Consider the following 57,190-nt stretch of genomic DNA (forward strand, 5'->3'; position numbering starts at 1 on the left):
GGTAGGTGATGGTGAGGTCGCCGACGAGGGGGTGGTGGTAGTCCTTGCTGCCGGTGGTGCGCTGGTGGACCTTGTTGTCGGCCCAGTAGCGGCGGAACTCCTCGCTCTGGATCGACAGGTCTCCGATGAGGGCGCCGAGGGCGGGGTCGTCGGGGTGGCGGCCGGCGTCACGGCGGAGCATGGCGGCCGTGTCGGCGGCGACGGCGGGCCAGTTCCCGTAGAGATCGCGGGCGTGGGGGTCGAGGAAGACGAAGCGCGCCTGGTTGCGCTCGGCGGCGGGCAGAGCGCGGAAGTCGGTGATGAGACGTCCGGCGAGCCGGTTGTGGGCCAGGACGTCGAGGCGGCGGCCGAGGACGAAGGCGGGCCGGGACGCCGCTTCCAGGGTGTCGAGCAGCCGCCAGGTGGCGGGGTGGACCCGCTGCGGGCGCGGGCGCCGTCTGCGCTGGGCGGGCATCGGGCGCGCGAGGGTGTGCAGGTGCTCGCGTTCGGCGTCGTCGAGGTGGAGGGCGGTGGCGAGCGCGTCGAGCACCTCGGGTGAGGCGCTGCGGCTGCGGCCCTGTTCCAGGCGGGTGTAGTAGTCGACGCTCACTCCGGCCAGCCTGGCCAGTTCCTCGCGCCGCAGTCCGGACACGCGGCGCCGTCCCAGCACCGGCTCTCCCAGGCCGGCCTCGTGCGGGCTGAGCCGGGAGCGGGCCGAGCGCAGGAACGCCGCCAGCGGGCTGCCGGTGTGGTCACGATCCATACCACCCAGTCTCGCTTCTTCTCGGGGGGCGACGGTTCGCGAGGGTGGCCCATTTTGTCCCCCGATCGCTTAGGCCATTTTGAGGCCCTTTTTCGCTGCTCAGTGCTGGTTCAGTGGAGATCGGGCCGGGATGCGCGACATGCCCCGCGACCGAGATCCGGCCCTTTCTTCCATACGAAGGAGCATTCACATGTCCACGTGGTTCATCACCGGCGCTTCCCGGGGCCTCGGCCTGCAGATCGCTCGCGCCGCCTTGGCGGGCGGCGACGCCGTGGTGGCGGCGGTCCGCGACCCGGACGCTCTGCCTGCGGACCTCCGGCAGTCCGGCCGGGTGCTCGGTGTCGCCCTCGACGTCACCCGCGGCGAGGACATCGACCGAGCCGTCGAGGCGGCCGTCCGGCGCTTCGGCACCATCGACGTCCTGGTCAACAACGCGGGCCGGGGTCTGCTCGGCGCGCTGGAGGAGATCACCGACGCCGAGGCGCGTGCCCTGTTCGACCTCAACGTCTTCGGGCTGATCAACCTCACCCGCGCCGTCCTCCCGGTGATGCGCGCCGCGCGCAGCGGCAAGATCGTCAACATCGGGTCCCGATCCGGGTTCGAGGGCGAACCCGGGGTGAGCATGTACGCGGCCACGAAGTCCGCCGTCGCCGGCATCAGCGAAGCGTTGTCGGCGGAGCTGGCGCCGTTCGGGATCCAGTGCATGGTCGTCGAGCCCGGAGTCTTCCGTACGGACTTCCTCGACACCAGTTCGTTGTCGACCGCCTCCCGGCTCATCGACGCCTACGACGGCACTCCCGCCCACGACACCTTGGACTGGGCCGGCGAGGCCAACCACGCCCAGCTCGGCGACCCGGTGAAGGGCGCCGCGCTGATCTACGAGGTCACCTGCCAGGACAAGCTTCCTGGGCACCTGGCGCTGGGGCGCGACGCCGTCGAACGGCGGCAGGTCACGATCGCCCAGCTCCTGAACGACCTGGCCGCCTGGCAGGGCAAGTCCGTCGCCACCGCGTGCGACGACGCCCGCTGAGCCCTCGACCACCGACGGGAGGAAATCGCATCTCATGACGTCCCTCCTCACCGGCCGGCCATTCGACGGCCGCATCGCCGTGATCACCGGCGCCTCCAGCGGAATGGGCGCGGCCACCGCGCGACGGCTCGCCGAGCTGGGAGCCGCCGTCGCTCTCCTGGCGCGCCGCGAGGACCGGCTCACCGCGCTGGTCGCCGACATCACCGCGGCCGGCGGGACCGCGCTCGCCCTGCCCGTCGACGTCACCGACCCCACCTGACCGCCGCGGCCGGCCGCGGCGGCCCGGCCGACCTGGTCAACACCTCCTCCATCGCGGCCACCCGCATCCTGGAGAAGTTCTCCGTCTACTCCGGCACCAAGGCCTACATCAGCCACCTGACCCGGCGGATCCGCGTCGAGCTGGGGCGCGGGAACGTACGCGTCAGCGCGATCGAGCCCGGCATGGTCGACACCGAGCTGCCCGGTCACGTCACCGACCCCGACGCGAGCGCCCTCGGATGAGTCGGTTGTGCGCGTCCCTGATCGACTTCAGGGGCGGCTCCAGCCTCGTCCCGTGCCGGAGACACGAACAAGCCGCCATATTCCTGGGAGGCGGGCACCCACGATCCGGCACCGCGCGCCAGAACCCCGGAGGCGGTCAAGGGGGCGCCGTCGCGGCGGGGCGGCGGTGAGGCCGGTGAGCGTCTCCCTGGAAGGGCGGTCACCCGCGTCGGCGGGTGGTGCCCACCGTGCTCCGCCGTAAAGGAAGGACACCGGTGAGGGGGAGAGCTCCGTGCGGGCCCGCAGGGGAGCGGGAGAGTGCGTAAGGAAAGCCGCAGAAAACGGGAGAGTGCGTAGGGGAAGTCGCGGGTGGGGAGTCAGGGTTCGGTCAGGGATCGGTCGGGGGCGGGGCCCGATGTGAGATCGGGGCGATCGGGGACAGAGTGGGCGCATGACCGCAGTCAAGAGGCTCTTCCCCCTGATCGCCTGCGCCTCGATCCTGTTCTCGGTGGCCGGGGTGCTGGTCGGGCAGTTCGATCCCGACCCCTACCTCGACCCCATGAACGTCACCATCAGCGAGTACGCCGTGGCCGACCGCGGGGGCGTCACGGAGGTGGCGATGGCGGTGCTCGGGATCGGGTCGCTGGTGTTGCTGGCGGGCCTGCGGGCCGCGGGGGCGCCCGTACGGGGGATGCCGGAGCGGTTGCTGATGGTGTGGTCGGGCGCCCTGGTGGTGGCCGCGGCGATCCCGACCACGCCCATCGGCCAGGACCTCGACCTGGCCGCGCAGATCCACCGGTACGTCTCCGTCGCCGCCTTCGTGAGCCTCCCGGCCGCCGGCGCGCTGCTGGTGCCGAGGCTGGGCGCGGACGCCGTGTGGAAGCCGGTGGCGCGGGTCGTGGAGTGGGTGGCGCTGGCGGGCGGGTTCGGCCTGCTGGCGATCACGTACGTGGCTCTGCCGGGCGACCGGGTCCTGATCGGGCTCGTCGAGCGGCTGCTCCTGGGCGCCGAGGTGGCCCTGCTCGCGGTGCTGGCCGCGTGGCTGGTCAGGGTAACGTGGCGACAGAGCACCACAAGCACCACAACAAACGCAAATTTCCCGACATATCACAGATTTATCGCTAGTCGATCTTAATACGAGCAGTTTGGGTGCTATTCTCTCCCGCGATCTTCTATCCGGGAGCAGGTGTCATGGCATCGGGCAGATCCATCAGATTCAAGATCTCGACGCTGCTCGTCATCCCCTTGATCTCCCTGGTCGGACTCTGGGGCTTCGCCGCGAGCACCACGTTGGGGGACGCGCTCAACCTGTTCAAGGTGGACGCGATCTGGACCGGTGTGATCGACCCTTCGGAAAGCCTCGTCACCAACCTCCAGACCGAGCGCCTGGCCTCGGCCGAACGGCTCGCCGGCGTGCAGGACGACCCGGAGGCGCTGGCCCGGGCCAGGGCCGCGGTGGACGCCAGCGGCAAGACGCTGCGGCAGCACGCCGGGTCGGAGGACACCCGTTCGGCCCTCACCCCCGACATGCAGAACCAGCTCGAGACCGTGCTTGAGGCGGTCGACCGGCTGCCCGACATCAGGGCAAAGGTGGACGACCGGGTGTTCACCCCCGGTGACCTCGTCACCGAGTACGCCAGGATCGCCGACGAGATCCACCTGCTGTACTCCCGGCTGACCGTGAGCACCGACCTGGAGCTGTCGCTGCAGGCGCAGGGCCTCATCGCCGCCGACGAGGTGCGCGAGCTGCTCGCCCGCGAGCACGCCCTGGTCATCGCCTCCAACGGCCGGGCCGGCATGCGCGACGTCCACCTGCTGGCCGGCATCGACGGCACCCGGACGTACCTCTTCCCGAAGGCTCTGGCCAACCTCGACACCGAGCTGCGCACCCCCTTCGAGAAGCTGTACTACTCCCCCCGTTACGTCACCATGGAGAATCTCCTCGAGGGCTACATCGCCGGCCGGCCGATGGACGTCGACCTCTGGCGGGGCATCGCCGACCAGGTGCAGACGGAGCTGCGCGAGGCCGTCCACGGCACCGGCGACAAACTCCTGGCCAGGATGGAGCCGGCCGGCACGGCCATCGTGGTGCGGGCCGTCCTGGCAGGGTTGATCGGCCTGATCGCGGTGACGTTCTCCGTCGTCGTCTCGATCCGCGTCGGCCGGCGGCTCGCCGAGGAGCTGGCGGCGCTGCGGCGCAGCGCGCTGGAGCTGGCGGAGGTCCGGCTGCCCGACGTCGTGACGAAGCTGCGCCAGGGCGAGACCGTGGACATCGCCGCCGAGGCCCCGCCCATCCAGGTCGGCGAGAAGCCGACCAGCGAGGTCGCGGACCTGGCGGCGGCGTTCGACAGCGTGCAGAGCACGGCCGTGGACGCCGCCGTCGAGCAGGCCAGGCTCCGCGAGGGCGTCGCCGAGGCGCTGCGCAACCTGGCCCGGCGCAGCCAGTCGCTGCTGCAGCGTCAGCTCAAGCTGCTGGACGAGATGCAGCACCAGACGGAGGAGCCGGAGGCGCTGGAGCGGCTGTTCAAGCTCGACCACCTGACCACGCGCATGCGCCGCCACGCCGAAGGGCTGGTGCTGCTGTCGGGCGGCTCCGCGGGCCGCAGGTGGCGCGGCGTCATCCCCGTCGAGGACGTGCTCAGCGGCGCCGCCGCCCAGGTGGAGGAGTACACCCGGGTCAGGGTCTACCCGATGCCCGAGGTCGGCGTCCCCGGCAACGCGGTCGCCGACCTCATGCACCTGTTCGCCGAGCTGATCGAGAACGCCGCGTCGTTCTCGTCGCCGGAGAACGAGGTCTCCGTGCGCGGCGAGATGGTCGGCAGGGGCTTCGCCGTCGAGATCGAGGACCGCGGCCTCGGCATGGACGAGGCCACGTTCAAGGCCGTCAACGCCCGCCTGGCCAGCCCGCCGGAGTTCGACCCGGCGCAGACCGAGCGGCTGGGCTTCGCGGTGGTCGGCATGCTCGCCGCCCGGCACGACGTCAAGGTGACGCTGAAGACCTCCCCGTACGGGGGCACCACGGCGATCGTGCTCGTCCCGGCCGAGCTGGTGGAGCCGATGGCGCCGCCGACGCAGCCGATGGACCTGACGCCGATCTCCGTGTCGGTCGTCCACACCGAGACCACCGGGCCGGGCGAGCTGCCCCGCCGCATCCGCACCAGCAGGCGGGCCGCGCAGGCCCAGAACGCTCAGGGGCAGGCCGTGCCGCAGCAGTCCGGGCTGCCCCGCCGCGAACGGCAGACGGGGCTGCCGCAGCGGCTCAAGCAGGCGCCGACGCCCGCGGGCCCGGCCGAGGAACGTACGCCCGAGGAGGCCAGGGCACTGCTCTCCTCGCTGCAGTCAGGCTGGCAGCGCGGGCGGCAGGACAGTGACCAGGATGGGGGATCGGAACAGTGAGCCGCGAGCACGAGTGGGTTGACGAGGAGGCGGGGCCCGTCGTGCGGCCGTACGCGGTCGCACGCGGGCGTACCAGGTCCGTCTCCGCCGAGGTCGACCTGCTGGCGACCGTCGTCTCGACGGGCTCGCCCGTCTCCGCCAAGGCCGAGCTGGGCGCCCAGCACCGCCGGCTGCTGAACCTGGTGGCGGGCAAGGCCAGGCCCGTGGTCGAGGTCGCCTCGGATCTGGGCCTGCCCGTCGGCGTCGTACGGGTGCTGCTGGGGGACGTGCTGGAGCACGGCCTGGTGACGGTGCGCCCGCCGCGGGACAGGGCCGCCGCCCCGTCGGAGAGCCTGCTCCGTGAGGTCATCAACGGCCTGCGCGCGCTCTAGTTGGCGGAGGTCAGCGTCCGCAGGGAGTGCTCCACCAGCGTGATCATGACCTCCTTGGCCGAGGTCCGCCGACGCACGTCGCAGAGCATGACCGGCACGTCGTCGTCGAGGTCGAGCGCGATGCGGACGTCCTCGACGCTGTGCTGGTCGGCGCCGTCGAAGCAGTTGACGGCCACCACGAACGGCGTGCCGCGCTGCTCGAAGTAGTCGACCGACGGGAAGCAGTCGGTGAGCCGCCGGGTGTCGGCGATCACGACCGCGCCGAGCGCGCCGTAGGACAGCTCGTCCCACATGAACCAGAACCGCTCCTGGCCGGGCGTGCCGAACAGGTAGACGACCAGCCCTTCGCGGATGGTGATGCGGCCGAAGTCCATCGCCACGGTGGTCGTGGTCTTGGACTCCACGCCGTCGAGGTCGTCGATCCCGATCCCGCGGTCGGAGAGCACCTCCTCCGTGCGCAGCGGCCTGATCTCGCTGATCGATCCGACCAGGGTGGTCTTGCCGACGCCGAAGCCGCCCGCGATCAGGATCTTGAGCGCGACGGGGTCCTCAGAGAGCACGGAGTCCATTGATCACTTCCTTGAGAATGCGCTCATTCGAGCGCGCCCCTCCTGCCGTGGGCGACGTCACCGAGATGAGGCCGTGGTCACGCATGTCGCCGAGCAGCACCCGGACGACGCCGACGGGCAGGTCGAGCTCGACGGCCAGGTCGGCCAGCGAGATCGGGCTCTGGGCTGCCCGCAGGATGTGTCGTTGTTCGGGACCGAGGTCGTCCGGCGGGTCGCCGATCGCGCGCACGGTCGCCACGAGGTCGAACGCGTCTCCGGAGGAGCGCGTGCGTCCGCGGATGAGAGCATAGGGCCGGACGACCGGTCCCGCCTCCTCATCGAACCACTGCGGGCGCTCGCTCATGACGCCCCGGCGCGTGGATTGGTGGTGATGTGCTGGCCCACGCGCTTGACCAGCATCGCCATCTCGTACGCGATATGGCCGACGTCCACGGTGGCGTCGGCGACCACGGCCAGGCAGGTGCCCTGGCCGGCCGCGGTGACGAACAGGAACGCCGACTCCATCTCCACGATGGTCTGGCGCACGTCGCCGCCGCCGAAATGGCGGCCGGTGCCGCGGGCCAGGCTCTGGAAACCGGCCGCCACCGCCGACAGGTGCTCGGCGTCCTCGCGGTTCAGTCCTTTCGAATATCCGACGGCCAGGCCGTCGGTCGACAGGATGACCGCCTGGCGCACGGCGGCGACCCGGGTGACCAGGTCGTCCAGCAGCCAGTTCAGTTCGCCGCTGTTCGTGGTCGGCACACTCATGCGTCCCCCTTACTCATGGGCCCCTCCTCGGAGGCTTCTTCTCTGGCGCGTTGGGTTCCCCGCTGGAACGCGGAGAACAGGTCGCGTACCTCGTCGGGAGAGCGTTCGGCCTGCTGCTCCTGCTCGGGCTGCTCCCTGAGCTGGGGCGCCAGGTTGGCCTGGCGCACCCGCCTGGGCAGCCCGGCGTGGGTGCCCGAGGTCACGACCGCGAGCGCCTTCTTCCGCGTACGGCTCGGCAGCGCCGCCTTGCCGTCGCCGGTCTGGGTGGTCCGGCCCGGTTCGCGGGTCCGCGCGGGCTCGCCGGGCTCGGCGGATCCTTCGGTCTCGGCCATGAGGGCGCGCGGCACCAGCACGATGGCCAGCGTCCCGCCGAAGGGCGAGCGGCGCAGCAGCACCTTGATCCCGTGCCGCCGGGCCAGCGCGGCCACCACGAACAGGCCCAGCCGGTCGCTGTCGGCCAGGTCGAACTCGGGCGGCGCGGCCAGCAGCGCGTTGATCCGGCCGTACTCGGCGGCCGACAGGCCGAGGCCCTTGTCCTCGACCTCGATGGCGTAGCCGTTGCTCACCCGGTCGCCGCGCACCTGCACCATGGTGTCGGGTGGCGAGTAGATGGTGGCGTTCTCGACCAGTTCGGCCACCAGGTGGGTGACGTCGGCCGCGGCGGCGCCGTCGATCGCGCCGTCCGGCATGGACGTGACGGCGACCCTGGTGTAGTCCTCGACCTCGGCGACCGCGGCCCGGACGACGTCGATCACGGGCACCGGCCTGCGCCAGGCCCGCCCCGGCGCGGCTCCCGACAACACGATCAGGCTCTCGGCGTGCCGCCGCATACGGGTGGTCAGGTGGTCCAGGCGGAAGAGCTCCTCCAGCCGGTCGGGGTCGTGGGTGCGCCGCTGCATGCGGTCGAGCAGCCCGAGCTGGCGGTGCAGCAGGCCCTGCTTGCGCCGGGCGAGGTTGAGGAAGACCTGGCCGACCCCGCGGCGCAGCGCGGCCTGGCCGACCGCCGCCCGCACGGCGGTGCGCTGCACGGAGCCGAAGGCCCTGGCCACGTCGGTGATCTCAGCGGAACCGCGCACCTTGATCGCCTTGGCCTCCTTCCGCACGTCGACGTCCTCGCCCTTGCGCAGCCGCGCCACGATGTCGGGCAGTCTCCGCTGCGCCAGCTCCACCGCGGCGGAACGCAGCCCGCCGAGCTCTCCGGCCAGGCGTCGACCGAAGCGTACCGAGATGATGATCGACGCGAGCACCGCGATCAAACCGAGGCCGCCCGCGACGCCGATCTTGACCATCGTGCCGGCGGTGGCCTCCGACGTACGGCCGGCCAGGGTGTCGGCCGCGTCGGCGCCGAGGTCGTCGAGGTGGGAGGACAGGTCGTCGAGGGTCTGCCGCCAGGCGTCGGCGGCGGGCGGCGTGCCCGTCCTGACGATGCGCGTCTCCATGGCGGAGAACACGACGAACGGCTCGCTCGCGAAGAGCTCCTCGTACGGCCTGCGCAGCGGCACGTCGAGCCCGGCCAGGCCGCGGGCGTGCAGGAACTTCCTGGAGGCGGCGTACTCGGCGAAGGCGGCGGTCTCCGCCCCGCTCAGCCGCCGGTCGGCCAGCGCGCCGACGACGAGGGCGTGTTCCCTGGCGATGTACTCCCTGGCCAGGCTCATGGTGTGCAGCGAGGACGCCTGCTGGAAGATCGCCAGGTCGGAGGCGGGGACCAGGTCGTCGGACAGGAGGAAGAGCGCGTCGAGGAGGCGGTTGTAGGCGTTCAGGCCGGACAGGCGCGGGTTGCCGCCCCTGTCGATGGCGGCCCTGATCGACTCGAGGCGGTCGAGGGCGGTGCGGAGGGTCTCCAGCGGGACGCGCAGGTCGTCGCCGACGGCGTCGCCGGCCTCGGAGACGGCCCGCTGGAACTCGGCGACGGACTGGTCGGTGCGCGAACGCTGGCTGCCGAGCACCTCGGTGAGCTCACGCGTGGCCAGCGCCTCGGCGGAGCGGACCCTTTCCGCCTGCAGCTGTGAACCCAGGTCGGCGGAGGCGACGCCGAGTGTCTCGTGGAGGGTGTTCGCGCGGAGCAGCGACCGGGCGTCGGCCATGGTGAGGTTGAGGACGAAACCCCACAGCGCGCTCAGAGACAGGAGGGGTAGCAGCAGCAATAAGAAGATCTTGAACCGAATTGACCGGTTTCGCGAGCCCATGTCCCAACCTCGAGTCGGGGGCATTTCCACACCTTGTGTAAATACACCTCCGGAAGATCGCACAGGAGACTAGCACCGATTAAGTGTCCGGCGCAGTGGGAGCAAGGCGTTCATTACCGTGATTATTGGGACGACATCTGTCGCCGGTGGCGATCCCGGACAAGGGTCGCCCAGAGCCACGCCAGCGCGACCAGCGAGATCACCACGAACCCCGACCAGGTCACCACGGTGTAGACGTGCACCTGCCAGGCGGTCACGTCCGGCACCCGGCCGATCCGCAGCTCCGCGAACTGCCACGGCCGCCCGGTCAGCACCAGCGTGATCGCGATCGCGATGGCGCTCATCGAGTCCCACAGCGCGTGCAGCACCGAGACGCCGAGGTAGGTCAGCAGCACCGGCCCGGTGAGCCGTCCGCCCGCGGCGAACAGCGCGCCGCCCGCGATCGCCGTCCACAGTCCGTGGCCCACCGGCGTCAGGATGCCGCGCAGCACCTCGGTCTCGACGAGCTGGCTCAACGACAGGCCGTGCGCGGTGAACAGGGCGTTGAAGGCGTACCCGGCGCTCTCGAAGGCGGCGAAACCGAAGCCGACGGTCGCGCCGAGCACCACGCCGTCGCGGATCGAGCGCTTGGCCGCGTGCCGGGTGACGACCATCAGCGCGGCCAGCTTGGCGGCCTCCTCGATGAGGCCGACCAGCAGGTACATCACGATCGACGGCCGCACCAGCCAGCTCTCCAGCAGGGAGGCGCCGAGCACGCCCAGAACGCCGCCCACCACGAACGCGACGAACATCCGCTCCACCGTCACGGCGTGGGAGCGGCCCTGCCCGTACGCCCAGGCCACGAACGTCACGGGCACCAGGAAGCTGCCGAGCAGCACCACGGTCGGCACCAGGTTGGGGTTGAGCGTCCAGGCCGTGACGATCACGCTGGCCACCCACAGCACGAGCCCGGTCAGGAAGATCCGCAACCACGGCCTTCTCCTGCTCACCGGGTCAGCTCCGCCACCGCCCTGTGCGCGGCCACCACGGCGGCGTCGGCGCGGGCCGCCGGCACCGAGTCCGAGCCGCCGATGGCGATCCTGCCGAACGGCCCGCGCGCCGCGTCCGCCGGGAACGGCCCGTCGGGGTGGTAGGCGTGCCAGGGCCGGCAGTGCTCGGGCGGGTAGGCGTGCCCCCACCGGTTCACGGTGATCTCCAGGATGTCCCCGGCCGGGTCGAAGCCGAACGGCCCGAGCAGCCGCGTCAGCTGGTCGCGGATCGTCCGCTCCAGCTCGTCGTACGGCGTCCTGAGCAGGTCCCGCCGACCGGCCGCGGAGCCCGCGTCGGGCCCCAGCTCCGACCGGCACGGCGTGGCCACCAGTCGCACGGAGTCGGGGGGCGCGAACTCGGTGGCGCACCAGTAGGCGCCGGTCCAGCGCACCCGCTCGACGCCGAGCCGCCGCCAGGCCCCCGGGTCGCGCAGCCGTACGGTGGCGTGCAGCGCCGGCACCCTGACGACCTGCCGCAGCGCCCGCCGCCGCTCCTCCGGCAACTCCGGCACGAGGTACGGCACGACCGCGCTCCAGCAGGCCAGGATCACCGCCCCGGCCTGGACGGTGCTGACCCCGTCGCCGTCGAAGTAGCCGACGGTGGCCGAGCCGACGCCGTCGCGCACCGAGACCACCGGGCTCGACAGGCGCAGCAGCGCCCGGCCGTCCAGGGCGGGGTCGGCGGCGGGCGCCTCGCCGTGCCAGTTCCGCCGCACGGTGGGCGAGTTGTACGGGGACGGCTTGTCGCGGTCGAGCCCCAGCCCGGCGAACCCGGGATAGCCGATCCCCCAGGCGTCGATGGCTCCGAACGCGCGGGCGTCGTAGGCCCAGTCGCGGCTCGGCAGGGTCCGGCAGAACCGCTCCACGTCGGGGTGCGCCCCGCACACCTCCCGCAGGAACCGCGAGTACGTCAGCTCCGCCAGCCGCTCCTGCTTGGCCTCCGCGCTCAGCCCGGGGAACCAGTCGGGCGGGTCGTCGTGCAGCCGGAGCAGGTCCCGCCGGGCGGCCTCGGCGATCGGCAGCCTGTCGATCCAGCCGGGCGAGGCCGTCGTGACCAGGGTGTCGGCGCCGAAGCTCTCCGCGTCGCACATCACGGCGTCGGGCCCCGCGGCCCGCACCGGCGGACGCGGGGCGGCGAGTTCGTCGTGGTTGTCGAGCACGAGCACGCGCGCCGACGGGTGACGCAGCAGCCACCCGTTGGCGGCGCTCACCCCGGCGCGCCCGCCGCCCACCACCACGAGGTCATAGCGTTCCCCGGTGGGCTCGGGCGTGCCCGCGTGCGCCCAGAACCGGCCGTCCCGCAGGGCGTGCGGCACGCTGAGCGCCGCGGCGGTGTCCCCTCGTACGGTGAACGGCGTGGACGCGGCCCTCGCCGCCGGCACGGGCCCCAGGGCGCTCCCGAGGGAGGCCAGGGCGATCCCGTCGAAGAGATCCCGGCGAGAAATGGGGCGATCCAGCCCGAGATCGCGCGGAGTCAAGCTCATGGCGCGATCATCAGCAGCCCGGGCGAAAAGCCGCGCATGGACGCGCAGCGTGTCGACGACATTTTGCGTGCCCTGTTACGTGGAATGCCCTGTCGTTTCTGACATCCGCCTTTACAGCACGCCGCGGAGAACGCCCCTGACAAGCCGCTCCGCCACACGAGCTGGCGCAAGGGCGCACGCAGGACGGTCACCGCGTGGAGTGGGGCAATAAGCGCGTCAAAACGGAAATCGTTCGTGAAGCAGTTGAATTCCGCGAATAGCGGCGTTGCCCAGCCCGTTACTCTCCGTGTCCTCTAGCGTTTTCCACAATGCCGCCAGAGTCGAATTGGAGAAAGCCATGCGCAAGGCTGTTTCCGGCGTGTTCCTGACCACCCTCGTCCTTGCCGGATGCTCCTCGGGAGAAGCCCCCGAGCCCGCCGCCTCGGCCGGCCCGGCCCAGCCGTCGGCCGCCGAGACCGCGAAGCTGCGCGCCGCCCTGCTGCCGGCGCCCAAGGGCATGAGCATCGCCTACGGCCCCGAGGTGGGCGCGTTCGGCTCGCTCAAGTCGACGCAGCAGGGGCTGGAGGCGCTGCGCCACGCCAAGGCCGAGCGCCCGGAGTGCGCCGGGGCCGCCCAGCTCGACGCCGCCAGGCCCGAGGTCGCGAAGTCGCCCGCCGCGGTGGTCGCGTTCTCCGCCGACCGGGGCTCGATCACGCAGGCCGTGGTGTCGCTGCCCGCGCCGGCCTTCCCCGCGCCGCTGCCGAAGCAGTGCGCCAGCTACACCGCCGACGTCGGCGGCACGAAGGTCACCTACCGGACGCGCACCCTGAAGATGCCGGTCAAGGGCGACGAGTCGCAGGCGTACCTCACGACGGCGGCGGGTGAGAAGAACAACGCCCAGATCGGCTCGGTCATGATCAGGCGCGGCGCGGTCGTCATGAGCATGCTCGTGGTCGGTCAGCAGGTCAAGCCGCAGGGCCTGTACGAGCTGGCCCGCCTCGCCGACCAGAACCTCGCGAAGGCGACCGCCTGACGCCCCTCAGATGAGCACGTGGTCGTCGGGGCGGCCGACGAAGGAGAACTGGGCGTTCCTGGTCAGCTTGATGTGGTCGGCCTGCCAGGTGTGCATCGCGGTGTCGGCGCTGCGCCAGTAGACGAAGTTGAAGCGGTCCGCCGAGTAGATCTTGACGCGGTCCTCCTTCAACCGCCGTACGAGGTGGGTGTCCTCGCCGCGGGTGATGTCGGCGAAGCCGTACGAACGGAACAGGTCGGCCTTGCCGAGGAACGTGCCGCCCTGCACGAGCCAGGAATAGCGGTGCTCCAGGCCGGGCAGGCGCAGCATCGTGGTGTTGCTGCCCTCGAAGTACGCGTAGTGCGCGCCCTTGCCGGCCATCTCGGCGTCGGAGTAGTCGAACGCCCTGACCAGGTCCGACAGGTAGTGCTCGCCGTAGAGGTTGTCGTCGTCCATCTTGGCGATCAGCTCGCCCTCGGCGGCGGCGATGCCCAGGTTCATGCAGGCGCCGAGCGACAACGAGGCGTCGGCGGGCAGCACGACGACGTCGGTGATGCCCGCCATGCGGGCCTTGTCGGCGACCACGACCGGGTCGATGTCGAGGCCGTGCAGCACCATGATCAGCTGGAGCGGGCGGTGGAGCTGCTTGGCCACCGAGGAGATCGCGTGCTCGATCTGTGAGGCCCGGTTGGTGGGCAGCACGACCGAGATCGAGCGCGAGCGCGGCTCCACCCGGTGGCCGAGGTCCTGGAGGATCTGGTCCACCCGGTGCGAGAACAGGTGCTTGTCGAACACCTCGCGCATCGCCAGGTGGCCCATCCTGGCCCGCAGCTCGGGGCTGTTGAGCAGGTGCAGCACCTGGTTGTACGACTCGATCGGCTCGCGCGCGATCGGGATCAGATCGCCGAAGGTCTCCTCGATGGCCCGCGACCATCCCGACACGACGGGGGTCGCGCAGGCCGACAGCTCGAAGACACGCCGCGCGCACATGGTCGGAGAGTCGAGCACGGAGTTGACGTTCAGGAAGACCTTGTACATCCGGTACGCGGCCAGCATCTGGTCGTAGGGCAGCTCGCCCACGATGTGCGGCCGGTACTTCTCCGGCCAGGCGTACTTCTCGTCCACCTCGCCGTTGCGGGCGAAGATGTGCAGGCCCAGCTCCCTGACGGGGTCGAGGACGGTCTCCATCTGCTCGCGGCGCTCGGCGTGCTTGTCGCGGAAGTACATCCCGGCGAAGACCACGTCGTGCAGGCGGCCCTTGTTCTGCTGGATCGGGTTGTGCACGCGCGGCTGGGCGGCGAACTGCAGCACGTCCACCCGGTCGTGTCCCAAAATTTCCCGATATTTCGGCAGCATGTCACCGTCGCAGGTGAACACGTAGTCGAACAGCTTGGCCGTGTCGATGAAGAAGTCGAAGTTCGGCGGGTCCTCCTTGTTCCAGAAGACCGTCGGGATGCCCTCCGCCCTGCACCAGGCCACCAGGTCGCGCAGCGGCTCCTTCGGGGCGTTGGTGCCGGTCATCTGGTAGCGCCAGCGGCCCTGGTTGCCGTGCCAGGCCGACTCGCAGAACAGCAGGTCGGGACGCTTCTCCGCGAAGATCTCCGGCCAGTCCTTCAGCCCGAACTCGATCTGGTCCCACTCGTAGCGGAAGGCCATCCGGGAGAAGTCGTCCAGGATCACCGCGACCTTCAGGTCGGGCCGGTTGACCGGCCCCGCCGGCCACTTGATCGTCGGCACCTCGACCAGCGGCGGCCGGTTGTTCGCTAGCTCCGTCGCCTCGCTGACCGGCATGGGCGGCTTGGGCGCCTTCTGCTTCGACCGGACGGCCTCGACGATCTTCCCCGGGCTCTTCGAGCCGAGGGCCTCGCCCAGCTTGTACGTCCGCTTGGCCTGCGTCGCCTCCAGCTTCCAGCTCGCGTACGCGGCCTTGGCCTCGGCGATCTCCAGCCGCCGCCGCAGCTCCCGCAGCTCCGCCTCGTACCGCTCGACGAGCTTGCGATCCTCGGGCAGCCAGTTGACGGGGCCGAGCCGCTGGAAAGTGGGCTCTTCGGGGGTTTCGGCCATGGTGATACGCCTATCGCTCAGCGGAGGTATGTCATAGTACGGCGGTTTCGGCCGCTATTCCTGGCGTTCGGCCTGAGAGGCAGGGGCGAGGTTGTCGCCCTCCAGCCAGGCGGAGATCACCTTGGCGATGCGCGGCCCGGCCTTGCCGTCCCAGAGCACCGGAAGCTCCCCGGCCGGCGTGACGGCGCCGTCGGCCAGCGCCTTGTCCGCCGCCGCGGGCAGCAGGGCGGGCGTGACCAGGCGGTTGGTGCCGTGGGTGATCGTGATCGGCCGCTCGGTGTTGGGCCGGACGGTCAGGCACGGGACGCCCAGCATGGTCGTCTCCTCCTGCACGCCGCCGGAGTCGGTGACCACCAGGGCGGCGCCGCGCACGAGTGAGAGGAAGTCCACATAGCCGAGCGGGTCGACGACCTTGACCGTCTCGCCGTCGACGAGCCCGGCCTCGGCCAGGCGCGCCTTGCCGCGCGGGTGGATCGGCACGACGACCGGGACCTTCCGCGAGACCTCCAGCACCGCCTCCACCAGCTCCTTGGCGGCCTCGGCGGTGTCGACGTTGGCGGGCCGGTGCAGCGTCGCGACGGCGTAACGGGCCGGCAGGCCGAGCCGCTCGACCACGGGCGCCGGGTCGAGCGAGGGCAGCGCCGCGAAGAGGCTGTCGATCATGGGGTTGCCCACGAGGTGCACCTTGGCGGCGGGCACGCCCTCGGAGGCGAGATACGCGAGGGCCTCCGGCGAGGTCGCGAACAGCAGGTCGGCCAGGGCGTCGGTGACGACCCGGTTGACCTCCTCCGGCATCCCCCGGTCATACGAGCGCAGGCCGGCCTCGACGTGCGCGGTCGGGACGCCGAGCTTGGCGCAGACGAGGATGGCGGCCAGCGTGGAGTTGACGTCGCCGTAGACCACGACGAGGTCGGGCTCGTGCTCCTGGACGACCTCCTCCAGGCCGACGAGGAGGGCCGCGGTCTGCTTGGCGTGGCTGCCGGAGCCGACGCCGAGGTTCGCGATCGGCTCGGGCAGACCGAGGTCGGCGAAGAACACGTCCGACATCAGCGCGTCGTAGTGCTGACCGGTGTGGATGATGCCCTGCCGCACGCCGAGTTCACCGAGTGCTCGCACCACCGGGGCCGCTTTCACGAAGTTGGGACGAGCTCCCAGAACGTGCAGGACCAGGGGGTTCTCCCTCATTGACCTCGCCTTTCATAGCGGAAGGGGAAAAACGTTGCCTATGGTACGGTCACGGCGTGGCATCCGACGCCAGTCGTCAAGACTCCCCCCGAGCCGCCGGCAGGGTTTCCGCGAAGTCCGCCCGCGCCGGTGTCGCCGGGCTCATCAAGGGCTTCGCCCGGCACCCGATCATCGTCTCCCGCGTGGTCGCGACGAAGGTGAAGTCCGACCCGGTCCGCGTGGCCCAGGCGGCGGCCGAGGCGCTCCCGCCCCGGCTGCGTCCCGTCGTGGGCGGCGTCGCCTGGCCGGCCGCCCGCCGGGCGCGGCGCATGGTCCGCAAGTTCGGCATGCGCGTGGTCAAGGGCCCGTGGAACGACGCCAAGCTCGCCTGGGACGCCGGTCGCGTCAGCGAGGCCGCCGAGCTGCTCGAGGCCCACACCAAATACCCGTTCGTCAAGCGCAGGGCGGCCTACTACCGCGGTGAGCTGGCCGCGATCAGCCCCGACCCGATCCCGCCCGCGCCCAAGGTCGCCATCCTCAGCCGGGTCAAGGACCGCGTCCTGCACGTCGTCACGAACGCGCTGCCGTACACGCAGGCCGGCTACACCGTGCGCACCCACCGCATCGTCACCTCGCAGAAGGCCGCGGGCATCGACCCGCACGTGGTCACCAGCTGGGGCTGGCCGATGTTGCAGGGGCACGCCGACGCGGCGCCGTACGAGGAGATCGACGGCATCCCCTACCACCGGCTGCTGCCTGACGGGCACGGCGAGATGCCGTTCGAGACGCAGGGGCGCATCATCAGGGGCGCCGACGCGGTCACCAGGCTCGTGACCGAGCTACGCCCGCAGGTCGTGCACGCCGCCACCGACCACCGCAACGGCTCCATCGCCCACGCCGTGCGCGACCGCACCGGCACCCCCTTCGTCTACGAGGTGCGCGGCTTCCTGGAGGAGACCTGGGCCTCGCGCGACCCGATCAGGGTCGGCAGCCAGCGTCACGTGCTCCAGCGCGAGCGCGAGGCGTTCCTGATGCGCGAGGCCGACGCGGTCGTCACGCTGGCCGAGACCATGGCGACCGAGATCGTCGAGCGCGGTGTGCCCAGGGAGAAGATCCACCTGGCGCCCAACGCCGTCGACGACACCCTGCTCACGGCCCACTACGACGGCGTCTCGTTCCGGCGCGCGTACGGGATCGGCGACGACGAGGTCGTGGTCGGGTCGGTGTCGAGCATCGTGGCCTACGAGGGGTTCGCCACCCTGCTGCGGGCCGCCGCGCTGCTGCGCGAGGACCACACGCCGGTGCGGGTGCTCATCGTGGGCGACGGCACCGAGCGGGAGAACCTGCTGGAGCTGGTCGACGAGCTGGGGCTGCGCGACGCGATCCTGCCCGGCCGGGTCGGCCCCGACGAGGCCCTGCAGGCCCAGGACGCGATCGACATCTTCGCCTGCCCGCGCGAGGATCTGCGCGTATGCCGACTCGTTACGCCATTGAAACCCGTCGAGGCGATGGCGCTCGGCAAGCCCGTCGTCCTCAGCGATCTACCCGCGCTCTCCGAGCTCGTCGGCTCTGACGGCGCCGGTCTGCTGGTGCCGCCGGGTGATCCGGCGGCGCTCGCCAAGGCGCTCGCGGGGCTGCGGGAGGACCCGGCCAGACGCGCGGAGATGGGCGAGGCCGGGCGTGCGGAGGTCGCGGCGAAGCGCACGTGGAGCCGTGTTGCCGAGACCTACCGAGCTCTGTACCAATCGCTGACGGATCGTTGACCTCCATGTTGTCTGTCTCTCATGGCGGGTTCGGTCGCATTAGGCGTGAGCTAGGTGGACTTGAGATAACCTTTGCGACCATGAAGTGTTGTTTCCGGCTCCCAAAGGCACAGCTGTGACAGAAATCGACTTGGCTGTCATCGGCTTGGGCTACGTCGGCATGCCGCTCGCCAAGGAGGCGGTGGCTGCCGGTCTGCGGGTCGTCGGCGTGGAGGTCGACCCCGCCAAGGTCGAGGCGCTCAACGCCGGGCAGTCCTACATCGATGACCTGACTGACGCCGACCTCGATCACATGCTGGCCAACGGGTTCAGCGCCACGCTCGACGAGTCCGTGCTGAGCAGGAGCAACACGATCGTCATCTGCGTGCCGACCCCGCTGGACGAGGACCACCGTCCCGACCTGTCGGCGGTTGAGGGCGCCACCCGCACCGTGGCGCGCAACCTCACCAAGGGCACGCTCGTCGTCCTGGAGTCCACCACCTGGCCCGGCACCACCGACGAGGTGGTCAGGCCGGCGCTGGAGAGCGCCTCCGGCCTCGTCGCCGGCGAGGACTTCCACCTGGCCTTCTCGCCCGAGCGCATCGACCCGGGCAACCCCAAGTTCGGCCTGCGCAACACGCCCAAGGTCGTCGGTGGCTACACCCCGACCTGCCGCGACCGCGCGAAGGCGTTCTACGGGCAGTTCATCGAGCAGGTGGTGCCGGTCAGCGGCACCCGCGAGGCCGAGATGGCCAAGCTGCTGGAGAACACCTACCGGCACGTCAACATCGCCCTCGTCAACGAGATGGCGATCTTCTGCGACGAGCTCGGCATAGACCTGTGGGAGTCGATCGAGGCCGCGGCGACCAAGCCGTTCGGCTTCCAGAAGTTCCTGCCGGGGCCGGGCGTCGGCGGGCACTGCATCCCCGTCGACCCGTCGTACCTGTCGTACACCGTGCGCAAGCTGGGCTACCCGTTCCGGTTCGTGGAGCTGGCCCAGGAGATCAACGAGCGGATGCCGTCGTACGTGGTCAACCGGGTGCAGCGGCTGCTGAACCGGCATAAGAAGGCCGTGAACGGCGCAAAGGTCGTTATGCTCGGCGTCACCTACAAGCCGGACATCGCTGACGAGCGTGAGACCCCAGCGCTCCCCGTGGCGCGCGCGCTGCTGGAGCTGGGCGCCGAGCTCTCGTTCGCGGATCCGTACGTAAAGGAGTGGTCGGTGGACGGCACCCCGGTGCCGCGTGAGGAGGATCTGGCCGAGGCCGTGATCAACGCGGACGTGACGCTGCTCCTGCAGCAACACGCCGCGTTCGACCTCGACATGGTCGAGGCGAAGGCCAGGCTCGTGCTGGACACCCGCGGCGTCCTCGCCGAGGGTGAACGCGTCGAGCGGCTGTAGCGACGGAGGGCTGCGCGCAGTGCACGTGCTCGTCATGACGGTGGTGCATAACCCCGAGGACGCAAGGATTCTGCACAGGCAGATCCGTGCCCTCGTGGACGCCGGTCATGAGGTCACGTACGCCGCGTCCTACACCGCCCACGGCGTCGTCCCCCGGCCGTGGGTGACCGGGGTCGATCTTCCGAGGGCCGCCCAGCGCAAGCGGGTCGCCGCGGTCTGGGCCGCGCGCCGGCTGTTCAAGCGCATGCGCGACAAGGTGGACCTCGTCCTCATCCACGATCCCGAGCTGCTGTTCGCGGTGTGGGGCGTGCGCAACAGGCCGCCCGTGGTGTGGGACGTCCACGAGGACACCCCGGCCACGCTGTCGCTGAAGCCGTGGCTGCCCGCGCCGCTGCGCCCGCCCGTGCGCTTCCTCGCCCGGCTGCTGGAGGGCACCGCCGAACGTCACATGCACCTGCTGCTGGCCGAGACCGCGTACGCGGGCCGGTTCAAGCACGCCCACCTCATCGTGCCGAACGAGACCTGGGTGCCCGACTCGGTGACGCCGCCCGGTGACGACCGCGTGGTCTACCTGGGCTGGTTGTCGAGGGCCAGGGGCGTGGTCGAGGCGGTCGAGGTGGCCCGGCTGCTGCAGCCGTACCGGGTGGCGGTGGAGCTGATCGGCTACGCCGACCAGCAGAGCCGCCCGATGCTCAACCAGGCCGTGCACGAGGGCCTGCTGGAGTGGCGTGACTTCATGCCCAACGACGAGGCGCTCAAGCGGCTCGACGGGGCGCTGGCGGGGCTGTCGCTGCTGCACGACGAGCCGAACTACCGGCACTCGATGCCCACGAAGATCGTGGAGTACATGGCGCACGGCATCCCCGTCATCACCACGCCGTCGCCCCGCGCGGTCGAGCTGATCGAGCGTTACGAGAGTGGCGTCGTGGTGCCCTGGCAGGACCCGAAGGCGGTGGCGCAGGCCGTGCTGACGCTCCGCGACGACGTACGCGAGCGGCAGGCCCAGGGTGCGCGCGGCTACGCGGCCGCCCGCGCCAACCATCACTGGCCCAACTCCGCGAAGCGGTTCGTCTCCCAGCTGGAGGCCTGGGCCGGGGTCAAGCACTAAATCACACGAGGGCGGTTGGGTTCCTGAACGTGCGCTGGCTCTTCCTGGTCGTGGGCGCAGTCGTGGTGGCCGTGGTGGCCGCCGTGGTGATCGTGTTGCCGGAGTCGTCCGACGGGCCGGCGAAGGAGGCCGGCTCGAAGGCGGCGCCGACGCCGTCGAGCACGTACCCGACGCCTCAGGTGAGCGAGTTCACCGACCCCTGTGGAACGTTCGACACCGGCGAGACCGCCCCCTACGCCGTCACCGGCTACTGGATCACCCCCACGTCCAACCCGTGCACCTGGCGCAAGCAGCTCCAGGAGATCCACCGCGTCGGCGGCGACACGATCATCCGGATCGGCTGGGGCCTGCAGTTCCGCACGATCTCCGACGACGGGGAGGTGCTGGCCAAGGACGGCACCGTCGACTCCCTCTACGAGTCGTGCGAGGAGGACGGCCTCACCTGCTACGACGCCGCCGTGCGGGATCTGAAGGAGGCCAACCCGAAGAACCGGATCGGCCGGATGTACGTCTACCGGACTGACGAGTCGTTCGGCCCCGACCTGTTCCGCTGCCCCGAGATGGAGCACGCCATCCCGATCGGCAAGCGGATCTACTACCGCCTGCTCACCCAGCCCGACGGCTCCGACGACGCCACCTGCGACTTCAGCGGCAAGCCCGAGTCGTACGACATGATCCTCGTGGCCGGCTCGCCCAACGACAGCCTGGGCAAGCTGCTCGACCTGGGCGACCAGTTCGGCATGCGGGTCTTCCCCGCGCTGCCGCTGGCCCCGCGCGACTCCAGGACGCCGACCAAGGCCGAGCCGCGCCACCTCGGCACGCTCACCACGCTGACCCGGCGCATCCTTCAGGACTACGGCGTGCGCTTCGCCGACCGGCCCTCGCTCGGCGGGGTCTACCAGCCGTTCGAGGTGCAGATGTCGGAGACGCTGGCCGACAACCCGACGCTGGACGTCTACTCCGACCAGCACACGATCGTCGAGCAGGAGCTGCCCGGCAAGCCCATCCTGATCAGCCCCTACCTCGACGCGCGCAAACGGGTGGCCTTCGGCCGCACGCCCCAGCAGGTGGCCGAGGGGTTCAAGGCCCTGGCGAAGACCGGGGTCGGGATCATCGCGCCGCAGGACAGCCGCGGGACCGGCAAGGTCGGCCTGTTCTGGCCCGACGAGCGCGACCAGGAGGTGGACGCGCGACTGCGGCCGGTGGTGGGCGAGGCGACGTACGACACGGCCTACCACGGCTCCACGCGCGACTACTACCGCGAGATGGCCGCGGCCCGGCAGGAGATGCTCGACGCGGGCTACCAGGTGCAGCTGTGGGCGAACGTGGAGGCGTTCGAGCCGTCCGGCGACCGGCCCTGCGCCCCGACGGGCACCCGCGGCAAGACCGACAAGGAACGCCTGGACCAGGCGGTGACGATGGCCGGGCGGTACGTCCAGAAGATCGTCTCCTACATGTGGAGCGACTTCATGACCTGCGGCGAGCCCTCGCTGGAGACGGAGATCCTCAGGGACTGGCAGCGGCCGATCGCCGTGGACGCCATCCGCACGCCGCGCGACATCCAGGACGGCGTCGAGGTGCGCGGCTACAACCTCAAGGACGGCACCATCACCCTGCGGTGGTCCGGCGGCACGAAAGAGCTGGTGGTCTCGTCCGTCGGCTGGCTGGACGAGGACCCGATCGAGGGCGAGCTGCCCGAGGGCATGGCGACCGCGTGGGTGCCGTTCGACTGGAGTCAGGTGCCGACCGGGGAGTGGGTGCGCATCGGCGTGCGCCTGCCCTCCGGCCAGGAGACCACGGAGCCGTTGCACGTCCGCATCCTCACGTGAGCCGCCCTCCCGCGCGGTTCGCCGGGCGTGGGAGGTCCGTGTAACGTGCCGTCCATGGTCCCGAGCGTCCCGGTCAGCGTCGACCTGGTCGTGCTCACCGTCCGTAACCAGGCGCTGAGCGCTCTGGTGTGGCGGCGCGACAGCCCGCCGTTCCTGCGCCGCTGGTCGTTGCCCGGCGGCTTCATCCAGCTCGACGAGGACCTCCCGGCCGCCGCCCACCGCATCCTCGCCGAGCGCGCCGGCCTCCCGGGCGCGCCGGTGCACCTGGAGCAGCTCCAGACGTACGGCTACCCCGACCGCGACCCACGTCAGCGCGTGCTGAGCGTCGCCTACCTCGGTCTCGCCCCCGACCTGCCCGCCTCGGAGAAGGCCCACATGAGCTGGCAACCGGTCGACGCCCTGACCGTCATGGCCTTCGACCACCGCCGCATCATGCTCGACGGCATCGAACGCGCCCGCGGCAAGCTGGAGTACACCTCGCTGGGGGCGGCGTTCTGCCCGCCCGAGTTCACGGTGGCCGACCTGCGCCGGGTCTACGAGATCGTCTGGGGCCGCCAGCTCGACCCGCGCAACTTCCACCGCAAGGTCACCAAGGCCGAGGGCTTCCTGGTGGAGACCGGCGAGACGACGACGCGCGACGGCGGCCGGCCCGCCAAGCTCTATCGGCGCGGCCCCGCCGAGCTGCTGCACCCGCCGATGTTGCGCAGTCTCCGCGACTGACCCGCACCTGGGTGGCGCCGCACCGGGGCGCTCCTTTTATGGTTAGGCCATGCCTCGTTTCCGCAAGATCCTCGACACCGTGGCCCCGTACAAGCCGGGCAAGTCCGTGGCCGCGCCGGCCGGCCGGCGGTCGTACAAGCTGTCCTCCAACGAGTCGCCCTACGAGCCCCTGCCCTCCGTGGTCGAGGTGATCGCCAAGGCGGCGCGCGAGGTCAACCGCTATCCCGACCCGACGAGCATGGGGCTGACCGAGGCCATCGCGGAGCGCTACGACGTCCCGGCCGGCCACGTCACGCTCGGTCCCGGGTCCGTCACGATCGTGCAGCAGCTGCTCACCTCGGTCGCCGACCCCGGCACCGAGTCGGTCTACGCCTGGCGGTCGTTCGAGTCCTACCCGCTGCTGTCGGACCTGGCGGGCATGACGTCGGTGAGGGTGCCGCTGGCGGGCGAGGAGCACGACCTCGGCGCGATGGCCGAGGCGATCACCGAGCGCACCCGCATCGTGTTCGTCTGCACCCCGAACAACCCCACCGGCGTCGCCGTGCGGCGGGCGCAGCTGGCGGAGTTTCTCGACCGGGTGCCCGAGCACACGATGGTGGTGCTCGACGAGGCATACCACGAGTACGTCCGCGACGCCGACGTCCCCGACGGCCTGGCCTTCTACCGCGACCGGCCCAACGTGGTCGTGCTGCGCACGTTCTCCAAGGCGTACGGGCTGGCCGGGCTGCGCGTCGGCTACATGATCGCGCAGGAGCCGGTGGCGGCGGCCGTCCGCAAGACGATCGTGCCGTTCGCCGTCAACCACCTGGCCCAGGCCGCCGCCATCGCCTCGCTGAAGGCGGAGGACGAGCTGCTGGAGCGGGTCGAGCAGGTGGTCAAGGAGCGCACGCGGGTGCGCGAGGCGCTGCTCGAGCAGGGCTGGACGGTCCCGCCGACGGAGGCCAACTTCGTCTGGCTGCGCTTCGACGACGAGCGGCGCACGCTCGCCTTCACCGACGCGTGCGCCGCCGAGGGCGTGGCCGTGCGGCCGTACCCGCCGGAGGGCGTGCGCGTCTCGATCGGCACCCCGGAGGCGAACGACGTGCTGCTCCGGGCGGCCGACGCCTTCCGCAACGGCTGAGGAACGGTCTCGGGGGCGTGCCGTGGAACGGCATCGATCGAGGATCGCCATCGGGGTGGCCGGCCCGCACGACCTGGTGGAGCGGATCGTGCACGTCGGGGCCGGCCTGCCGACGGCGGCGACGTTCCGCCTGGTGAGCGTCCCCCACGACAGCAGGATCATCGGCGGCGTCGACGTGGTGCTGTTCACCGGCCCGCTCCAGTACGACCTGGCCAGGCAGGCGGGCGAGCTCGACGTCCCGGCCACCTACGTGCCGGTGAACGGGGCCGGGCTCTACGCCGCGCTGCTGCGCGGGGCGCTGGGGCAGGGGGTCGACCCGGCCCGGGTGAGCATCGACTCCATCGCGCCCGACGAGGTCGCCGAGGCGTACGACGAGATCGGCCTGCCCACGGCGGGCGTGCACGTCTGCGAATACCGGCGGCCCGACTCCGTGCGCGGCTTCGCCGGCTTCCACGAGCGTCTCCACCGCCAGGGCGCGACCACGGCGGCCCTCACCACGGTCCGCACCGTCGCCACCCGGCTGACGGCCGGCGGGGTGCCGGTGTTGCGCATGACCCCCGCCGCGAGCACGGTGCGCCGGGCCATCGACACCGCGGCGCTGCTCGGGGCGGGCAACCGGGCGCAGGAGTCGCAGATCGCGATCGCGCTGGTGTCGCCCGTGGCCAGGCCCGGCCCCGCCGATCCCGGCGACTACCGGCAGCAGGAGCTGAGGCTGCTGCTGCACCGGTCGTTGCTGGCCGACGCGCGGCTGATGGGCGCCATGGTCGTGCCGCGTGAGGAGCACGCTTACGCCCTGATCACCACGGCGGGGGCGCTGTCGCGGGTCACCGACGGCTTCCGGACGGCGCCGTTCGTCGGCCGGGTGCGCGCCGAGGTGGGCCTCGACGTGGTGTGCGGCCTCGGCCTCGGCGGCACGGCCAGGGACGCCGACGCCCACGCCGCGGCCGCGCTCGACCGCGCCCGCGCCGCGGGGACGGCGGCGTACCTGGTGGACGGCGACGGCGTGGCACTGCCGCTGCCCGCACACGGACGCGCCGCCTCCAGGGAGGCCCGAGGCCCCGGCACGGTCGCGGAGCCGGGCGCCCGGGAGCCCGGCCCCCGTTCTGGGCGGGCGCCCGGTTCCCGGGCGGTGCGGATCCGTGACCGGCTGGTCGAGCGGCTCGGGCCCGGTTGCGTGGTGGTCGACGCCGAGACCGTCGCCGAGATCCTCGGCCTTGCGCCCAGGAGCGCCAGGCGGGTGCTGCAACACCTGGTCGAGGAGGGTCTGGCCTGGGCGCTGCCCCCGGTGCGGTCGACGCGGGCGGGCCGCCCCCGTCAGCCGTACCGCCTCATCACCCGCTGAACGCGGGCCCGCCTCGCGTCAGCGGCGCGCGCCCCAGTTGAGGTAGGCCACGCCCAGCAGGTGGGAGCCCTGGTCGACCTGCAGCGCGCGGCCGACGTAGACGGACAGGGCGTGCGGGTGCAGCGCCTCGTCCCAGGGCGCGAGGGCCATCCAGCGCGGCGCCTGCAGATACTGGCCGGCCGCCGCGAAGCCGCCGGTGCCGTCCACGCGGAGCGTCGTGGTCGGCACCCCCTGCGGGTCGGTGGTGGCCATGTTCCTGGTGTACGCGCGGGCGAGCCGGACCATGTCGGCGCCGTTGAAGCCGAGCCGGTTGCGGAAGGCGAGCACGGCGAACTCCACGTCGATGGCGCCGTGGCTGAGGTCCTCGATCTGCCGGGCGCCGTTGCCCGACGGGGTGAACTCGGAGATCCGCTGGCTCTTGGTGAACCCGCGGTAGGTGTGGCCGAACGTCGGCCAGTACGACCAGGTGTAGGCCTCGTTCGGGCCCGGCTTGAGTTCGCGGGCGAACGTGCGCGCGAGCGCCCGCACCCGGTCGCCGTAGAAGGGGTCGCCGGTCGCGGCGTAGATCTCGGCGTAGGTCTGGCCGAGCGCGAGGAACTGGTTGGTGGGCTGCTCGGTGCCGTCGTAGGCGAGCGGGGTGCCCTTGTTCCAGACGAAGTAGCCGTACCCGTCGTCGGTCTGGCGCCATTCGTCGTCGTGCGCGGCGGCGGCGTCGCGCACCGCCTGGAGGTATTCCTCCGCTTTAGCACGATATTTCGGGACAGAACGGAGTGTCGGTGTTCCGAGCACCACCCGCACGAACGACGCCATGCCCCACGTGATCATCCCGGTGTGCACCGTGAACACCACCGGCTGGGAGACCAGCGACGTGCTGCTCGCGACCGGCACCCCTGTGCCCAGCGCCTTGGCCGTCACCTGCATGGACGACGGGTACGCGGCCAGGATCCGGTCGGGGGCGAAGTCGGGCGAGCCCGGGTCCATGGTCAGGTCGGCGAAGGTCGACGTGGTGCCGGTCCGGCCGCGTACCTCCAGCGTGAACCGCGCCTCGGACGTGCCCGAGCGCACGGTCACGGTGGTCAGATCGGCGTAGCTGACCGCGCTGCGCACCTCCAGCGCCGGCCGCCCGTCGGCGTCGTTCAGCGTGATTTTGCCCAGCGTGTACGGATGCATGGCCCGCCAGGCGGGCAGCGACCGCCCCTGGTAGTCGGTGAAGCCGCGCTCGGAGTCGCGGTTGGCCAGGATCTGGTCGACGGTCTCGATCACCCGGTCCAGGTAGTGGGTGTCCTTGTACGTCTCGTACATACGCATGAAACCGGCCAGGGCGTAGGACTGGCCCCACGCCAGCCCGCCGTGCTCGTTGGTGCCCGCCGCCTGCTCGCCACCGGCGCCGGCGTACCAGGTCCGGTCGAAATGGTCGAAGGTCTCGCGGGAGGTGTAGTCGTGTCCGTCGGCGGCGGCGCGGGTGGCCGGCGCCAGGGCGAGCGCGCCGGCGGCGAGCGCTCCTAAACCGAACTGCCTGCGTGTCAACATCGGGGTGCTGCTCCTTCCGCGCGGGCGTCAGCCCTTCACCGCGCCGCGCATTCCTTCGAGTACGTGCCGTTGCATGAGCATGAAGACGACCACGACCGGGACGATCGACAGGATCGTGCCGGCCGCGAGGGAGCGGACGTCGGTGCCGGTGATGCCGGCGAGGTAGGCGACGCCCAGGGCGATCGGATACTTGGCGGAGTCCTTCAGCACCACCAGCGGCCACAGGAAGCTGTTCCAGACCGAGATGAAGCCGAAGATCGCGAGGATGGCCAGGGTCGGCCTGGCCGCCGGCAGCATGACGTGCCAGAAGATGCGCAGTTCGTGGCAGCCGTCGGTGCGGGCGGCGTCCACGATCTCGCGCGGCACCCCGGCGAACGTCTGGCGGAGCAGGAAGATCCCGAATGCCGACAGGATGCCGGGCAGGATCACCCCCGCGAAGGTGTCGGCCATGCCCAGCTGAGAGACCACCATGAAGCGGGGGATCAGCATGACCTCGCCGGGCAGGAACATCGTGGACAGGATGGCGAAGAAGATCAGGTTGCGCCCTCTGAACCGCATCTGCGCCAGCGGGTACGCGCACAACGCCGACACGATGAGGTACGCCGGCACGGTGATCGCCACGTAGATCACCGAGTTCCACATGTAGTGCGGGAACGGGATGGCCGTCCACGCCTCGATCACCCAGTCCAGCACCGGCGGCCTGGGGATGACGTCCGGCGGGAACGAGAAGACGGCCTGGTCGGCGGGCTTGAGCCCGGCCGACAGCAGGATGAGGAACGGCCCGACGAAGGCGAGGGCGATCGCCGTCAGCAGGATGTACGTCCCTGCTCTGCGGAGGATCACGCGACCACCGCCTGTCCCTTGTTGATCCGGTGGTTGAGCAGGGCCATCCCGATCATCAGCACCCAGAGCACCAGGCCCATGGCGCTGGCGTAGCCCATCTCGTAGTGCTCGAAGGCGGCGGACCAGATGTAGTAGCCGAGCGTGAGGGTGGCGTCCTGCGGGCCGCCCCTGGTCATGACGTAGATCGAGGTGAAGGCCTGCATGGAGTCGAGCATCTCCATGGTGAAGGCCACCGCGATGTAGGGCGCCATGAGCGGCACGGTGATGCGGCGCAGCCGTACCCAGGCGCCGGCGCCGTCCACCTTCGCGGCCTCGTACAGGCTGGTGGGGATCGTCTGCAGACCGGCGAGATAGATCATCATGTAGAACCCCATGCTCTTCCAGCCCTCGACCAGCACCAGCGCGGGCAGCGCCCAGAAGGGGTCGAGCAGGTACTGGATCGGCTGGTCCAGCAGCCCGAAGGCGGTGAGCAGCCAGTTGAGCACGCCCTGCTGGTGGAAGACGTACTCCCAGGCCACGCCGACGGCGACCATCGAGGTCACGACCGGCAGGTAGTAGAGCATCCGGAACGTCCTGATGCCCGGCAGCTTCTGGTTGACCAGCACGGCGAGCAGCAGCGGCAGCACGACGAGCAGCGGGAACATCCCGACGAGGAAGAGCACCGAGTTGAGCAGCGACTTCCAGAAGCGCTCGTCGCCGAGCATGCGGGTGAAGTTGTCCGTCCCGGCGAACGTGGGCGGCGAGACCACGTCGTAGTGGAGAACCGACAGCTGGATGGCGGTGACGGCCGGCCAGGCGAAGAACACGCCGAACAGGACGAGGGCGGGCAGCGCAAACAAGTAGGGGGTGTACCACCGCTGTCCGGGCATCCGGGTGGCGGCCATAGGCATCACATCCTTAGTGCCATCCTAAGCAGTGATAAGGGACGGCCATAATTTGGTGGGAGCGTATAATCGGCACCTAGTCAGGTCAAGAGTGCCCGGCTATTGACGAATACCAGGAAAGACTGTCACGCTGCCGAAAGTGAGATAAAGGACGGCCATATTAAGAGGAGGTTTCGTCCATGTCTCGTCGAGCCTTACTGGCATGTGCGCTCGCGCTATCCCTCACCACCGGATGCGTGGCAGGCACCACCACGAGCAGCGCCCCGCAAACCGCCTCGGCCGGCCGGCCCTTCGAGGGCGAGGTCGAGTTCTGGACGATCAACCTGAAGAAGAACTACAGCGACTACATCACCGGCCTCATCGCCGAATACCAGCGGCAACACCCCAAGGTGAAGGTCAACTGGGTCGACGTGCCCGGGGCCGAGAGCGCCACGAAACTCCTCGCGGCCGTGGCCAGTGGCGACGTGCCCGACGCGGTCAACGTCAACTCCGTCGAGCTGGGCCGCTTCACGCCCTCGCTCGAACCCCTCGACGCCTACTTCGACCAGGCCGCGCTCGCGGACTTCCAGCCCAACCTGGTCGAGCCGCTGCGCTTCGACGGCAAGTTGTACGCGGTGCCGTGGTACAACGGCGGCGCCCCCGTCGCGATGTACCGCAGGTCCGTCGTCGAGAAGGCCGGCTTCGACGAGAAGACCCCGCCGGCCGGCTTCGACGAGGCCCTCGCGCTGGCCGACAAGGTCTACCAGGAGACCGGCGTCCACGGCATGAACAGCATCCCCGACGTCAACGTGCTGCGTTACTACGGGATCGAGCCGCTGTCGGCCGACAGGAGGACGGCCGCGTTCAACACGCCCGAGGCCGTGACGGTCCTGGAGAAGTTCAAGAAGAGCTACGACGGCAAGGGCATCGCGCCCGGCGCCATCTCCAAGGACATCCGGTCGCTGCCGCAGTCGCTCGACAACGGCCAGGTCGCCTTCAAGCCCATGGCCAACGCCGCCGAGCTGCTCAACACGCAGAAGAACGCCCCCGACGTCTACGACGACCTCGTCGTCACCGAGCCGGTGAAGATGAGCACCGGCGGCTACCTGCTGCTGGCGCAGCAGGCGTTCTCCATCCCGAAGGCGTCCACGAACAAGAAGGCCGCCGCCGAGTTCATCAAGTTCTTCACCAACGGCGTCAACCAGCTCGCCTTCTGCAAGATCGTGCCGATCTACCCCTCGACGATCTCCTCGACCAAGGACCCGTTCTTCACCGAGGCCGCCGGCGGCGACGCGATGGCCACCGCCCGGCAGGTGATCGTGAAGGGCCTGCCCCAGTTGCAGTACCAGCCGCTCGGCACCGACAAGGACGCCGAGCTGGGCGAGTACTTCCTGGAGGAGGTCAGGGCCTTCCTGCAGGGAGGCCAGAGCGCGCAGGAAGCGCTCGACGCAGCCGAAGAGAAATGGAACCAAGCCCTTGCTGCCTAAGTTGAGGGTCGGCATCGTCGGCACCGGCATCATGGGGCGCGGCCACGCGGAAGTGCTGGCCGCGCACCCCGACGCCGAGGTCACCGCGGTCTCGCGCAGGCCGCTCGGCGACGCCGCCGTCCACTCCGACTACCACGACCTCATCGCCTCCGGCGCGGTCGACGCCGTGTCGATCACCACGCCCGACCACCTGCACGCCGACGTGATGGTGGCCGCGGCCGAGGCCGGTCTGCACATCCTGGTGGAGAAGCCGTTCACCACCACCGTTGCGGACGCCGACCGGGCCGTCGCCGCCGTCCGCGCGGCGGGCGTGGTCGCGATGTGCCTGTTCAACCACCGCTGGGTGCCGGCGTACGCGCAGGCGAAGGACCAGATGGAGCTGATCGGCGAGCCCGTCGTCGCCTACGCGCGCAAGAACGACACCATCCACGTCCCGACCGAGATGATCGGCTGGGCGGACCGGACGACGTGCGCGTGGTTCCTGTCCAGCCACGACATCGACCTGGTCACCTGGCTGTACGACGACGTGGCGGTGGAGGTTTTCGCCACCGCGCGGCACGGGAAGCTGCGCGGCATGGGCATCGACACCCCCGACGCGATGCAGATCCAGGTCCGCTACAGCCGCGGCGCCGTCGCCACCTTCGAGTCGGCCTGGATCTACCCCAACACCTTCCCTACCACTGTGGACAGCTACGTCACCGTCACCGGCGAGGACGGCGTCATCCAGCTCGACCGCCAGAAGGAGAACATCCAGGTGGCCACCGCCAAGGCCTACACCTACCCGCGCAACATGTTGCAGCGCGTGGTGCACGGTCAGCCCGCCGGAGCCTACCGCGACGCCATCCACCACTTCGTGGACTGCGCCCGCACCGGCGCCGAGCCGCTCATCACGGTGGAGAGCTCCCGCCAGGTGACCGCCGTGCTCGCCGCCGCGCACGAGTCGGCCGAGACCGGGCGGCCGGTGACGCTGTGACGTACGTGGAGAAGCCGCCGCACGTCCACGAGACGCGCATGCGGCACATCAGCGACGAGGACCTGCTGGCCGCGCTCGGCGCCGCCACCGTCGCCGAGACCCGCCACTGGCGCCGTCCGAAGCCGCTGTGGGACCTCGGCAGGGACGACGTCGCGGCGGCGGACGCCCTCATCGGCCAGGAGGTCGACTTCCTCGACAGAAGCCGCGGCCGCTCCCGCCTGTACGGCTTCCACTACCTGCGCTGGATGATGCCCCTGGTGTCCGCCTACGCCCGCACGGGCGATCCGGTCTACGCCAAGGAGTGGGACCGCCTCTTCACCCGCTGGTACGACACCAGGGACCAGGTCGAGGGCGACTGGCCGGGGCTCGACGTGGTCTGGTACTCCCTCGGCGTCTGGGCCCGTTCGATGCACGTCAACGCGGCGCTCGCGGTCTTCGCCGAGGAGCCCGCGCTCGGCGACGGCTGCTGGACGCGCATGCTCAAGACCGTCATCGGCGGCGCCCGCTGGGCGGCGGAGGAGCACGACACGTTCCGCCACGGCAACTGGCAGTTCGTCTGCGCCTGCGAGCTGCTGCACGCGGCCACCCTCTACCCGGAGCTCCCGGAGGCCGCCTCGTGGGCGGAGGTCGCGCGGGCGCGCGTCTTCGACCATCTCGAACGCGACGTGCGCGCCGACGGCGGCCACCACGAGCGCTCGCCCGGCTACCACGTCATGGTCCTGGAGTCGTTGCAGCGTGCGGTGGCGCTGGACCCGCGGATCGGCGAGCACCCCAAGGTCGCGGCCATGCACGCGTGGCTGGCCGCGCTGGAGGCGCCCGGCGGGTGGGTGCCGCACCTTCAGGACAGCGGCGTGGTCTGGCCGGCGGAGCTGCTCGCCAAGGGGCCGAAGGTCGCCGTGCCCGACGGTTCCTGCCTGCTGCCGGCCAGCGCGTACGCGGTCATGCGCGGCGCCGGCCGGTACGCGGTCGTCAACTACGGCCCGTACGTCGGCCACGAGCTGGAGCCGCACAGTCACCACGCCGCGCTCGACTTCGTGCTGGCCGACCGGGACGGGCCGCTGGCCTGGGAGGCGGGCGGGCCGCCGTCGTACGACGACCCCGGCTACTACGACTGGTACCAGGCCACCCGCGGTCACAACACGCTCCTCGTGCCCGGCCAGGACTACACCGAGGACCGGCGGGCCGAGCTCGACCTGTTCGTGACCGGCGAGCACGCCGACGTCTTCGCGGGGCACCACCACGGCTACGCGCAGCGGCACGACCGCAGGATCGTCTTCGTCCACGACGAGCCGTCGTACTGGCTGGTCACCGACACGATCGACGCCGAGGCGATCTGGCAGCTGCACGGCCTGGAGCCGTGGCGGCCGCACGGCTCCGGGCATGTCAGCGGGCGCCTGCTCGTCGTCCCGTCCGCGCCGCCCGACGAGATCCTCCACGGGAACGGTCCCGCCCGCATCCCCGACCAGCGCACCCGCACCGCGGAGTACGGCGAGATCCACTTGCTGGGACTGCGCAGACGCGACGGCAGGTTCACCGTCGCCATCGTCCCCTTCCACGGCGAACCGCCCGAGGTGAGCGTGACCGAATCCCGCGTCACGATCGACGGCACCACCGACACGTTCACCGCGTACGGCTGGAGCCGAGGGGAGAGCTCCCAGCACTGGGGCGGCGATGAGTGAGGACCTGCCGGTCCTGATCGACGCGGACGCCATGCTGGGCCGCCACCCGCGACGCGACGTGGGCGGCGGTACCGCGGCCGAGCTGCTGGCCGCCATGGACCGCGTCGGCATATCGGGGGCACTCGTCGCGAACATGACCGCCTGGCTGCACGACCCCGCGCGCGGCAACCGCGAGCTGCTCGGCCTGGTCGCCGGGGAGCCGAGGCTGAGCGCGTGCTGGGTGCTGCTGCCCGACACCTGCGGCGAGATCGGCGCCGGCTTCGCCGAGGCCGCCGTGGCCGCCGGGGTCCGCGCCGTGCGCGCCTTCCCGGCCGACCACGGCTACGACCTCGCGGGCCCCGACGTCGCCCCCGTGCTGGACGCCCTGTCGTCCGTACGGCTGCCGCTGCTCGTGGACGCCGGGCAGGCGGGCTGGCCGGTCACGGAGGCCGTCGCGCGGGCGCATCCGCGGCTGCGCGTCGTCGTCGGAGGCGCGGGATACCGGATGTTGCGGCAGATCGCCGGGGTGCTCGACCGCGCCCCGAACGTGTACGTCGGCCTGGCCGACCTGTCCTCCCACCGAGGGCTCGAATGGCTGGTCGAACGGTTCGGAGCGGGCCGGTTCCTCTTCGGCACCGGGACGCCGTACCGCGACCCGGCGGAGGCGGTTACCCGGCTGCTCTGGTCGGAGCTGGACGACGCGCAGGTGGCGGCGATCGGCGGGGGCAACCTCCGCCGGCTGATCGGGCAGGAGGTCAGAGCGGCATGAACCGGCTGGCACAGGCCGTGTGGGAGCGGCGGCCGCAGACCGTGACGCGCATCGTGGACGCGCACGCCCACGCGGGGCCGTACAGCGTGTTCTTCATCCCCGACCCGGACGCGGCGGGGATGTTGCGGGTCATGGACCGGTGCGGGGTGGCGCACGCCGTGCTCTCCAGCCACCTCGCGATCCAGCTCGACGCCGCGGCCGGGAACGCGGCCACGGCGGCGATCGTCGGCCAGGCCCCCGACCGCTTCAGCGGCTACCTCACGGTCAACCCCTGGCAGGACCCGGACGGGGAGCTGGCCCGCTGGGGCGACGACCCCCGGTTCGTGGGGATCAAGCTCCATCCGGACCTGCACGACTACCCGCTCACCGGCGCCCGGTACGCGCCGGTGTGGGAGTTCGCCGCGGCGTCGCGGTTCCCGGTGCTCACGCACACCTACAGCGGGTCGCCGTACAACGACCTGCGCCACGTGGACGAGGTGGCCGCCCGCCATCCCGGCGTGACGCTGCTCGCCGGGCACTCCGGGGTGACGCCGCTCGGCATCGACCAGTCCATCGAGGTGGCGAAGCGGCACGAACGCGTCATCCTGGAGGTGTGCGGTTCGTACAACTCGGGGGCGGACATCGTGCGGATGGTGCGTGAGGTGGGCGCGGACCGCGTGGTGTACGGCTCCGACTTCCCCTTCATCGATCTGCGGATGTCGCTGGGCCGCATACTGTTCTCACAACTCACGGATGAGGAAAGGGCAGCGGTGCTCGGGGGAACCGTCACCGGCCTGCTCGGCGGACGAGGGGCATGACGTGGAGCGGCTTCGATCCAAGATCGCGATCGGCGTGGTCGGTCCTCATGATCTGGTCGAGCAGATCGTGCACATCGGGGCGACCCTGCCGACGGCCGGCACCCTGCGGCTCGTCGGCGCGCCGCACGCCGGCGAGAACGAGACGCACGAGAAGCTCAGCAAGATCATGGACAGCATCGACGCCGTGCTGTTCGCCGGACCGCTCCAATACGACCTGGCCCGGCAGTCGGGTGAGATCAGCGTCCCGTCCACGTTCGTGCCGGTGAGCGGTTCGGGCCTGTACGCCACGCTGCTGCGCGGCGTGCTCGCCCACGGCGTCGACCCGGCCAGGGTGAGCATCGACTCCATCGCGCCCGACGAGGTCGCCGAGGCCTACGAAGAGATCGGCGTGCCGATGGCGTCGGTGCACGTCTCCGAGTACTTCCAGCCCGACTCCGTGCGCGACTTCATCGGCTTCCACGAGCGCCTGCACCGCGAGGGCGCCACCACCGCCGCGCTCACCACGGTCCGCACGGTCGCCACCCGGCTGGAGGCCGACGGGGTGCCGGTGCTGCGCATGATGCCGTCCACGAGCACGCTGCGGCAGGCCATCAACACCGCGGCGCTGCTCGGCGCGGGCAACCGGCTGGAGGAGGCGCAGCTCGCGATCGTGCTGGTGTCGCTCGCGGCCTCCGTCCGGCCCGGCCACTCGGGCCCCGGCAACTACTGGCAGCAGGAGCTCAAGCTGCGGCTGCACCGGGCGCTGCTGGCGGAGGCGCGGCTGATGGGCGCCACGGTGGTGCCGCGCGAGGAGAACACCTACGTGGTGACCACCACGGTGGGGGCGCTGTCGCAGGCCACCGACGGGTTCAGGGTGGCGCCGTTCATGGACCGGGTACGGGCCGAGGTCGGCCTGGAGGTGGAGGTCGGCCTCGGGCTCGGCCACACCGCCCGGGACGCCGACGCGAACGCCGTGACGGCGCTCGAACGCGCCCGCGCGGCGGAGGCGGCGGCCGCGTTCATGATCGACAGTGACGGGAACGCGGTGTCGCTGCCCATGCGCCGGCGCGCGCGGGCCGACGTGGTGCGCGAGCCGGCCGACTCCAAGGCGGTGAAGATCAGGGATCGGCTCGTCCAGTCGCTCGGCGAGGACCCCGAGGCCATGGTCGTGGACGCGGAGATCGTCGCGGAGATCCTGGGCGTGGCTCCCCGGAGCGCCCGGCGGGTGCTGCAGAACCTGGTGGAGGAGGGCCTGGCGTGGGCGCTGCCCCCGGTGAAGTCCGCCCAGGCCGGCCGCCCTCGCCAGCCGTACCGCCTGATCGCGGGCTGACCTCCGGCGGGTCGCCTGGGGTGAGGCGGCCGGCTGACCTCCGGCGGGTCGCCCGGGTCAGGTCATGAGGGCGGGGGTGACCGGGGTGTGCAGGGACCAGCCGAGGGTGGCGTAGAGGGCCTGGCCCTGCTCCGTGGCGACGAGCACGCCGCTGCGGGCGCCCCGCGAGACCGCGGCGGACGCGAGCATCTTCATGATCACGGTGCCGAGGCCGCGGCGGCGGTGCCCGGCCGCCGTCTCCACCTGGTCGACGACCGCCGTCGTGCCCGCCAGCGCGATCTGGCCCCGCGCGGCGACCTCGCCGTCCGTCGTCAGCAGCCGCGCGACCGTGACGCCGGCCCGCGTGGTCACCGCCGGGACGTAGCCGGCGGGAGTACGCGGCAGGGCCCGCGACAACGAGTCCATGACCATCATGTACTCCTGCTCCTTCACCGCCCAGGCCGGCGGCAGGTGGGGCGCGACCGCCTCGGCGGGCCCGCAGAGCTTGAGCCAGGTGCCCGGGGCGGTGACGGCCCGGGTCAGGAGGCGCAGCAGCTCGGGCGTCGGACCGGGCACGATGTGCCGGGCCACGTGCCCCGGCAGTCCCACGTCCACGCGCAGCCCCCACGGCTCGCGTACGGGCTTGGGGGTGTTGCGGGAGACGACCCAGCCATCGACCCATGCCTGGACTGTCATTGAATTGGCGGGTTTGAGAACCTCCGTCACGGAGGACAGCCTAAGGTCTGCCATAAATTCGCCGACGGGGCATACCAGGATAAAAAGGATGCGGCGTGGCACTGCCTGGACGCACCCCCCGCCCGGTAGGGTCCTCGGTGTGCGCGTTGAGATTCATGGTCACCGAGGAGCTCGGGGCCTGTGGCCCGAGAACACTCTGCCGGGGATGAGCCGCACGATGGAGCTGGGCGTGCATGCGCTCGAGCTCGACGTCGCGCTCACCGCCGACCGCCGTCTCGTGCTCACGCACGACCTCACCGTCTCGGCCGTCACCAGCGCCGACCGCGGCCCGGTCCACGCCGGCGACCCGCTCTACCCCTACGTCGGCAAGCCGATCAACGCCCTCACCCTGGCGCAGCTGCGCACGCTCGACGTCGGCGTACGCCTGCCGCGCCACCCCGACGACCCCTTCGCGCTGACCCAGGTGCCCATGCCCGAGACCCGCATGCCGACGCTCGGCGCGGTGCTCGGCCTGGTCGACGCCTACGAGGCCGAGGGCGTGCGGCTGCACGTCGAGCTCAAGTCCGACCCCACCCGGCCGCAGCTGACGGCCGACCCGGCGATGTTCACCGGCATGGTGGTCGAGGAGCTCGACAAGCACGGCCGGCTCGGCAACGCCGCCATCCTGAGCTTCGACTGGCGCGTCATCGGCGAGGCCGCCCGGCTGGCCCCCGGCACCCGCCGCTTCGCCCTGATCGAGCCCGACACCCTCCACTGGAACGACGGCGTGGGCGACGACGTGCCCGCCGCCGCGCGCGATGCGGGGGCCACCACGCTCTCGCCCGAGCACGTCATGGTCGACGAGCGCCTCATGGCGCAGGCGTCCGCCGCCGGGCTCGACGTGGCGGTCTGGACGGTCAACGACGCCGCGCTCGCCGGCCGGATGCTCGACCTCGGCGTGGCAGGCGTCGTCACCGACTATCCCGACCGGATGCGCGACCTGTGGCGCGAGCGGGGCCTGGAGCTGCCCGAGCCCGTCGCCCCGCTGCGCCCCGTGGGCGTCTGACCTTCAGAGCCGGCCGTTGCGGCGGAAGCCTCAGAGCCAGCCGTTGCGGCGGAAGCCGCGGTGCAGCAGCACGCAGGCCGTCACCATGACGGCCAGGACCGCCGGATAGCCCCACACCTGCTTGGTCTCCGGCATGAACTCGAAGTTCATCCCGTAGACGCCGGCGATCATCGTGGGCACCGCCAGGATGGCCACCCACGACGAGATCTTGCGCATGTCCTCGTTGGCGAGGGCGTTGGAGCGGGCGAGCGCGGCCTGCAGGATCGAGCTGCACAACTCGTTGGACGACTCCACCTGCTCGCACACCCGCGACAGGTGGTCGCCGACGTCGCGGAAGTATTCGCGCATCTCCGACGGGATGACGCGGCGCTGGGGGAGCGCCGACAGCGGCGACAGCAGCGGCGTGACGGCCCGCTTCATCTCCAGCATCTCGCGCTTGAGCTGGTAGATGCGGTTGATGTCGCGGGAGCTGACGTCGGCGAACACGGTCGCCTCGACCTCTTCGAGCTCCAGCTGCATCAGGTCGGCCACCTGCAGGTACTGGTCGACCACGTGGTCGGCGATGGCGTGCAGGACGCCCGCCGGGCCGCGCTTCAGCAGCTTGGGGTCGCCTTCGAGGCGCTCGCGGACGACGGTGAGCGGGCAGTGCGCGCCGTGGCGCACGGTCACCACGAAGTCGACGCCGAGGAAGACCATGATCTCGCCGGTGGCGATGATCTCGCCGTCGTACTGGTCGTGGTCGAGGTAGGCGAGGGTCTTCAGCACCATGAACAACGAGTCGCCGTACCGCTCGACCTTGGGGCGCTGGTGGGCCTTGACGGCGTCCTCGACGGACAGGGGGTGCAGGCCGAAGACCCCGGACAGCCACTCCACCTCGGGAGCGGCCGGCTCGTGCAGGCCCACCCAGACGAACGCGTTGGGGCCCTCGGCGTCCTTGTTGTGCTCGCGTACGAGGCGCAGGGCCTCGATGATGCCGGGGGCGCCGACCTTCTTGCCCTCGACGTAGGCGCCGAACTCGACGACGGAGTCGACGGGGGGAAGACGGACGTCACGCAACGGCTTGGTCAGCTGGTGAGCGGCGCGCGACGGCACGGGGTGGCGGTTGATGCGACGGAAAAGCGTGGACGAGCGCATGGCAGTCCCTTTCCGCCCGACCTGGCACGCTCCACGCGCGATGGGGAGATCACCTCAATCGAACGAACATGCGTGGAGGCACGATCAGGCTGCCGGATTGGAGTGGTCGGGGGTAACTGGGGTGTACGTGACGGACCACGTACTGCTGGGATCACCAGGATTCATCCCGGACCACCTCCAATCGCTAAGAGACGCCGCAAAGCCGCCTTAACCTACCACAGGCGTGTGAACGGATCTGACGATACTCGTCGGGAGAGGCGCGCTCAGGAAGAACTCCACAAAGGTTGTCGCTTATTCCGTCATCGGGCCGTGCGGGCGGCCTAGGGCGGGTGGCGTGCGGCGGGCCTGCGAGAATGGACCGCGTGCGCGTTCTAGTCATTGGTTCCGGCGGGCGTGAGCACGCCCTGTGCCGTTCACTCAAGCTCGATCCCCAGGTCAGCGAGCTCCACTGCGCCCCAGGCAATCCGGGCGTCGAAGAGGTCGCCACCGTGCACCCCGTCGACCCCCTCGACCCCGGGCAGGTGGCCGAGCTGGCCACCCGGCTGCGGATCGACCTCGTCGTGGTGGGGCCGGAGGCGCCGCTCGTCGCGGGGGTGTCCGACGCGGTGCGCGAGGCGGGCATCGCCTGCTTCGGGCCGTCCAGCGGGGCCGCCATGATCGAGGGCTCCAAGGCGTTCGCCAAGGAGGTCATGCAGGCGGCCGACGTGCCGACCGCCCGGTCCATGACGTGCACCACCGAGGCGGAGGCCGCGGCGGCGCTCGACGAGTTCGGCGCCCCCTACGTCGTCAAGGACGACGGGCTGGCCGCGGGCAAGGGCGTGGTCGTCACCACCGACCGGGCCGAGGCGCTGGCGCACGCGCGGGCGTGCGACCGGGTGGTGATCGAGGAGTTCCTCGACGGCCCCGAGGTGTCGCTGTTCGCGCTCTGCGACGGCAGCACGGCCGTGCCGCTCCAGCTCGCCCAGGACTTCAAGCGCGCCCTCGACGGCGACGAGGGGCCCAACACCGGTGGCATGGGCGCCTACACGCCGCTGCCCTGGGCGCCCGAGGGCCTGACCGAGCAGGTCATGCGCGAGGTCGTGCACCCGACGATCGCCGAGCTGGGGCGGCGCGGGCTGCCGTACCAAGGGGTGCTCTACGTGGGGCTGGCGCTGACGGCGAAGGGGCCGAAGGTGGTCGAGTTCAACGCCCGGTTCGGCGACCCCGAGACGCAGGTGCTGCTCGACCGGCTGGAGACGCCGCTCGGCGGGCTGCTGTTGGCCTGCGCGACCGGCGAGCTGGGGCTCGACCCGGTGTTCAGGCCGGGCTCGGCCGTGACCGTGGTGATCGCGTCGGAGGGCTACCCCGCCGCCCCGGTCAAGGGCGACGTGATCAGGGGGCTGGGGGCGACGGACGACGCGTACGTGCTGCACGCCGGCACGAGAAGGAAGGACGGCGAGGTGGTCTCCGACGGCGGGCGGGTGCTCAACGTGGTGGGCCACGGGCCCGACCAGGAGAGCGCGCGCCGCGCCGCCTATGATCTCGCCGGCCGCATCGAGCTGCGCGGCTCCCACCACAGGACGGACATCGCCCGATGAGACACGTGCACTCCGGCAAGGTGCGAGACCTCTACGAGACCGACGACGGCCTGCTGCTGATGGTCGCCTCCGACCGTCTGTCGGCCTTCGACCACGTGCTGGAGCCCGACATCCCCGACAAGGGGGCGATCCTCACGCAGATGTCGTTGTGGTGGTTCGACCAGCTCAAGGACATCGTGCCCAACCACGTCGTGGCGCGCGGCGACGACCTGCGCAGCGTGTTGTGCCGGCCGCTGCGGATGGTGCAGGTCGAGTGCGTGGCCCGGGGCTACCTCACGGGCGGCGGGCTCAACGAGTACCGCGAGAGCGGCGCGGTCTCCGGCGTGCCGCTCCCGCCCGGGCTGGAGGACGGCTCGCGGCTGCCCGAGCCGATCTTCACGCCGTCCACCAAGGCGCCGCTGGGCGAGCACGACGAGCCGATCGCCTACGAGCGGGTCGTGGCGGACGTCGGCGCGGAGACGGCCGAGGCGCTGCGGCAGATCACGCTGGCCGTCTACTCGCGCGGGGCGGAGATCGCCCGCGAGCGGGGCATCATCGTCGCCGACACCAAGATCGAGCTGGGCTGGGACGCCGATGGTGTGCTGACGCTGGGCGACGAAGTTCTCACACCCGACTCGTCACGCTTCTGGCCGGCGGACGAATGGCACCCGGGCCGTACGCAGCATGCTTTTGACAAGCAATTTGTGCGCGATTGGCTACTTTCGCCCGAATCTGGATGGGACAAATCCTCTGGAAACCCCCCACCTCGCCTTCCCGACCACGTGGTAGAGCGCACGCGGCAGCGATACCTGGAAGCGTACGAGCGCATCACGGGGGCTCCTTTTAGCGGATGATTCGGCTGGGCCAGGTGGTGTGAGCGGCTACTGTTGGCCCGATCGAGCCTCACCGTTATTTCCAAGGAGCCGCACGAATGGTCCGTTACCGCGTGCGCGGTGGCAACGCACTGCGTGGAACCGCGTTCATCCAGGGCGCGAAGAACGCCGTGCTTCCCATGATCGGTGCGGCTCTGCTCGCCGCCAAGGGCCGCACCGTCCTGCGCAACGTGCCGATCATCGAAGACGTCCGCCGCGCGGTCGAGCTGGCCGAGTCCGTCGGCGCGTACGTCGAGCTGCACGAGTCAGAGCGCACGCTGGTCATCGACGCCTCCCGGGTGAGCAGCCCCGTGCTGCCCGCCGAGATCGCCCGCCGCTTCCGCGGCTCGGTGCTGTTCACCCCGGCGTTGCTGCACCGCCTCGGCGAGGCGGTCGTCGAAGGCGTCGGCGGCTGCAACCTCGGCAGCCGCAACCTCGACTTCCACTACCTCGGCTACAAGCGCCTCGGCGCGATCGTCGACGAGGGCGAGACCGTCATCCACGTCAAGGCCGCCGGCCTGACCGGCGCCACCCTCTATCTCGACACCCCGTCCCACACCGGCACGGAGAACCTCATCATGGCCGGCGCCCTGGCCAAGGGCACCACCGTGATCGAGAACGCCGCGCTGGAGCCCGAGGTGCTCGACGTCATCGACATGCTCACCAAGATGGGCGCGCGCATCAGCGGCGGCGGCACGGGGTTCATCACCGTCGAGGGCGTCGAGGAGCTGCACGCCGTCGAGCACACCGTCATGCCCGACCGGCTCGACGCCGGCGTCTTCGCGATGGCCGCGGCGATCACCGGGGGCGAGCTCAGCCTCGTCGGCACCGGCCTCGACCTCGGCGTCGTGCGCTACAAGCTCGAGCAGATGGGCGTCGAGTTCCACCGCCAGGGCGCGGTGCTGCACGTCGGGTGCGAGGGCCCGCTGCGGCCGATCAACATCATCACCGACACCTATCCCGGCTTCGCCACCGACCTGCAGTCGCCGATGATGACCGTCGCGGCGCTCGCCGACGGCACCAGCTACATCCACGAGCGCATCTTCGACGGCAGGTTCGCCCTGGCCGGCGAGCTCAACAAGATGGGCGCCAACGTCGAGGTCGACGGCAGCCGGGCGATCGTCCGCGGCCGCACGCCGCTGACCGGCGCCCAGGTGACCGCCCACGACCTCCGCTCGGGCATCGCTCTCGTGCTCGCGGGTCTGGCGGCCGAAGGCGAGACCGTGATCGACTCCGGATACCTCATCGACCGCGGCCACGCACATCTCGCGGCACGAATGCGTGCGCTCGGCGCGGACATTACACGAGAGATTTCCGAACACTAAAAAAGGGCAAGAAAACCGCGTTGAGCTGCTAGGACATCTAGTCGGGCGGTCAACTAGAACGACTTTCCGGAAAAGTCAGGCGTGACATTACGGCCCCCGCAAGCGATCGTTCCAAAAGAGAGCACTGCAACGGACGGCAGGATGGGACGAACATTGGTCGAGAGGGCCGAAGAAACTCCCCGAGTGTCACGCCCGGGCGCCATGACACCGGACCTCACCATTGGCGTGGTCGGACCCCACGATCTGGTCGAGCGGGTCATGTTGATGGGTCACGCCGCGGCGCCGCTGCCGTGTCGCCTTGTTGCGGCCGCCTATCGCGATGAGCAGGAGGCCCCCGACAAGGTGACGCGGCTCGGTCCCGGTGTCGACGCGTGCCTGTTCGCCAGCCCGGTCCCCTACGACCTGGCCCGGCGATCAGGTGTGCTGACGATGCCCGCGACGTACGTGCAACTCGGCGGAGCAGCACTGGTGGCGGCGCTGGCCAAGGCCGCGATCGACACCCGCATCGACCCCCAGCGGGTCAGCATCGACGTGGTGAGCCGGGCCGACGTGGAGGAGGCGTACACCGATCTCGGCATCCCGGCCTCCGACGTGCACAGCCGCGACGAGCCGGGCGCCACCGGCACGATCGCGGCCTACCACGAACGGCTGGTCCGGCAGGGCGCCACGACGGGAGCCCTGACGTGCCTGCCCGCGGTGGCCGAGCGCCTGCACGCCGCCGGCGTGCCGGTCATCAGGATCAGGCCGACGTCGGCGGCGGTCCGTACGGCGCTGCACACGGCGGCGCTGCTCGGGGCGCACCACCGGCTGGAGGAGTCACAGCTCACCGTGGTCCTCGTGGAGGTCCCGACGCTGCGCGAGCCCGTACGCCGGGCCGCGCCGCGCTACTGGCGCGACGAGCTGCGGCTGTCGCTGCACCGGCTCCTGGTCCAGGAGGCCAACCGGATCAACGCGACGGTCTGGCCCATCGACGACCACAGTTACCTGGTCACGGCCACGCGGGGGTCCATCGCGGCGGCCACCGACGGGTTCCGGGTGCTGCCGTTCGCGGGCCGGATCAGGGACGAGCTCGGCCTCGCGGTCGAGGTCGGCGTCGGGATGGGCCGGACCACCCACGACGCCGAGTCGCACGCCCGCGCCGCGCTGGCCCGCACGCAGGCGGGCAAGCAGGCGCAGGGTTTCGCGGTCGACAGGGAGGGCCGGGCGCTGATCCCGGCGCCCCGCATGCCGCCCACGGGCGCGACGGCGCTCAAGCCCAAGGGGGTCGAAGTGCTGGCCCGGCTGGCGGCCAAGCTGGAGGGCGGCGACACGGTCGTCGACGCCGAAGGCGCGGGCAAGATGCTGGGCGTCACGCCGCGTACGGCACGGCGGTTGCTGCGCACGCTGGTTGACGAGGGGCTCGCGTGGCCGCTACCGCCGAACCGCACGCCTCAGCCGGGGCGGCCCCGGCAGCTCTACCGGCTGATCGTGGAGAAGCTCGGTCCACGCTGACGACCGCCGCCCCGTTCCGGGTCCGCCGTCCTGCCTTCCCCCTTCCGAAGGACGGCGGGCCCCCGGGGGCGCTATCGCACTGACTTTTGTCAATGGGTTGGTTGACGCGGGCGGAGAGGGGTATGTTCTCCGCTGCCCCCGATCGACGCGATTCGGACGGGGGCACCAAATCTGTTCCGGTGACCGCTTCCCGGATGCCTCTTCTCCGCCCCTGTGATGCCCCTGCGGCCGTGCTCGGCTGCCTGGTGGGGTAAGGGTGAGGGCCCCTCTCGCCGAGGCGCGTACGTCGCGTATGCCGCCATGTCATCTCAAGGTCTGAAATCGACCGGCGAACTGTCACCCCGCGGCGCTACTGTCACGAGTCATGACCGTTAACGCCCCTGACGCCAAGGTGACCCCGGCCGTCTGGGGAGCCCTCGCCATCGTCTACGTGGTCTGGGGCTCCACCTACCTCGGCATCGCGCTGTCCGTCGAGACGATCCCGCCGATGCTGGCCGGCTCCCTGCGCTTCCTCACCGCCGCCGCGCTGCTCGGCGGGTTTCTCTTCCTGCGCAAGGGCCGCGAGGCGTTCCGGATGACGCGCCGGCAGTTCTTCGGCGCCGCCCTGGTCGGGCTCTTGCTGCTCACCGGCGGCAACGGCATGGTGGGCGTCGCCGAGCAGCACATCTCGACCGGCCTGGCCGCGCTGCTCGTCGCCTCCGTGCCGCTGTGGCTGGTGGTGTTCAGGTTCGCCGTACGCGACCGGCCCCGGCCGCTCACCCTGGCGGGCGTCCTCGTCGGCCTCGCCGGCGTCGCCGCGCTGTCGCTGACAGGCGGCCAGGCGGGCAGCACGACCGGCATCGTGATCATCCTGGTCGGCTCGCTGTCGTGGGCGGTCGGCTCGTTCCTGTCGGCCCGCATCGCGATGCCGGCCAACACCTTCGCCGCGAGCACCGTCGAGATGCTCGCGGGCGGCCTCGGCCTGCTGCTGATCGGCGGCGTGTCGGGCGAGCGGCTCGACCTGTCGGCGATCAGCGGCCGCTCCTGGGCGGGCCTGGTCTACCTCATCCTGGTCGGCTCGCTGGTCGGCTTCACGTCGTTCGCGTGGCTGCTCGGCCACGCCCCCATCTCGCTGGTCTCCACGTACGCCTACGTCAACCCGGTCGTCGCGGTCGCGCTCGGCGCGCTGGTGCTGTCGGAGCCCGTGACGATCCAGGTCGTCGCGGGCGGCCTGATCATCCTCGTCGGCGTCGCGCTGGTGATCTCCACCGAGCGGTCAAAGCGTGCCAAGCGCGTCCGCGAACGCGTCGACGGTGAAGGCGACGTCGGCCTCGGTGTGCGCCGACGACATGAACCACAACCCGCGCGGGACCATGTTGACGCCCCTGTCGAGTAGCGCCGCGTGCAGCCGGGTCATCGCGGCCCGGTCGGTGGTCGCGAAGTCCCGGTAGTTCCGCACCGACGACGCCTCGGTGACGTACGTCTGGAACACCGGGCCGGGGCCGTCCACCAGCATCGGGACGCCCGCCTTCGCGGCGGCCGAACGCAGGCCCTCCATGAGCTCGGCGCCGCGGGCGTACAACGTGCCGTAGACCTCGTCGCGGCGTTCGTCGAGGACGCGCAGCGTGGCCTCGGCGGCGGCGATGCCGACGGGGTGGGAGTTGAACGTGCCGGCGTGCGCGACCTTGCCGGTCGAGATGTGGTCCATGACGTCGGCGCGTCCCACGAGCGCGGAGACCTGCATGCCGCCCGCCATGGCCTTGCCGAACACCGACAGGTCCGGCGTGACGCCCAGGTGCTCCTGCGCGCCGCCGGGCGCCAGCCGGAACCCGGTGATGATCTCGTCGAAGATCAGCAGCGTGCCGTGCTCGCGGCACAGGTGCTGGACCTCTTCCAGGTAGCCGGAATCGGGCTCGATGGCGCCCGTGTTGCACAACACCGGCTCCATGATCACCGCGGCGAGCCGCCCGGCGTGTTCCTCCATGAGCCGGCGCAGCGCGGGCACGTCGTTCCACGGGCAGACGACGAGGTCGTCGGGGCGGCCGAGCTGCTGTCCCGCCGTGCCGGGGACGGCCGCCGGCGCGTCGGCCGGGCCGGCCGCGTCGAGCGCGGGGTGCACGCTGAACAGGACCGGGTCGAGCCAGCCGTGGTAGTGGCCCTCGAACTTGAGAATCGCCTCGCGCCCGGTGTATCCCCTGGCCAGCCGGAGCGCGGCGTGCACGGCCTCGGAGCCGACGGTGTTGAACCGGACCCGCCCGGCCGACGGCACCAGCGCGCACAGGCGCTCGGCGACCCGCACCTCGGCGGCGTGCTGGGCGGAGTAGGCCATGCCGCGCGCGGCCTGCGCGGCCACCGCCTCCACGACCTCGGGCGGGCAGTGGCCCAGCACCGACGGGCCCTGGCCGAGGACGTAGTCGACGTACTCGTTGCCGTCGACGTCCCACAGGCGCGAGCCCTTCGCGTGGTCGACGAAGAGCGGCACTCCGTCGACCCGGCGGGCGTCGCTGGAGACGCCGCCGGCGAGGTAGCGCCGCGCGTCCGCGTACATTCTGCTGCTGGCGTCCAAGGTCCGCGTCATGGCGCCATCCAATCGGCGCGCGCGGCCCGCCCACAAGCAAGTGCGCAAGGACGGGGTCGGCATCGCAAGGACGGGGCCTTGTGGCCGCATGCCCGCCGCTGGTGGGCTTTGAGGCATGTTTCTCGGGCGTGTACGGCGGACGGCCGCCGATCCGGTGGAAGTGGTGGCCTGGCGGCCGGGCGGCGAACTGCTGCCCCTGACCGGCCTTACGGGCGGCGACGACCCGGTGGCGATGCTCGCCCACTACGGGCTGGAGCGGCTCACCGAGGAGGCCGACCGGCGGTGGGCGGCGGCGGGTGAGCTGCTCGCCGAGGGCGACGTGCTGTTCGAGCCGCCGGTGGCGACCTGCACGAAGGTCTGCTGCCTGGCGCTCAACTACGTGGCGCACGCCGAGGAGAGCGGCCTGGAGGTGCCGCCCGACCCGGTGCTGTTCTTCAAGCCGCCGTCCGCGCTGACCGGCCACAACAGGCCCGTGGTCGCGCCGGCCCGCACCCGCCACCTGGAGCACGAGGTGGAGCTGGCCGTGGTGATCGGCTCGGTCACCCGCGACCTGCCGCAGGAGCGCTGGCGGGAGGCCGTCGCCGGCTACACCGTGCTCAACGACATGACGGCCAGGGACCTGCAGCTCACGAACATCGCCCACAACCAGCCGTGGGACCAGGCGAAGGGCTTCGACACCTTCGCGCCGGCGGGGCCGTACCTGGCGACGGTGGACGAGGTGCCGGACCCGCAGGACGTCGAGCTGACGCTGGAGGTGGACGGCGAGGTACGGCAGCGGGCGAACACCAAGCAGATGGTGTTCGGCGTCCCTCGGTTGATCGCGGACCTGTCGGACGGCATGACGCTGCTGCCCGGCGACCTCATCGCGACCGGCACCGTCGCCGGGATCGCGCCGCTGAAGCACGGCGACGTCATGCGCGCGACCGTGGCCGGAGTCGGCACACTCGTCAACGAAGTGGTATTTCGGTCTGCCTAAACCGACGTTACTCTTGGCCGTATGGAGTACGCGGTTGGTGTGCTCGTCGACATCGACGACTACATGGCGCTGTCCAGGGCCCGCGGATCCCAGTGGGCGCGCACGCAGCTGGAGCGCGCCGACCGCGCGATCCGCGAGGTCACCGCGTGCGTCGCGCTGCCGCCCGAGGAGTGGCTGGTCGTCCTGGCCGGCCCCGACCCCCGCCGCCTCATGGACCGGGCGAGCACCCTGGCCGAGGACGTACGCGCCCGCATCGGGCGGGCCGGCGAGCTGACGGCCACGGTCAGCCTCGGACGCCCCGGGCTCCCGGCCGAGGCGGAGCGGGACGCGCGCCGTACCAACGCCTACAAGCTGGTGCTGGGCGGCGACCGGGTGATCACGGCGCCGGAGGGGGACCGCCCGGAGGGCGGGCCGCCGGTGCGGATCGAGCCGGAGCTCGCGCGCGCCGTCCACGCCGGCGACCGCCGGGCGGCGGCGGCGCTGCTGACCGGATGGGTCGACCGCTGCGCCCAGGAACGCGACCTCGACCCGGCCACGCTGCATCGGTGGCTCGTCGGGGAGCTGCTGTTCGTGGTGGACCTGGTCAACCGGCGCAGGCTGGCCAGCGGCAGCACCGACTGGGTGGACGCCTGCGCCCGGCTGCCGATCGCGGAGCTCGTGACGGTGAGCTCCATCCACGAACGCTCATATTTACGGATCTGGGTGGAAGAGATCCTGACGCGGCTCATCCCCGCGTCCGCCCGCGACATCCTGTCGATGGCCGAGAGCTACATGGCCGCCCACTACGCCGACCCCGGCCTGCGGCTGACCACCGTGGCCCAGGCCGTCTCGGCGAGTCCCTTCCACATCGCCCACCTGTTCGCCGCCGAACGCCGCACGACGTTCCTGCGCCAGCTGACCGGGCTGCGCATGCGGCACGCCCGGTCGCTGCTGACGTCGTCGGCGCTGCCGGTGGAGGCGGTGGCCACGCGCTCCGGCTACCAGAGCGCGAAGGCCTTCCGCGGGGTGTTCAAGCGGCACGTGGGCTGCTCACCCAGCGAATACCGCAGAGCCCACCGGGCTCAGACGAGCGAGCGGATCACCAGGGTCTGATCGCGGCCCGGGCCCACGCCGATGGCGGAGATCGGCGCCCCGCTCATCTCCTCCAGGGCCCGCACGTACGCCTGCGCGTTGCGCGGCAGGTCCTCGAACGACTTCGCGCCGGTGATGTCGTCCTGCCAGCCGGGCAGCTCCTCGTAGATCGGCTTGGCGTGGTGGAAGTCGGTCTGCGTCATGGGGATCTCGTCGTGCCGCACCCCGTCGACCTCGTACGCCACGCACACCGGGATTCTCTCCAGCCCCGACAGCACGTCGAGCTTGGTGAGGAAGTAGTCGGTGACGCCGTTGATGCGGGTCGCGTAGCGGGCGATCACCGCGTCGAACCAGCCGCAGCGGCGGTTGCGGCCGGTCGTGACGCCGTACTCGCCGCCGGTGGTGCGCAGCCAGTCGCCCATCTCGTCGGTCAGCTCCGTCGGGAACGGCCCCGACCCGACGCGGGTGGTGTACGCCTTGAGGATGCCGATGATCTTCGTCAGCCGGTTCGGCGGGATGCCCGCCCCGGCGCACGCCCCGCCCGAGGTAGGCGAGGACGACGTGACGAACGGGTACGTGCCGTGGTCGATGTCGAGCAGCGTGCCCTGCCCGCCCTCCAGCAGCACGAACTTGCCCTCGTCCAGCGCCTTCGACAACACCAGCGAGGTGTCGGCGATGTGCGGCTTGAGCCGCTCGGCGTAGGCGAGGTACTCCTCCACCACCGCGGCCGGCTCGATGCCGCGCCGGTTGTAGACCTTGGTCAGGACCTGGTTCTTCTCCGTCAGCGCGGCTTCGATCTTCTTGGCCAGGATGCCGGGGTCGAGCAGGTCCTGCACGCGCACGCCCATCCGGGCGATCTTGTCGCCGTACGCGGGCCCGATGCCGCGCCCGGTCGTGCCGATCCTGGCCTTGCCCAGGTAACGCTCGGTCACCTTGTCGAGCGCCTTGTGGTGGGGCATGATCAGGTGGGCGTTGGCCGAGATCAGCAGGCGCTCGGCGGAGATGCCCCGCTCGGCCAGCCCGTCGATCTCGGCGAGCAGCACGCCCGGGTCGATCACCACGCCGTTGCCGATGACCGGCACCACCTCCGGCGACAGGATCCCCGTGGGAAGCAGGTGGAGCGCGTATTTCTGGTCACCGATGACCACGGTGTGACCCGCGTTGTTGCCCCCCTGATAGCGGACGACGTAGTCGACGTCGCCACCGAGCAGGTCGGTGGCCTTGCCCTTGCCCTCATCGCCCCACTGGGCACCCACGAGAACGGCAGCCGGCATGGTTCAGTCTCCCGAGCACAAAACGAAACCCCTGGCGCAAGTGCGACAGGGGCTCTTGCGTTGAGAGACTACCCGAACGTGCTCATTCAGGGCTAACCCTTGGTCAGCGCGTCGTAACCCGTCTCCGTGCTGTCCTTCAGGAACTGCAGGCAGCGCTCGGCCTCGTCCTTCTCACCGATGGCCTGCGCGGCGCGGGACAACGCGTACAGGCAGCGCAGGAACCCGCGGTTGGGCTCGTGCTCCCACGGGATCGGGCCGTGGCCCTTCCAGCCGCTGCGGCGGAGCTGGTCGAGGCCGCGATGGTAGCCGGTGCGGGCGAAGGCGTAGGAGGTCACGGCATGGCCCTGCGCGAAGTACTCCTCCGCGAGCGCGGCCCATGCCGCCGGGTAAGCGGGGAACCGGGCGGCCACGTCGGCGGCCTTGACGCCGGATTCCAGCAACTCCCTGGCCTCGGGCAGCTCCGGCAGATGCGTCGGGGGCGGCCCGGCGAGAAGGTTTTCCATAGCACCAGTCATACCCGCCAGGCCGCCGAAGTGGCTATGAGATCTTCGTCCCAGCGCTCTTCAGGCTCTGGCACGCCTCGACGACGCGGGCGGCCATCCCGGCCTCCGCGGCCTTGCCGTACGAACGCGGGTCGTAGGTCTTCTTGTTGCCCACGTCGCCGTCGACCTTGAGCACGCCGTCGTAGTTCCGGAACATGTGGTCGGCGATCGGCCGGGTGAAGGCGTACTGGGTGTCGGTGTCGACGTTCATCTTGACGACGCCGTACGAGATGGCCTCGTGGATCTCCTTCAGCAGCGAGCCGGAGCCGCCGTGGAAGACCAGGTCGAAGGGCTTGTCCTTGCCGTACTTCGCGCCGACGGCCTCCTGGATGTCCTTCAGCACGCTCGGACGCAGCTTGACGTGGCCCGGCTTGTACACGCCGTGCACGTTGCCGAACGTGGCGGCCAGCATGTAACGGCCGTGTTCGCCCAGGCCCACGGCCTCGGCGGTGTCGAGCGCGTCGCCGACCGTCGTGTAGAGCTTCTCGTTCATCTCGCCGACGACGCCGTCCTCCTCGCCGCCGACGACGCCGATCTCCATCTCCATGATGATGCGGGCCCGCGCGCACTTCTCCAGGAGCTCCCTGGCGATCTGCAGGTTCTCCTCCAGCGGGACGGCCGAGCCGTCCCACATGTGGGACTGGAACAGCGGGTCGAGGCCCTTGGAGACGCGTTCGATCGACAGGTCGATCAGCGGTCGCATGTAGCCGTCGAGCTTGTCCTTCGGGCAGTGGTCGGTGTGCAGGGCCACGGTGACCGGGTATTTCGCGGCCACCACGCGCGCGTACTCGGCGAGCGCGGTCGCGCCGGTGACCATGTCCTTGACCGTGGTGCCCGAGAGGAACTCCGCGCCACCGGTGGAGACCTGCACGATGCCGTCGCTCTCGGCCTCCGCGAAACCGCGCAGCGCGGCGTTCAGCGTCTGGGAGGACGTCACGTTGATCGCCGGGTAGGCGAATCCGCCGGCCTTGGCCCGGTCGAGCATCTCGGCGTAGACCTCTGGAGTCGCAATGGGCATGATCATCTCCCTGAGAAGTTACGGCTTCGGGCCAGGCCCAGTATTCCGAGTGTCTACCCCATGTGGTAGAGCCGACGCGCGCGGGGGTCGTCGTCGAGGCGGTCCCCGGCCTGGTCGCGGCCACGGGATAGTCTCTCGGCCGTGGACTGGCTGGTGAATCTGCTCGATCCGACCTGGTGGCTGACCCTTCTCGGGGCGTTCGCCACCGTCGGCGTTCTCGCGATCATCTTCGCCGAGACGGGGCTGCTGCTCGGGTTCTTCCTGCCGGGCGACTCGCTGCTCGTGGCCGCGGGGATCTTCAGCTCGTCGTCCGTCGCCCAGGGCATGGGCGTCACGCCGCTGTCGCTGCCCGTGCTGCTCATCGGCACGCCGCTGTGCGCGGTCGCCGGCGCGCAGCTCGGCCACTTCCTGGGCGCGCGCTTCGGCCGCAGGTTGTTCGACAAGCCCGACTCGCGGCTGTTCAAGCGGGAGCACGTGCTGCGGGCCGAGGAGTTCTTCGAGAGGTTCGGGCCGGCCAAGGCGGTGATCCTGGCCAGGTTCGTGCCGATCGTCCGTACGTTCATGAACCCCGTCGCAGGCGTGCTGGAGATGAGGCCCAAGCGCTTCCTGCTCTGGAACGTCGTCGGCGGCGTCGTCTGGGTCGAGAGCCTCATCCTGGTCGGCAACCTCCTCGGTCACCAGGTCGACCCCAAGCGGATCGACGCCTACATCCTGCCGGGCGTCTTCCTCATCGTGCTCGTCTCACTCATCCCGATCTTCGTCGAGGTGGTGAAGAAGCGGCGGGCGGTGCCCGTTCCGACCGGGACCGACACTCCGCTCTGACCCCCAGGTCGATCTTCACCCGCTACGCTGCCCCGTGTGGGACGCCACAAGTCAGAACCGATGGGCCTTGCCCGATTAGCGCTCACCGTCCTGGCGGCGGGGGCCGCGGTGACGCTGCTGGTCATCGGCGGCCGGGAGGTGCTCGGCAGGCTCGGCGAACCAGAGCCAGGACGCGAGCGCGCCTCCGCCCCCGCCGGCGAACCGGCCAGTGTGACCACGACGCCCGCCGGCGAGGAGACCGCCCAGGTGCCGACCGTGCACATCGAGTGCGTGGCCGAGACCTGCCCGATCGTCACCGTACGCGTGCCCGGCGGCGACGTGCTGCAGCACCGTGACATGAGCAGGGGCGAAGAGGTCAGCTTCTACGAGCCCGAGCTCGACGTCGTGCTCACCGACGCGAGCACCGTCCTCGTCACCGAGAACGGCACACCCCGCGAGCCCGGCGAGGAGGGCGCCCGCGAGGCGTTCACCGTCCGCGCCCCCGACTGAGCCGCCTCTACAGGCCGAGATCCTCCAGCGTGTACGCGCAGCGGTACTCGAGGCCCTCCGCCGTGACGCGCTCGCGGGCGCCACGGTCGACGATCGTCGCCACGGCGACCACCTCCGCGCCCGCCTCGCGCAGCGCCTCCACGGCCGTCAGCGGCGAGGAGCCCGTCGTCGAGGTGTCCTCCACGGCCAGCACCCGGCGGCCCTTGACCTCGGGGCCCTCGATGCGGCGCTGCATGCCGTGCGCCTTCTGCGCCTTGCGCACCACGAACGCGTCGAGCGCGCGCCCGCGCGCCGCAGCCGCGTGCAACATCGCGCCCGCCACCGGGTCGGCGCCCATCGTGAGCCCGCCCACCGCGTCGTAGTCGAGGTCGGTGGTCAGGTCGAGCATCACCCTGCCGACGAGCGGCGCCGCCACGCCGTCGAGCGTGATGCGCCGCAGGTCGAGATAGAAGTCGGCCTCCTTGCCCGAAGAGAGGGTGACCTTGCCGTGGACGATGGCCTTCTTCTTGATCTCGGCCAGCAGGTTGTCGCGATCCGTCATGGGACCAAGCTTAGGGTCCTGGTCACGGCCGCCTTCCGCAGGTAAAGGCACGCTCTCGGTTTAGCCACGGCGATGACTGCGGAATGATGACCCGGGTAACCGTGCGTCATCGTGAGGTCGCCATGAGTGCCGAAGCTCCGCAAAGCGACGCCGATCTGCTCCACGCGGTCCAGGCGGGAAACGCCGCTGCCTACGGCGAGCTCTACGAGCGCCACGTGGCCGCCGCGCGTGCCATGGCCCGGCAGCTCGTCAGCGGGGTCGAGGTGGAGGACGTCGTCGCCGAGTCGTTCACGAAGATCCTCGACCTGGTGTGCCGGGGCGGCGGTCCCGAGTCGGCGTTCCGCACCTACCTGCTGACGATCGTGCGGCGCACGGTGCACGACCGCTCCCGCATCGCCGCCCACCCCACGGGCGAGATCGAGCGGTACGACCCGACGGCGCCGTTCGTCGATCCCGCGCTGGCCGGGCTGGAGCGGTCGCCGATCGCCCGGGCCTACCTGTCGTTGCCCGAGCGGTGGCGGGCGGTGTTGTGGCACACCGAGGTCGAACGCGCCAAGCCGGCTCAGGTGGGGCCGCTGCTGGGACTCTCGGCCAACGGCGTGGCCGCGCTGGCCTACCGCGCGCGGGAGGGGCTGCGGCAGGCGTACGTACGCCTGTACCTGCAGCCGGAGACCTTGCCCGAGTGCCGCGCGGTGCTCGGCCGGATGAGCCACTACGTGCGCGGCGGGCTGGCCCGGCGCGACGCCAAGGCGCTCGACGAGCACGTCGACTCCTGCGAGGAGTGCCACGGCGTGCTGCTGGAGGTGACCGACGTCGACCGCGGGCTGCGGGTCATCGTCGGGCCGCTGATCGCCGGGTCGCTGTTCAGCGGATACGCGGCGGCGCTGGCCAGGGCGGCGGGACCGGGCGGTGCGGCCGGGCGGCCGCTGCGGGCGCTGCGGCGGCTGGCGTGGGCGCCGCGGCGCCGGCAGGCGGTGGTGGCGGGCGCAGCGGTGCTGGCGGTGGCCGTGGCCGGGGGCGTCCAGGTGTTGTCCGGTGTGGAGCCGGTCGCCGAGCCCTCGGTCGGGCCGGCGATCGCGCTGCCGCTCCCGTCGGCCGCCCCGCCGCAGCCTGAGGAGCCGTCGCGGGTGCCGGAGCCGGACGCCTCGCGGTCGCCGGTCGGCAGGGACCGGCAGGCGACGTCCGCCAGGCCGGTGGGCGCGCGGCTGCGCGTCACGATCGACCCGCTCGGCTCGCTCGTCCGCGCCCGGCCCGGCATCCTCGGTCTCCGCCTGCGCAACCACGGCGAGACGGCCAGCGAGAAGGTCTCGGCCCACGTCGACCTGCCGCCGGGGGTGACGTTCGTTCCGTCCGTGCTGCGCGGGCCCGGCGCAGCGGTCTCCGGCGGGGTGGGCGCGGCCGACGGCTGGCTGTGCCGTCCGTCCGGTCGCGGCGCCCGGTGCGCCAGGGAGCCGCTCGCCGCGGGCCGGGCCACGGCCGTCTACCTGCGGGTGCTCGTGTCCAGTGCGGCCCCGCGTGGCGCGGGTCCCGTCGTCAGCGTCGTCGCCGGCCCGCTGCGCGTCCGGGCCCGCGCCGAGCACGGCGTACGCGCGACGGGCGCGCCCGCCAGGTTCGCCACCGAGGGCAGGGTGGCGGTCCGGGCGATCGGCAACACGCTGCTGAGCTGCCCCGACGAGCAGCCGGGCTGCCGCGAGGCGCGGCGGCGCGAGGGCGAGCAGCGCGACAACGACCTGTGGCCGATGCTCGCGCTCGACCGCGACGACCACCCCTTCACCGAGTCCTCCAGTGCGGCGGCGTTGTCCCTGCCCAAGGGCGGCGAGGTCGTGTGGGCAGGGCTCTACTGGTCGGCCACGGGCGCGCAGGCGGGGCCGATCAGGGTCCGGCCCCCGGGGCTGCGCACCTACCTGACCGTCCGGCCCAGCGAGGTGAAGGTGCGGGAGCTGCCGCTGGGGCCGGTCTACCAGGCGTTCGCCGACGTGAGCGAGCTCGCCCGCGGCGTACGCGCCGACGGCACGTGGTGGGCGGCCGACGTGCCCATGGAGGAGGGGGTCGCGCGTCATGCCGGGTGGAGCCTGGTGCTCGTGGTCACCGATCCGGCGCAGCCGTACAGCCAGGCCGTCGTGCTCGACGGGGGCACGGTGGTCGGGGGGCGGGCGTACGTACCGCTGGGCGGGTTGCGGCCGGCCGCCTCGCCGGCGCGGGTCGAGCTGGTGACGTGGGAGGGTGACGCCGACCTCGGCGGCGACAGGGTCTCGCTGGGCTCGGGCCCGCTCACCCCGGCGGGCGGCGACCGCGTGGCGGCCAACGTCTTCGACGGCTCGGCGCGCGGCGCGAAGGAGCTCTCGTTCGGCGTCGACGTCGACACGGTGAGCGCCGAGCTGGGCGTCGATCCCGGCCTCACGATCGTGACGAACAAGGACGTCGTGCTGTTCGGCGCGGCCGCCGTGAGCGTGCGGGCCCGGCCGTGACCAAGAACGGGACAAACTGGTACGGTCGGCCTGAATGGTCTGGCGGCTCGGTGCGTGAGGGTCGAATCGTCGGGATTCACCCTCGCACGATCACCCGCTTTCATTACCCTGAGAGAGGGCCGCCGAGTCCGGTCTCTGACGGTGCAGAGCCAGCAAGGTCGGACCATCAGGAAAGGGGCGGTGTCAGTGGATCGCTGTGCGCTGTTCGTGGACGCTGGCTATCTGCTGGCCGACGGGGCGATGGCCGTACACGGCACACGCCATCGCGAGGCGGTGTCCTGGGACTATCCGGGGCTGCTCCAACTGATGACCGACCTGTCGCGAGAGCGTACCGGGCTGCCGCTGCTGCGCTGCTACTGGTACGAAGCAACGGTCGAGGGGCGCCGCACCCCCGAGCACGACGCGCTCGCCGACATCCCGGGCCTCAAGCTGCGCCTGTCGCGCATCCGCCCGGGGCGGCGCGAGGGCGTCGACGCCCAGGTCCACCGCGATCTCATGACGCTCGCCCGCAACAACGCCATCTGCGACGCGGTCGTGGTCAGCGGCGACGAGGACCTCGCCCAGGTCGTCTGCGACGCGCAGGACCTCGGCATCCGGGTGACCGTCATCAACATCGCGGCCGAGGGCGGCTGGGCGGTGTCGCGGTCGTTGCGGCAGGAGTGCGACGACCTCGTGGAGCTGGGGGCGGCCCACCTGCGGGCGTACGTCAGCGGCGTCACCGAGGCGTCCAACGGGCACCACCAGCCGATCAGCAACGGCCAGGCCACCCATTCGCTGCCTCCGGCGCAGCCGTCCCTGCCGCCGGCGCCGTCGTCCACCGGCAGCCACGCGGCCGGCTCGTCCCCGGCGGCTCAGCCGCCCTCGGGCCCGAACGCGCCGTCGTACGGGGGCTCGAACACCCCGTCCTCCACCTACGGCGGGGCGTACGGCGGATCCTCTTCGTACGGCGGCTCATCCGATGGCTCGGGCGCCTCGTACGGCGGGTCCGGCGCGAACGCGGCGTCACCCGCGCCGTCCTACGGCGGGTCCGGCGCGAACGCGGCGTCCCCGGCCGCGCCGTCCTACGGCGGATCCGGCGCGAACGCGGCGTCCCCGGCCGCGCCCTACGGCGGGTCCGCGAACGGCCAGCTGTCCGGCGGGTCGGGCGCGAACGGGCAGGCGCCCGCCGGGTCCGACGCCGACGCGCCGTCGCCCGGGCGCGGCCAGTCGTCCCCGCCTCCGGCGCTGCCGTCGTACGGCGGTTACCAGAGCGAGCAGCAGCCGCAGGCCAACGCGCCGTCGTCGGCGCCGGTGACCGGGCCCGTGCAGGCTCAGTCGCCCAGCACCGGGCAGTTCTCCGCACCGTCGAGCGCCGGGGCCTACCAGCAGCCCGGCAGCGGGGCCTACCAGCCGTCGCAGCTGGGGCCGTACACCGGGCCGCAGCCCGCCCCGGTCACCCCGCCCGCCGCCGCGACGGCGGGCGCCACGACCCTGGCCGACGCCGTCAAGGCCGCCCACCGGGAGGGACACGACTTCGGCGAGTCGGTGGCCCGCGACGCGCCCGCGCTCTGGCTGGAGGCGGTGCTGGCCCGCAAGCCCCGCATGCCGTCC

General features: G+C 71.3%; 51 protein-coding genes (1 of these 51 cut by a window edge). 32 read left to right on the forward strand and 19 right to left on the reverse strand.

Annotation, left to right across the window (positions count from 1 at the left end; genetic code table 11):
- Positions 1–742, reverse strand: a 742-nt coding sequence (locus tag C1J01_RS03090) for a helix-turn-helix transcriptional regulator (protein WP_111175741.1), incomplete at its 3' end; no start/stop codon positions are given.
- Between the two features lie 190 nt (positions 743–932).
- Here C1J01_RS03090 and C1J01_RS03095 point away from each other — a divergent pair.
- The 6 genes from C1J01_RS03095 (at position 933) to C1J01_RS03115 (ending at position 6,019) form a co-directional block, all read left to right on the forward strand.
- Complete coding sequence (locus C1J01_RS03095) at positions 933–1,772, forward strand: SDR family NAD(P)-dependent oxidoreductase (RefSeq protein WP_111175743.1); 840 nt, start codon at positions 933–935, stop codon at positions 1,770–1,772.
- Positions 1,773–1,806: 34 nt separating this feature from the next.
- Positions 1,807–2,031 carry an SDR family NAD(P)-dependent oxidoreductase gene (locus C1J01_RS51860; protein ID WP_235854218.1) on the forward strand — a complete coding sequence of 75 codons (225 nt, stop codon included), beginning with the start codon at positions 1,807–1,809 and terminating at the stop codon, positions 2,029–2,031.
- A 68-nt stretch (positions 2,032–2,099) separates the two neighbouring features.
- Complete coding sequence (locus C1J01_RS51865; RefSeq protein ID WP_235854227.1) at positions 2,100–2,273, forward strand: SDR family NAD(P)-dependent oxidoreductase; 174 nt, start codon at positions 2,100–2,102, stop codon at positions 2,271–2,273.
- Positions 2,274–2,703: 430 nt separating this feature from the next.
- A complete protein-coding gene (locus C1J01_RS03105; protein ID WP_111175745.1) occupies positions 2,704–3,387 on the forward strand; it encodes a DUF998 domain-containing protein in 684 nt (227 codons plus the stop codon).
- A 56-nt stretch (positions 3,388–3,443) separates the two neighbouring features.
- The gene (locus C1J01_RS03110) at positions 3,444–5,648 is read left to right on the forward strand and encodes a sensor histidine kinase (protein WP_111175747.1); all 2,205 of its coding nucleotides are present in this window, start codon (positions 3,444–3,446) and stop codon (positions 5,646–5,648) included.
- Complete coding sequence (locus C1J01_RS03115; RefSeq protein WP_111175749.1) at positions 5,645–6,019, forward strand: DUF742 domain-containing protein; 375 nt, start codon at positions 5,645–5,647, stop codon at positions 6,017–6,019. The genes C1J01_RS03110 and C1J01_RS03115 overlap by 4 nt, the downstream gene beginning before the upstream one ends.
- On the opposite strand, the gene C1J01_RS03120 is transcribed toward C1J01_RS03115, so the two are convergent.
- From C1J01_RS03120 to C1J01_RS03145, 6 genes are all read right to left on the reverse strand, one after another.
- Positions 6,016–6,588, reverse strand: coding sequence for a GTP-binding protein (locus tag C1J01_RS03120; RefSeq protein ID WP_111175751.1), 573 nt, complete (start codon positions 6,586–6,588; stop codon positions 6,016–6,018). The genes C1J01_RS03115 and C1J01_RS03120 overlap by 4 nt on opposite strands.
- Entirely contained in the window at positions 6,569–6,931 is a 363-nt protein-coding gene (locus tag C1J01_RS03125) for a DUF742 domain-containing protein (protein ID WP_111175753.1), read from the reverse strand. The genes C1J01_RS03120 and C1J01_RS03125 overlap by 20 nt, the downstream gene beginning before the upstream one ends.
- On the reverse strand, positions 6,928–7,335 hold the full coding sequence (locus C1J01_RS03130) for a roadblock/LC7 domain-containing protein (protein ID WP_111175755.1): 408 nt from the start codon (positions 7,333–7,335) through the stop codon (positions 6,928–6,930). The genes C1J01_RS03125 and C1J01_RS03130 overlap by 4 nt, the downstream gene beginning before the upstream one ends.
- The gene (locus C1J01_RS03135) at positions 7,332–9,479 is read right to left on the reverse strand and encodes a sensor histidine kinase (protein ID WP_181448545.1); all 2,148 of its coding nucleotides are present in this window, start codon (positions 9,477–9,479) and stop codon (positions 7,332–7,334) included. Before C1J01_RS03135 ends, C1J01_RS03130 begins: the two co-directional genes overlap by 4 nt.
- Before the next feature lie 164 nt (positions 9,480–9,643).
- On the reverse strand, positions 9,644–10,510 hold the full coding sequence (locus tag C1J01_RS03140) for a PrsW family intramembrane metalloprotease (RefSeq protein ID WP_111175759.1): 867 nt from the start codon (positions 10,508–10,510) through the stop codon (positions 9,644–9,646).
- Entirely contained in the window at positions 10,507–12,033 is a 1,527-nt protein-coding gene (locus C1J01_RS03145; protein ID WP_235854219.1) for an FAD-dependent oxidoreductase, read from the reverse strand. The genes C1J01_RS03140 and C1J01_RS03145 overlap by 4 nt, the downstream gene beginning before the upstream one ends.
- A gap of 337 nt (positions 12,034–12,370) precedes the next feature.
- On the opposite strand from C1J01_RS03145, the gene C1J01_RS03150 reads away from it, so the two are divergent.
- Entirely contained in the window at positions 12,371–13,045 is a 675-nt protein-coding gene (locus tag C1J01_RS03150; RefSeq protein WP_111175761.1) for a hypothetical protein, read from the forward strand.
- A 6-nt stretch (positions 13,046–13,051) separates the two neighbouring features.
- Here the strand turns inward: C1J01_RS03150 and C1J01_RS03155 are convergent, their stop codons facing one another.
- Together C1J01_RS03155 and wecB are read right to left on the reverse strand one after the other, a co-directional pair.
- Positions 13,052–15,088: a glycosyltransferase family protein gene (locus C1J01_RS03155; RefSeq protein WP_111175763.1), complete on the reverse strand. Its 2,037-nt coding sequence runs from the start codon at positions 15,086–15,088 to the stop codon at positions 13,052–13,054.
- Between the two features lie 54 nt (positions 15,089–15,142).
- Positions 15,143–16,273 carry a non-hydrolyzing UDP-N-acetylglucosamine 2-epimerase gene (gene wecB, locus C1J01_RS03160; protein WP_111175765.1) on the reverse strand — a complete coding sequence of 377 codons (1,131 nt, stop codon included), beginning with the start codon at positions 16,271–16,273 and terminating at the stop codon, positions 15,143–15,145.
- Between the two features lie 56 nt (positions 16,274–16,329).
- Here wecB and C1J01_RS03165 point away from each other — a divergent pair, with 56 nt between their 5' ends.
- The 7 genes from C1J01_RS03165 to C1J01_RS49530 all read left to right on the forward strand — a co-directional run bounded on the left by C1J01_RS03165 (position 16,330) and on the right by C1J01_RS49530 (position 25,515).
- On the forward strand, positions 16,330–18,015 hold the full coding sequence (locus C1J01_RS03165) for a glycosyltransferase family 4 protein (RefSeq protein WP_111175767.1): 1,686 nt from the start codon (positions 16,330–16,332) through the stop codon (positions 18,013–18,015).
- A 130-nt stretch (positions 18,016–18,145) separates the two neighbouring features.
- Positions 18,146–19,396 carry a nucleotide sugar dehydrogenase gene (locus tag C1J01_RS03170; protein WP_268958566.1) on the forward strand — a complete coding sequence of 417 codons (1,251 nt, stop codon included), beginning with the start codon at positions 18,146–18,148 and terminating at the stop codon, positions 19,394–19,396.
- A gap of 19 nt (positions 19,397–19,415) precedes the next feature.
- Positions 19,416–20,504 (forward strand): glycosyltransferase, encoded by a 1,089-nt coding sequence (locus C1J01_RS03175; protein ID WP_111175771.1) that lies wholly within the window; start codon positions 19,416–19,418, stop codon positions 20,502–20,504.
- Between the two features lie 29 nt (positions 20,505–20,533).
- Positions 20,534–22,333, forward strand: coding sequence for a DUF4434 domain-containing protein (locus C1J01_RS03180; protein ID WP_111175773.1), 1,800 nt, complete (start codon positions 20,534–20,536; stop codon positions 22,331–22,333).
- Between the two features lie 54 nt (positions 22,334–22,387).
- Positions 22,388–23,053 carry an NUDIX hydrolase gene (locus C1J01_RS03185; RefSeq protein WP_111175775.1) on the forward strand — a complete coding sequence of 222 codons (666 nt, stop codon included), beginning with the start codon at positions 22,388–22,390 and terminating at the stop codon, positions 23,051–23,053.
- A 49-nt stretch (positions 23,054–23,102) separates the two neighbouring features.
- On the forward strand, positions 23,103–24,173 hold the full coding sequence (gene hisC, locus C1J01_RS03190) for a histidinol-phosphate transaminase (RefSeq protein WP_181448546.1): 1,071 nt from the start codon (positions 23,103–23,105) through the stop codon (positions 24,171–24,173).
- Between the two features lie 22 nt (positions 24,174–24,195).
- Positions 24,196–25,515, forward strand: coding sequence for a transcriptional regulator (locus C1J01_RS49530; RefSeq protein WP_181448547.1), 1,320 nt, complete (start codon positions 24,196–24,198; stop codon positions 25,513–25,515).
- Between the two features lie 18 nt (positions 25,516–25,533).
- On the opposite strand, the gene C1J01_RS03200 is transcribed toward C1J01_RS49530, so the two are convergent.
- Genes C1J01_RS03200 through C1J01_RS03210 form a run of 3 tightly spaced genes read right to left on the reverse strand, consistent with a single transcriptional unit; the run spans position 25,534 to position 28,772 of the window.
- Positions 25,534–27,045: a hypothetical protein gene (locus tag C1J01_RS03200; RefSeq protein ID WP_111175777.1), complete on the reverse strand. Its 1,512-nt coding sequence runs from the start codon at positions 27,043–27,045 to the stop codon at positions 25,534–25,536.
- Positions 27,046–27,072: 27 nt separating this feature from the next.
- On the reverse strand, positions 27,073–27,888 hold the full coding sequence (locus C1J01_RS03205; RefSeq protein WP_111175779.1) for a carbohydrate ABC transporter permease: 816 nt from the start codon (positions 27,886–27,888) through the stop codon (positions 27,073–27,075).
- A complete protein-coding gene (locus tag C1J01_RS03210; protein ID WP_235854220.1) occupies positions 27,885–28,772 on the reverse strand; it encodes a carbohydrate ABC transporter permease in 888 nt (295 codons plus the stop codon). The genes C1J01_RS03205 and C1J01_RS03210 overlap by 4 nt, the downstream gene beginning before the upstream one ends.
- Before the next feature lie 236 nt (positions 28,773–29,008).
- Between C1J01_RS03210 and C1J01_RS03215 the strand changes: the two genes are divergently transcribed.
- The 6 genes from C1J01_RS03215 to C1J01_RS03240 are packed head-to-tail and all read left to right on the forward strand — an operon-like array spanning position 29,009 to position 35,744.
- Entirely contained in the window at positions 29,009–30,238 is a 1,230-nt protein-coding gene (locus C1J01_RS03215) for an extracellular solute-binding protein (protein ID WP_181448548.1), read from the forward strand.
- Positions 30,228–31,211, forward strand: a complete 984-nt coding sequence (locus C1J01_RS03220) for a Gfo/Idh/MocA family protein (protein ID WP_235854221.1) — start codon at positions 30,228–30,230, stop codon at positions 31,209–31,211. The genes C1J01_RS03215 and C1J01_RS03220 overlap by 11 nt, the downstream gene beginning before the upstream one ends.
- Positions 31,208–32,890 (forward strand): heparinase II/III family protein, encoded by a 1,683-nt coding sequence (locus C1J01_RS03225; RefSeq protein ID WP_111175785.1) that lies wholly within the window; start codon positions 31,208–31,210, stop codon positions 32,888–32,890. Before C1J01_RS03220 ends, C1J01_RS03225 begins: the two co-directional genes overlap by 4 nt.
- The gene (locus tag C1J01_RS03230; RefSeq protein WP_111175787.1) at positions 32,883–33,638 is read left to right on the forward strand and encodes an amidohydrolase family protein; all 756 of its coding nucleotides are present in this window, start codon (positions 32,883–32,885) and stop codon (positions 33,636–33,638) included. The genes C1J01_RS03225 and C1J01_RS03230 overlap by 8 nt, the downstream gene beginning before the upstream one ends.
- The gene (locus tag C1J01_RS03235) at positions 33,635–34,435 is read left to right on the forward strand and encodes an amidohydrolase family protein (protein ID WP_111175789.1); all 801 of its coding nucleotides are present in this window, start codon (positions 33,635–33,637) and stop codon (positions 34,433–34,435) included. Before C1J01_RS03230 ends, C1J01_RS03235 begins: the two co-directional genes overlap by 4 nt.
- 1 nt (position 34,436) lies before the next feature.
- Positions 34,437–35,744 carry a GTP cyclohydrolase IIa gene (locus C1J01_RS03240; RefSeq protein ID WP_111175791.1) on the forward strand — a complete coding sequence of 436 codons (1,308 nt, stop codon included), beginning with the start codon at positions 34,437–34,439 and terminating at the stop codon, positions 35,742–35,744.
- A 57-nt stretch (positions 35,745–35,801) separates the two neighbouring features.
- Here the strand turns inward: C1J01_RS03240 and C1J01_RS52965 are convergent, their stop codons facing one another.
- Positions 35,802–36,419, reverse strand: coding sequence for a GNAT family N-acetyltransferase (locus C1J01_RS52965; protein WP_268958567.1), 618 nt, complete (start codon positions 36,417–36,419; stop codon positions 35,802–35,804).
- Between the two features lie 88 nt (positions 36,420–36,507).
- Between C1J01_RS52965 and C1J01_RS03250 the strand changes: the two genes are divergently transcribed.
- Positions 36,508–37,464 (forward strand): glycerophosphodiester phosphodiesterase family protein, encoded by a 957-nt coding sequence (locus tag C1J01_RS03250; RefSeq protein ID WP_111175793.1) that lies wholly within the window; start codon positions 36,508–36,510, stop codon positions 37,462–37,464.
- A gap of 30 nt (positions 37,465–37,494) precedes the next feature.
- Here the strand turns inward: C1J01_RS03250 and corA are convergent, their stop codons facing one another.
- On the reverse strand, positions 37,495–38,598 hold the full coding sequence (gene corA, locus C1J01_RS03255; RefSeq protein ID WP_111175795.1) for a magnesium/cobalt transporter CorA: 1,104 nt from the start codon (positions 38,596–38,598) through the stop codon (positions 37,495–37,497).
- Positions 38,599–38,960: 362 nt separating this feature from the next.
- Between corA and purD the strand changes: the two genes are divergently transcribed.
- The 5 genes from purD (at position 38,961) to C1J01_RS03280 (ending at position 45,217) form a co-directional block, all read left to right on the forward strand.
- Positions 38,961–40,175 carry a phosphoribosylamine--glycine ligase gene (gene purD / locus C1J01_RS03260; RefSeq protein ID WP_111175863.1) on the forward strand — a complete coding sequence of 405 codons (1,215 nt, stop codon included), beginning with the start codon at positions 38,961–38,963 and terminating at the stop codon, positions 40,173–40,175.
- The gene (locus tag C1J01_RS03265) at positions 40,172–41,008 is read left to right on the forward strand and encodes a phosphoribosylaminoimidazolesuccinocarboxamide synthase (protein WP_111175797.1); all 837 of its coding nucleotides are present in this window, start codon (positions 40,172–40,174) and stop codon (positions 41,006–41,008) included. Before purD ends, C1J01_RS03265 begins: the two co-directional genes overlap by 4 nt.
- A gap of 77 nt (positions 41,009–41,085) precedes the next feature.
- Complete coding sequence (gene murA, locus C1J01_RS03270; RefSeq protein WP_111175799.1) at positions 41,086–42,351, forward strand: UDP-N-acetylglucosamine 1-carboxyvinyltransferase; 1,266 nt, start codon at positions 41,086–41,088, stop codon at positions 42,349–42,351.
- Positions 42,352–42,552: 201 nt separating this feature from the next.
- Positions 42,553–43,842, forward strand: coding sequence for a GTP cyclohydrolase IIa (locus C1J01_RS03275; RefSeq protein ID WP_111175801.1), 1,290 nt, complete (start codon positions 42,553–42,555; stop codon positions 43,840–43,842).
- A 364-nt stretch (positions 43,843–44,206) separates the two neighbouring features.
- Positions 44,207–45,217 carry an EamA family transporter gene (locus C1J01_RS03280; RefSeq protein WP_111175803.1) on the forward strand — a complete coding sequence of 337 codons (1,011 nt, stop codon included), beginning with the start codon at positions 44,207–44,209 and terminating at the stop codon, positions 45,215–45,217.
- On the opposite strand, the gene C1J01_RS03285 is transcribed toward C1J01_RS03280, so the two are convergent.
- Positions 45,098–46,399, reverse strand: coding sequence for an aspartate aminotransferase family protein (locus C1J01_RS03285; protein ID WP_181448549.1), 1,302 nt, complete (start codon positions 46,397–46,399; stop codon positions 45,098–45,100). The genes C1J01_RS03280 and C1J01_RS03285 overlap by 120 nt on opposite strands.
- Before the next feature lie 115 nt (positions 46,400–46,514).
- On the opposite strand from C1J01_RS03285, the gene C1J01_RS03290 reads away from it, so the two are divergent.
- On the forward strand, positions 46,515–47,375 hold the full coding sequence (locus C1J01_RS03290) for a fumarylacetoacetate hydrolase family protein (RefSeq protein WP_235854223.1): 861 nt from the start codon (positions 46,515–46,517) through the stop codon (positions 47,373–47,375).
- 21 nt (positions 47,376–47,396) lie between these two features.
- Positions 47,397–48,467 carry an AraC family transcriptional regulator gene (locus tag C1J01_RS03295; RefSeq protein WP_111175807.1) on the forward strand — a complete coding sequence of 357 codons (1,071 nt, stop codon included), beginning with the start codon at positions 47,397–47,399 and terminating at the stop codon, positions 48,465–48,467.
- Here C1J01_RS03295 and C1J01_RS03300 read toward each other — a convergent pair.
- From C1J01_RS03300 to fbaA, 3 genes are all read right to left on the reverse strand, one after another.
- The gene (locus C1J01_RS03300) at positions 48,437–49,720 is read right to left on the reverse strand and encodes an adenylosuccinate synthase (protein WP_111175809.1); all 1,284 of its coding nucleotides are present in this window, start codon (positions 49,718–49,720) and stop codon (positions 48,437–48,439) included. The genes C1J01_RS03295 and C1J01_RS03300 overlap by 31 nt on opposite strands.
- A gap of 92 nt (positions 49,721–49,812) precedes the next feature.
- Positions 49,813–50,223: a DUF3151 domain-containing protein gene (locus C1J01_RS03305; protein WP_220039711.1), complete on the reverse strand. Its 411-nt coding sequence runs from the start codon at positions 50,221–50,223 to the stop codon at positions 49,813–49,815.
- A gap of 34 nt (positions 50,224–50,257) precedes the next feature.
- On the reverse strand, positions 50,258–51,280 hold the full coding sequence (fbaA, locus tag C1J01_RS03310; RefSeq protein WP_111175867.1) for a class II fructose-bisphosphate aldolase: 1,023 nt from the start codon (positions 51,278–51,280) through the stop codon (positions 50,258–50,260).
- Positions 51,281–51,421: 141 nt separating this feature from the next.
- Between fbaA and C1J01_RS03315 the strand changes: the two genes are divergently transcribed.
- Both C1J01_RS03315 and C1J01_RS03320 read left to right on the forward strand, forming a co-directional pair.
- On the forward strand, positions 51,422–52,102 hold the full coding sequence (locus C1J01_RS03315; protein WP_235854224.1) for a DedA family protein: 681 nt from the start codon (positions 51,422–51,424) through the stop codon (positions 52,100–52,102).
- Positions 52,103–52,138: 36 nt separating this feature from the next.
- Positions 52,139–52,591 carry a hypothetical protein gene (locus tag C1J01_RS03320; protein WP_146615454.1) on the forward strand — a complete coding sequence of 151 codons (453 nt, stop codon included), beginning with the start codon at positions 52,139–52,141 and terminating at the stop codon, positions 52,589–52,591.
- A gap of 7 nt (positions 52,592–52,598) precedes the next feature.
- Here the strand turns inward: C1J01_RS03320 and pyrE are convergent, their stop codons facing one another.
- Positions 52,599–53,132 carry an orotate phosphoribosyltransferase gene (gene pyrE / locus C1J01_RS03325; protein ID WP_111175815.1) on the reverse strand — a complete coding sequence of 178 codons (534 nt, stop codon included), beginning with the start codon at positions 53,130–53,132 and terminating at the stop codon, positions 52,599–52,601.
- 122 nt (positions 53,133–53,254) lie between these two features.
- Here pyrE and C1J01_RS03330 point away from each other — a divergent pair, with 122 nt between their 5' ends.
- Complete coding sequence (locus C1J01_RS03330) at positions 53,255–55,600, forward strand: sigma-70 family RNA polymerase sigma factor (RefSeq protein WP_181448550.1); 2,346 nt, start codon at positions 53,255–53,257, stop codon at positions 55,598–55,600.
- 186 nt (positions 55,601–55,786) lie between these two features.
- Positions 55,787–57,190 carry the 5' portion of an NYN domain-containing protein gene (locus tag C1J01_RS03335; RefSeq protein ID WP_111175819.1) on the forward strand. 120 nt of this gene lie beyond the right edge of the window, so only the first 1,404 of its 1,524 coding nucleotides appear in the window; the start codon lies at positions 55,787–55,789; its stop codon lies off the right edge, out of view.

It is taken from the genome of Nonomuraea aridisoli (assembly GCF_003236395.1).
GTDB classification, from domain to species: domain Bacteria; phylum Actinomycetota; class Actinomycetes; order Streptosporangiales; family Streptosporangiaceae; genus Nonomuraea; species Nonomuraea aridisoli.

Excerpts from the sequence above, each read along its gene's own strand:
- C1J01_RS03095 (WP_111175743.1), top strand. The coding sequence starts at position 933 with ATGTCCACGTGGTTCATCACCGGCGCTTCCCGGGGCCTCGGCCTGCAG.
- C1J01_RS03145 (WP_235854219.1), bottom strand. The coding sequence starts at position 12,033 with ATGAGCTTGACTCCGCGCGATCTCGGGCTGGATCGCCCCATTTCTCGC.
- C1J01_RS03235 (WP_111175789.1), top strand. The coding sequence starts at position 33,635 with ATGAACCGGCTGGCACAGGCCGTGTGGGAGCGGCGGCCGCAGACCGTG.
- C1J01_RS03230 (WP_111175787.1), top strand. The coding sequence starts at position 32,883 with ATGAGTGAGGACCTGCCGGTCCTGATCGACGCGGACGCCATGCTGGGC.
- C1J01_RS03275 (WP_111175801.1), top strand. The coding sequence starts at position 42,553 with ATGACACCGGACCTCACCATTGGCGTGGTCGGACCCCACGATCTGGTC.
- C1J01_RS52965 (WP_268958567.1), bottom strand. The coding sequence starts at position 36,419 with ATGACAGTCCAGGCATGGGTCGATGGCTGGGTCGTCTCCCGCAACACC.
- C1J01_RS03280 (WP_111175803.1), top strand. The coding sequence starts at position 44,207 with ATGACCGTTAACGCCCCTGACGCCAAGGTGACCCCGGCCGTCTGGGGA.
- C1J01_RS03200 (WP_111175777.1), bottom strand. The coding sequence starts at position 27,045 with ATGTTGACACGCAGGCAGTTCGGTTTAGGAGCGCTCGCCGCCGGCGCG.
- C1J01_RS03130 (WP_111175755.1), bottom strand. The coding sequence starts at position 7,335 with ATGAGTGTGCCGACCACGAACAGCGGCGAACTGAACTGGCTGCTGGAC.
- fbaA (WP_111175867.1), bottom strand. The coding sequence starts at position 51,280 with ATGCCCATTGCGACTCCAGAGGTCTACGCCGAGATGCTCGACCGGGCC.
- C1J01_RS03300 (WP_111175809.1), bottom strand. The coding sequence starts at position 49,720 with ATGCCGGCTGCCGTTCTCGTGGGTGCCCAGTGGGGCGATGAGGGCAAG.
- C1J01_RS03150 (WP_111175761.1), top strand. The coding sequence starts at position 12,371 with ATGCGCAAGGCTGTTTCCGGCGTGTTCCTGACCACCCTCGTCCTTGCC.
- C1J01_RS03105 (WP_111175745.1), top strand. The coding sequence starts at position 2,704 with ATGACCGCAGTCAAGAGGCTCTTCCCCCTGATCGCCTGCGCCTCGATC.
- hisC (WP_181448546.1), top strand. The coding sequence starts at position 23,103 with ATGCCTCGTTTCCGCAAGATCCTCGACACCGTGGCCCCGTACAAGCCG.
- C1J01_RS51860 (WP_235854218.1), top strand. The coding sequence starts at position 1,807 with ATGACGTCCCTCCTCACCGGCCGGCCATTCGACGGCCGCATCGCCGTG.
- C1J01_RS03210 (WP_235854220.1), bottom strand. The coding sequence starts at position 28,772 with ATGGCCGCCACCCGGATGCCCGGACAGCGGTGGTACACCCCCTACTTG.
- C1J01_RS03265 (WP_111175797.1), top strand. The coding sequence starts at position 40,172 with ATGAGACACGTGCACTCCGGCAAGGTGCGAGACCTCTACGAGACCGAC.
- C1J01_RS03155 (WP_111175763.1), bottom strand. The coding sequence starts at position 15,088 with ATGGCCGAAACCCCCGAAGAGCCCACTTTCCAGCGGCTCGGCCCCGTC.
- corA (WP_111175795.1), bottom strand. The coding sequence starts at position 38,598 with ATGCGCTCGTCCACGCTTTTCCGTCGCATCAACCGCCACCCCGTGCCG.
- C1J01_RS03330 (WP_181448550.1), top strand. The coding sequence starts at position 53,255 with ATGAGTGCCGAAGCTCCGCAAAGCGACGCCGATCTGCTCCACGCGGTC.
- pyrE (WP_111175815.1), bottom strand. The coding sequence starts at position 53,132 with ATGACGGATCGCGACAACCTGCTGGCCGAGATCAAGAAGAAGGCCATC.
- C1J01_RS03250 (WP_111175793.1), top strand. The coding sequence starts at position 36,508 with ATGCGGCGTGGCACTGCCTGGACGCACCCCCCGCCCGGTAGGGTCCTC.
- C1J01_RS03110 (WP_111175747.1), top strand. The coding sequence starts at position 3,444 with ATGGCATCGGGCAGATCCATCAGATTCAAGATCTCGACGCTGCTCGTC.
- C1J01_RS03305 (WP_220039711.1), bottom strand. The coding sequence starts at position 50,223 with ATGGAAAACCTTCTCGCCGGGCCGCCCCCGACGCATCTGCCGGAGCTG.
- C1J01_RS03120 (WP_111175751.1), bottom strand. The coding sequence starts at position 6,588 with ATGGACTCCGTGCTCTCTGAGGACCCCGTCGCGCTCAAGATCCTGATC.
- C1J01_RS03125 (WP_111175753.1), bottom strand. The coding sequence starts at position 6,931 with ATGAGCGAGCGCCCGCAGTGGTTCGATGAGGAGGCGGGACCGGTCGTC.
- C1J01_RS03185 (WP_111175775.1), top strand. The coding sequence starts at position 22,388 with ATGGTCCCGAGCGTCCCGGTCAGCGTCGACCTGGTCGTGCTCACCGTC.
- C1J01_RS03285 (WP_181448549.1), bottom strand. The coding sequence starts at position 46,399 with ATGACGCGGACCTTGGACGCCAGCAGCAGAATGTACGCGGACGCGCGG.
- C1J01_RS03295 (WP_111175807.1), top strand. The coding sequence starts at position 47,397 with ATGGAGTACGCGGTTGGTGTGCTCGTCGACATCGACGACTACATGGCG.
- C1J01_RS03290 (WP_235854223.1), top strand. The coding sequence starts at position 46,515 with ATGTTTCTCGGGCGTGTACGGCGGACGGCCGCCGATCCGGTGGAAGTG.
- murA (WP_111175799.1), top strand. The coding sequence starts at position 41,086 with ATGGTCCGTTACCGCGTGCGCGGTGGCAACGCACTGCGTGGAACCGCG.
- wecB (WP_111175765.1), bottom strand. The coding sequence starts at position 16,273 with ATGAGGGAGAACCCCCTGGTCCTGCACGTTCTGGGAGCTCGTCCCAAC.